The following is a 57,671-nucleotide window of genomic DNA, read 5'->3' on the forward strand; positions in this document are numbered from 1 at the left end:
GCAGCAGGCGGTAATGCCAGCCTGATGACCATCGGCTAACGACCTGACAAAACGCGGTAAAAAATGTGGGAGGGGGCGTGCTCCCGATTGCGGTGTATCAGTCGACTTATTTGTGGCTGACACACTGCTATCGGGGGCAAGCCCCCTCCCACATTTGCCTGGGCATCACTCAGATCAATCTTGCTATCCACCCTCCATTCGCGCACTTAGACTCGGACCTATTCCCACATAGGTGACCCGCCATGTCCGAGACGCTGCTCAGTTCCCGCAATCTGGCTTTCGAGCTGTACGAAGTTCTCGATGCCGAGGGCATGACTCAGCGTGAGCGGTTCAGCGAGCACAACCGCGAAACCTTCGATGCGGCCATCAGCACAGCGCGCAGCATTGCCGAGAAGTACTTCGCGCCACACAACCGTAAGAACGACGAGAACGAGCCACGCTTTGAGAACAGCAAGGCCATCCTGATTCCAGAAGTGAAGCCGGCCGTGGACGCGTTCCTCGAAGCTGGTTTCCTCAATGCCGCGCGCAGTTTCGAAGCGGGTGGCATGCAACTGCCGACCCTGCTGTCCCAAGCCTGCTTCGCGCACTTCCAGTCGGCCAACGCCGCATCCACCTCCTACCCGTTCCTGACCATGGGCGCCGCCAACCTGATTGAAAGCTTCGGCACCGAGGATCAGAAACAACGCTTCCTGCAACCGATGATCGACGGCCGCTTCTTCGGCACCATGGCCCTCACCGAACCCCACGCCGGCTCGTCGCTGTCGGATATTCGTACACGCGCAGAACCTGCGGCCGACGGCACCTTCCGACTCAAGGGCAACAAGATCTTCATCTCCGGTGGCGACCACCCGCTCTCGGAAAACATCGTGCACATGGTGCTGGCCAAACTGCCGGATGCGCCGCCTGGGGTGAAAGGCATTTCGCTGTTTATCGTGCCCAAGTTCCTGGTCAACGACGATGGCAGCCTGGGCGAGCGCAACGATGTGCTGCTGGCCGGGCTGTTTCACAAGATGGGCTGGCGTGGCACCACCTCCACTGCGCTGAACTTCGGCGATAACGGCAACTGTGTCGGCTACCTGGTGGGCAAGCCGCACCAGGGCCTGAGTTGCATGTTCCAGATGATGAATGAGGCACGCATCGGCGTGGGCATGGGCGCGGTGATGCTCGGGTATGCCGGCTATCTGTACTCGCTGGAGTACGCCCGCGAACGCCCGCAAGGTCGCTTGCCTGACAGCAAAGATCCCACAACCGCACCGGTGTCGATCATCCAGCACGCGGACATCAAGCGCATGCTGCTGACCCAAAAGTCCTACGTAGAAGGCGCTTTCGACCTCGGCCTATACGCCGCGCGGCTATTCGATGACACCACGACCCTCGCCACCGATACCGAACGCAAACAAGCCCACGAATTGCTGGACCTGCTCACGCCCATCGTCAAATCCTGGCCGTCGGAGTTCTGCCTCAAGGCCAACGAACTGGCGATCCAGATCCTCGGCGGCCACGGCTACACCCGTGAATACCCGGTGGAGCAGTACTACCGCGACAACCGCCTGAACCCGATCCATGAAGGCACCCATGGCATCCAGTCCCTGGATTTGCTGGGGCGCAAACTGGCGCAAAACGGTGGCGCGGGCTTGAAGCAGTTGATCCGGTTGATCGCCGAAACGGGCGCACGGGCACAGGAATACCCATCACTGACCGCATTGCGCGAACCACTGGAACAGTTGGTCAACCGCTTGCAAAGCGTGACCCTCGGCCTGCTGACGGATCTGGCCCAAGGCAAGGTCAACAGCAGCCTGGCGAACTCGGCGCTGTACTTGAAGGTATTCGGGCATACAGTGATTGGCTGGCGCTGGCTGGAACAGGCGATCCGCGCTGAAGAAGGGCTGGCCAAGGGGAATGCGGCCGATGTGGCCTTCTATAAAGGCAAGCTCCAGGCCGCCCGGTACTTCCTGACCTGGGAAGTGCCGGGCTGCCATCATGAACTGGCGATTCTGGAGGCACGCGATGATACGTGCCTGGCAATGCAGGACGAATGGTTCTAAGGCTGACCTATTACCTTGGAAATCACATCGACCGTGGCGCTGACTTGCTCTTGGTAACGGTCGAGTTCCTGCTGGTGACGCTGTTGCATTTCGATCTGCTCGGCGCACAGGTTCAGCGCGGCCAGTACCAATAATTTGTCACCGATCAGGGTCGGGTACTTTTTCTTGGTGGTGGCCAGGGAGGCCTTGAGCAGGGTCACGGCGTGCATCAGGGTTTGATCTTCCCCGGCCGGGGCCTTGATCGAGTAATCCTCTCCGAGAATCGAAACGACCTTTATCCCTTCATTCATGCGCCGACAGGACCTGCGCTCACACGCTCAACCAACGCCTGGATGCGAGCGGCGGTGGCGCCGTGCTTTTCTTCCTGTTCCATCAGGTTCAGTTGCAGGCTGTCGTTTTCGTCCTTGGCACGGGCCAGTTCCGCCTTGAGGGACTCGTTGCTGCCCAGCAGATCCTGGTTCTGCTGTACCAAGTCGCCGACCAGTTGTTCCAATTGACTGAGGGATGCTTCTAACATTTTGATTTCTCGGGCTTTTTAAAAGGGCGGTGACGATAAAGAAAATTCACCTCGGATGCCAGGGTTATCCCCGGCGCGCAGCCCGTTTTTTAAGGGCCGAGCCGCACTTTCGAGCCTTAGTGACTGCAATTCCCCCATCTGGTTCCTGAATCCGTTAAACCCCTCGTCCGATGCGACAAAAGCGCGCACCCCCTTAAGACTTTAGTCGCACGGCCGATACCTGATGCACACCTCGTCTCATGGCCGCATGGATCGCGCTTCTCCCCAGGACTCCCGCATGTCTCTTCGTAATATGAATATCGCTCCGAGGGCTTTCCTCGGCTTCGCGTTTATTGGTGCGCTGATGTTGCTTCTCGGTATTTTTGCCCTGAACCAGATGAGCAAAATCCGTGGTGCCGCCGAAGACATCACCCTGTCCAGCGTGCCGAGCATTCGCGCCCTCGACGAATTCACCCAACTGACCCTGCGCCTGCGAGTGCTGTCGTACCGCCTGCTGACCAACCGCGAGCCAGACGTGCAGCAAAAGACCCTGGATGCCTTCGAAGTGCGCAATCAGCAGATCCGCGCCGCCCAGGCCATCTACGAAAAACTGATCACCAGCCCTGAGGAACGCAACGCCTACGACGAGTACGTCCGCCTGTTGGGCCAGTACCACCAGATTGAAGCGCGCATGAAAAGCCTGTCTCGCGCCAATCAAATCGAAGAGCTGCGCAACCTGCTCAACACAGAGTTGCTGAACAACTCCGAGCAGGTCAACGCCGTATTGACCCGTTTGCTGGACATCAATAACGACGCCGCCAACACCACCAACCAGCAAGCCAAAGACCAATACGACATGGCCTTTGATCTGGTGGTGGGCTTGCTGATCATTGCCACGGCGCTGACCCTGCTGTTCGCCTGGCTGCTGACCCGCAGCATCACCGTGCCGATTTCCCAGGCGCTGGAAGCAGCCGAAGAAGTGGCCGAAGGCAACCTGACACGCCCGATCAAGGTCGACGGCAACGACGAAGCGGGCCGCCTGCTGGCTGCCATGGCCAAGATGCAGGACAAACTGCGTGACACCTTGCAACGCATCGCCGGCTCAGCCACCCAACTGGCGTCCGCCGCCGAAGAACTGAACGCCGTCACCGACGAAAGCGCTCGTGGCCTGACTCAGCAAAACAACGAAATAGAACAAGCCGCCACTGCCGTCAACGAGATGACCAGCGCCGTCGAAGAAGTCGCACGCAACGCGGTAAGTACTTCCGAAGCCTCGCGCAACGCCACTCTGTCAGCCGGCGATGGCCGTGACTTGGTACAGGAAACCGTCAGTGCCATCGAACGCATGAGCGGCGACGTGCAAGCCACCGCCACACTGATTGGTGACCTGGCCAATGAGTCGCGGGACATCGGCAAGGTACTGGACGTGATTCGTGGCCTGGCCGACCAGACCAACCTGCTGGCCCTGAACGCAGCGATTGAAGCCGCACGTGCTGGTGAAGCCGGGCGTGGCTTTGCCGTGGTCGCCGACGAAGTACGAGCGCTGGCCCATCGCACCCAGCAATCGACCAGCGAGATCGAACGGATGATCGGCAGCATTCAGACCGGTACGGAACATGCGGTGGACTCGATGCGCAACAGCACTGAGCGTGCCGAATCCACGTTGAACATCGCCAAAGGCGCGGGGCTGTCCCTGGACACCATCAACACAGCGATTGTGGAAATCAACGAACGCAACCTGGTGATCGCCAGCGCGGCGGAAGAGCAGGCGCAGGTAGCACGGGAAGTGGACCGTAACCTGGTGAATATTCGTGATCTGTCAGTGCAGTCGGCCACGGGTGCCAGCCAGACTGTTGCAGCGAGCAATGAGCTGTCGCGCCTGGCGGTGGATTTGAATGGGATGGTAGGACGCTTCCGCCTCTAACAGACACCACTGGCTTGAAAATGTAGGAGGGGGCTTGCCCCCGATAGCGGTGGTTCAGCTACAGATAAGCTGGCTGACTAACCGCAATCGGGGGCAAGCCCCCTCCCACATTTAGTTCCAACGAGACTCAGAAAAAGCTTTTTGACAGCGCAGCAATTCAACAGGTTAGAATCGCTGGCACGCAGACTGCATGGTCAGTTTGCGCCCCGTCTTCCCCGCTCTGGAGTACTGCCTTTGAATGCAACGACCATCAACAGCCTGTTCTTGATCGGCGCGTTGCTGGTGGGTGCGAGCATTCTGGTGAGTTCCCTTTCGTCCCGCCTGGGTATCCCGATTCTGGTGATCATCCTGGCCGTAGGCATGGTCGCCGGCGTCGATGGCGGCGGCATCATTTTCGATAACTACCCAACCGCCTACCTGGTGGGCAACCTCGCCTTGGCCGTGATCCTGCTCGACGGCGGCTTGCGCACACGGGTAGCGAGTTTCCGCGTGGCACTCTGGCCGGCGTTGTCGCTGGCCACGGTGGGGGTGTTGATTACCACCGGCCTCACCGGCATGGTCGCCGCCTGGCTGTTCAACCTCAATATCATTCAAGGCCTGCTGATCGGCGCGATTGTCGGCTCCACGGACGCCGCCGCGGTGTTCTCGCTGCTGGGTGGCAAAGGCCTCAACGAACGGGTCACCGCCAGCCTGGAAATCGAGTCCGGCAGCAACGACCCAATGGCGGTGTTCCTCACCGTGACCCTGATCGACATGCTCGCCAGCGGCCAGACTGGCCTGCACTGGAGCCTGTTGGGCCACCTGATCCGCGAGTTCGGCATCGGTGGCATCATCGGCCTGGGCGGCGGCTGGTTGCTGCTGCAGATGGTCAACCGCATCAACCTGGCCAACGGCCTGTACCCGATCCTGGTGATCGCCGGCGGCCTCGTGGTCTTCGCCCTGACCAACGCCCTGCACGGCAGCGGTTTCCTCGCCGTGTACCTGTGCGGCCTGGTGATCGGCAACCGCCCGGTGCGCAGCCGTCATGGCATCTTGCATATGCTCGACGGTATGGCGTGGCTGTCGCAGATTGGCATGTTCCTGGTGCTGGGCCTGCTGGTCACTCCCCACGACTTGCTACCGATCGCCCTGCCGGCCCTGGGCCTGGCGCTGTGGATGATTCTGTTTGCGCGGCCGCTGTCGGTGGTCGTCGGGCTGCTGCCGTTCAAGGCGTACCATGGCCGCGAAAAAGCCTTTATCGCCTGGGTCGGCCTACGCGGCGCGGTGCCGATCATCCTCGCGGTGTTCCCGCTGATGGCCGGGTTGCCCCATGCGCAGCTGTACTTCAATCTGGCGTTCTTTATCGTACTGGTCTCACTGCTGGTACAAGGCACCAGCCTGCCGTGGGTGGCCAAGCTGCTCAAAGTGACCGTTCCACCGGACCCCGCCCCTATTTCCCGCGCAGCGCTGGAAGTCCACGTCACCAGCGAGTGGGAGCTGTTCGTCTACCGCCTGGGTGCAGAAAAATGGTGCATCGGCGCCGCGCTGCGCGAGCTGAAAATGCCCGAAGGCACGCGTATCGCCGCACTGTTCCGTGGCCAACAACTGCTCCATCCGTCGGGTAGTACGGTACTCGAAGTTGATGATTTGCTCTGCGTGATAGGCCACGAACACAACCTGCCAGCCTTGGGCAAACTGTTCAGCCAGGCACCACAACGCGGCCTCGACCTGCGCTTCTTCGGCGACTTCGTGCTGGAAGGCGACGCCCAGCTGGGCGCGGTCTCAGCCCTGTATGGCCTCAAGCTCGAAGGCATCGACCCGGACATGCCACTGAGCAGCTTCATCACCCAGAAAGTCGGCGGCGCACCTATCGTCGGCGACCAAGTGGAATGGAACAACACCATCTGGACCGTCGCAGTCATGGACGGGAACAAGATTGGCAAAGTCGGCGTCAGATTCCCCGAAGGAAGTCGCCCGGGCCCCGGACTCTTCCTCTAAACTGCGGGGCGACAACGTCCCGATTCTTCACCTTGCTCGATCGGTCTCTATGCCAACCTTGCGCACTTTCCTCACCACTGCCCTGCTGAGCCTGACCCTGTGTGTCGGTGTCGTCCGCGCCGCCGACCCGCCCAGCGCCGACGCCATCCAGCAAACCCTGGACAAGCTGCCCGACCGCAAGCTGCCCGACGCCGACATGAAGGCGTTGCAGACGATCCTGCAACAGACCCTGACCTACCTGGGCAACAAGCAGGATTACGAGCAGCGCCTCACCGACCTCAAGCGCCAGCTGGAAGACGCCCCGCGCCAGACCACCGACAACCAGCGCGAACTGGTGCGGCTCAAGGCCACCAAAGTCGTCCCCGTGGCCCAACGCTACGCCAGCCTGCCGGTACCGCAGCTTGAGCAACTGCTGGTGCAACGCACCACCCAGCAAGGTGACCTGCAAAAAGATCTGGCCGACGCCAACAGCCTGACCATCGCCGCCCAGACGCGCCCCGAGCGCGCCCAGACCGAAATCAGCAGTAGCCAGACGCGTATCCAGCAGATCAACACGACCCTCAAGCTCGGTAAAGACAATGGCAAGGCCCTCAGCGGCGACCAGCGCAACCAATTGAATGCCGAACTCGCCTCCCTGAACGCGCTGATCCCTCTGCGCCGCCAAGAGCTGGCCGGCAACAGCCAACTGCAAGACCTGGGCAACAGCCAGCATGATCTGGTACTCGAAAAGACCGCGCGCCTGGAGCAAGAGATCCAGGACCTGCAAACCCTGATCAACCAGAAACGCCTGGCCCAGTCCCAGCAAACGGTGACCCAACAGTCCATCGAGGCGCAAAAAGCCGGTGGCAGCAGCCTGCTGGCCACCGAAAGTGCGGCCAACCTCAAGCTCTCCGACTACCTGCTCAAAAGCACCGATCGCCTTAACGACCTGACCCAGAAAAACCTGCAGACCAAGCAGCAACTGGACACCGTGACCCAGAGCGACTCGGCCCTGGATGAGCAAATCAACGTGCTCAAGGGCAGCCTGTTGCTGTCCAAGATCCTCTATAAGCAGAAACAGGCACTGCCGCGCCTCACCGTCGACCGTAACCTGGCAGACGACATCGCCAACATTCGCCTGTACCAGTTCGAGGTCAACCAGCAACGGGAACTGATCAGCACCCCCAGCGCCTATGTGGATAACCTGCTGGCCAACCAGCCGCCGGATGAAGTCACCCCGCAATTGCGCCGCACCTTGCTGGAACTGGCGATCACCCGCAGCGACCTGCTGGAGCGATTGAGTCGTGAGCTGAGTGCGCTGCTTAACGAATCCATCACCCTGCAACTGAACCAGAAACAACTGCTCAGCACCGCCACCAACCTGCGCGCAACCCTCGACGAGCAGATGTTCTGGATTCCCAGCAACAAGCCGCTGGACACCGAGTGGCTGGAAACCATACCGGATCACCTGAGCAGACAAGTCGCCACCCTGCCCTGGGCCTCCAGCGTCAGCGAACTGTATGACGGCCTGACCCAGCGCCCGCTGCTGTTCCTGCCCTTGCTGCTGTTGATCGGTGCGCTGCTATGGCGACGCAAGGCCCTGTACCAGCGCCTCAGCAAGGTGCACCTGGACATCGGCCACTTCAAGCGCGACAGCCAGTGGCACACGCCGCAGGCGATCCTGATCAATATCCTGCTGGCGATGCCAGTGTCTCTGGGCCTGGCGTTATGCGGCTATGCGTTGCAGATCGACGCCCGTGGGCAAAACGCCAACCTGGGCGCGGCACTGCTGCTGATTGCCCAAGCGTGGCTGGTGTTCTACACCGCCTATCGGATTCTGGCGCCAGGTGGCGTGGCTGAACTGCACTTCCGTTGGGAACGGCCTCAAGTGGCCTTCCTTCAAGGTTGGATACGCAAACTCGGGCTGGTGGTGCTGGCCCTGGTGGCCGTGGTGGCCATCGCCGAACACCAACCGGCAGCGCTGGCCGATGACGTGCTGGGCATCGCCGTGGTGCTGACCTGCTACGCACTGATGGCCTGGCTGCTGGGTCGCCTGCTGCTGAACAGCCCGACCCACGAAAAAGCCTCGCTGTTCCGCAAGTTCGTCGGGCTGGTGTTTACCGCCCTGCCTATCGCACTGTTTATCGCCGTGTGCTTCGGCTACTACTACACCGCGCTCAAACTCAGCGACCGTTTGATCAACACCCTGTACCTGCTGATGTTCTGGCTGGTCATCGAAGCCACCTTCGTACGCGGCCTGGGCGTTGCCGCACGGCGCTTGGCCTACGCTCGCGCCCTGGCCAAGCGCCAGGCCGCCAAGGAGGCTGGTGACGGCGAAGCGGTAATCGAAGAGCCGACCCTGGACATCGAGCAGGTCAACGAACAGTCCATGCGCCTGATCCGCCTGGCCTTGCTCGGCGGCTTTATCGCGGCGTTGTACTGGGTGTGGAAAGACCTGATCACCGTGTTCTCCTACCTGGACAACGTCACCCTCTACGAATACACCAGCGGCACCGGCGCCAATATCAGCATGGTGCCAATCAGCATCGGCGACTTGCTCGGCGCCTCCATCATCGTCGGGATTACCTTTGCTCTGGCGCGCAACCTGCCGGGGTTGCTGGAAGTTTTGGTGTTGTCCAAGCTGGACCTGGCCCAAGGCAGTGCCTACGCGACCACAACGCTGCTGTCTTATGTGATTGCCGGCGTCGGCTTCGTCTCCACCCTGTCCACCCTCGGCGTGAGCTGGGACAAGTTGCAATGGCTGGTAGCGGCACTGTCGGTGGGATTGGGTTTCGGGATGCAGGAGATCTTCGCCAACTTCATCTCCGGCATCATGATCCTGTTCGAACGCCCGGTGCGCATCGGTGACACCATCACCATCGGCAACCTGTCGGGCACGGTGAGCAAGATCCGCATCCGCGCCACCACCATCACCGACTTCGACCGCAAGGACATCATTGTCCCGAACAAGACGTTCATTACCGGGCAACTGATCAACTGGTCGCTGACCGACACCATCACCCGCGTCACCCTGAAACTCGGCGTGGACTACGGTTCCGACCTGGACCGCGTGAAGGAACTGCTGCTCAAGGCCGCCCGCGACAACCCACGGGTGCTCAAGGAGCCGGAGCCCCACGTGTACTTCCTCAACTTCGGCGAAAGCACCCTCGACCACGAACTGCGCATGCACGTGCGCGACCTGGGCGACCGCAACCCGGTGATCGATGAAGTGAACCGTTTTATCAACCGTGAGTTCAAGAAAGAGCACATCAACATTTCGTTCCGCCAGATGGAGGTCTACCTGAAAAACCTTCACGGCCAGGAATACAAATTGGTGGAAGTCGAACCGGCGAACAAACCCGCCAACGACGGCGGCGTGCAAGAGCCGCCACCCAGCAAACTCGACTAACCGCGCTATCCCCAGCAGAATGCTCGGACATTCTGCTGGAGATGGCCGGTGAAAGCCCTCGACGAACTGACCTTCGACAACCGCTTCGCACGCCTGGGCGACGCGTTCTCAACCCACGTACTGCCTGAACCCCTTGACGAGCCGCGCCTTGTAGTGGCGAGCGATGCCGCCTTGGCCTTACTCGACCTCGACCCGGCCGTGGCCGAAACGCCGGTGTTCGCCGAACTGTTTGGCGGGCACAAGCTATGGGCGGAGGCGGAACCGCGGGCGATGGTCTATTCCGGGCATCAGTTCGGCGGCTACACCCCGCAACTGGGCGATGGACGCGGGCTGTTGCTGGGCGAGGTCTACAACGAAGCAGGCGAGCATTGGGACCTGCACCTCAAGGGTGCCGGGCAAACGCCTTACTCGCGCATGGGCGATGGGCGGGCGGTGCTGCGGTCTTCGATTCGCGAGTTCCTGGCCTCTGAAGCGCTGCATGCGCTGGGCATCCCCAGCAGCCGCGCGCTGTGCGTGATCGGCTCCAGCACGCCGGTATGGCGTGAAAAGCAGGAACGCGGGGCGATGGTATTGCGCCTGGCACCCAGCCATATCCGCTTCGGACATTTCGAATATTTCTACTACACCAAGAAGCCCGAGCAGCAGGCGCAGTTGGCCGAACACGTCCTCAACCTGCATTACCCCGAATGCCGTGAACAGCCCGAACCGTACCTGGCCATGTTCCGCGAAATCGTCGAACGCAACGCCGAGATGATCGCCAAATGGCAGACCTATGGTTTCTGCCATGGGGTGATGAACACCGACAACATGTCGATCCTGGGCATCACTTTCGATTTCGGGCCGTTTGCGTTTCTCGATGATTTCGACGCGCATTTCATCTGCAACCATTCCGATCATGAAGGGCGTTACTCCTTCAGCAACCAGGTGCCGATCGGGCAGTGGAACCTCAGCGCATTGGCCCAGGCGCTCACACCCTTTATCAGCGTCGACGCGCTGAAGGAAACGCTTGGCCTGTACCTGCCGCTGTATCAGGCGCATTACTTGGACTTGATGCGCCGCCGGTTGGGATTGACCACCGCCGAAGACGATGACCAGAAACTGGTGGAGCGCTTGCTGAAGCTGATGCAGAACAGTGGCGTGGATTACACGTTGTTCTTCCGGCGCTTGGGGGACGAGTCGGCGGCGTTGGCCGTAGCGAGGTTGCGCGATGATTTTGTCGACCTGGCCGGGTTTGATGCCTGGGCTGAGTTGTACAAAGCCCGGGTTGCCCGAGACGGGAATGACAGCCAAGAGCAGCGTCGGGAGCGAATGCATGCAGTGAACCCGCTGTACATCTTGCGCAACTACCTTGCGCAGAACGCCATCACTGCCGCCGAGTCCGGGGATTACAGCGAAGTGCGGCGGCTGCATGAGGTGCTTTCCAGACCGTTTGAGGAACAAGCGGAAATGGAGCAATACGCACAGCGTCCGCCGGATTGGGGGAAGCATTTGGAGATTAGTTGTTCGTCGTAAAACCTTCAGATGAAGGTTTCTACTGAAACACCGAATCGCTCGGCCAGCCAACGAATTTGACGTATGTTGAGCTGGCGCTTGCCGCTAAGGATTTCTGAAACCACCGACTGCGCTCCCACGCCCGGTAGATCACTTTGATTCAAACCGTGCTCGCGCATCATCGCGCGCAGCACATCAACACCGCTGGCAAGAGGCATCGGGCGATGCTCATGATCGTAGGCTTCGATCCAATCGCTGAGGATATCCACCAGGCTCATCAATGGATTTGATTCGTCCTCGCCGATCAGGTCCAGCAGTTCGTCGAGGGCTATAACCAGTGCGTCGTAATCCGCCTCATTTTTTGGCTTGCGCAGCAAGGGCGAAACAAACTGCCAGTGTTCAGCTGCGAGCCGAATAAGTGCGCTCATCTGAGTCTCTCCTTCCACTTGTCTTGTTCATATTCACGATGATCCAGCAGGTGCTTGATATAAATCCGTTGCGATTGGTAATGCACAAACGCAATCAGCCTCAGCTTGTTGCCTCCAATGTCGAACACATGGAGTTGTCCAACCTTATCCGTCGCGGGGAAAATGCCCTTCATTGACGCGAAGTCCTCCGGGCTGTTGCGCCTTATCCGGCGGTACCACTCATCTAGAGCACTTGCAGTGCGTGGCCATTTTTCCTTTGCTTCCCAAACCCGCTTCTCACTGATTACTCGCATGCAACGTCCTTATCGCATCTTGCTATGAAGGTTAAGCTCGACTCTCGAATATCGCAAATTGCTATATTCACAAACAGACCAGCGGTGCAAAACAGAACACGCTCCAACAGCCTAGATAGACAAGGTCAGATCAACACGGCGAAAATATGAACGAATGAGTCCCCCCTCTGCGGCTTGATAAAGCTGAGCGTCGGCTCCAAATAGAGTGCATTGGCCATTCCCTGGAGCCCCACCATGTCCGAACCTCTTGTCATCCCCTGCGCCCACTGCAACGGCCTCAACCGCATCCCCGGCGAACGCTTGGGTGATGCGCCCAAATGCGGGCGCTGCAAGCAGCCGGTCTTGTTAAACAAGCCGTTTGAGTTGAAACAGGGCGATTACGCCAGCCAGATCAAGGGCGATTTGCCGCTGCTGGTGGATGTGTGGGCCGATTGGTGCGGGCCGTGCAAGTCGTTTGCGCCGGTGTTTGAACAGGCGGCTGGGCAGTTGGAGGGCAAGTGCCGATTGGCCAAGCTCGACAGCGAGGCCAATCAGCAGTTGTCGGCGCAGCTGGGCATTCGCTCGATCCCCAGTTTGATTTTGTTCAAGAACGGCCGCGAAGTGGCGCGCCAGAGCGGGGCGTTTCCGTTGCCACAGTTGATGAGCTGGTTGCGCAGCCAGGGCGTTTAACGCGGTCAAATGTGGGAGCTGGCTTGCCTGCGATAGCTGTAGTGAATTCAACACTGCCATCGCAGGCAAGCCAGCTCCCACACTGGTCGCATTTCAAATTCTGGTCCGCGTTGCCTTTCAGATCACGCGTTTTCCAGCAGGTTATGCAACTCCACAAACTGCAACGTCAGCTTATGCCGTGGGTCCAGGTGGATCAGCGGCTTGCTCTCCTGGTGCGACTCGCGCATGCGCACGGAGCTGGCCAGGTACACCGGTAACACCGGCAAGCCTTCTGCAATCAACTCATCGAGCATCTGCTGGGGCAAACTCGCCCGGGCCTGAAACTGGTTGACCACTATGCCTTCCACTTCGAGGCCTTCGTTGTGGTCGTCCTTCAATTCTTCGATTTCACGCAGCAGGCCATACAGCGCCTGGCGCGAGAAGCTGTCGCAATCGAAAGGGATCAACACACGATCAGCGGCAATCAGCGCCGAAACCGCATAGAAATTCAAGGCAGGCGGCGTATCCAGGTAGATGCGGTCGTAATCTTCGCTCAGCTCATCCAACAGTTTTCGCAGCTTGTTGATCTTGTGCTTGGCCTCGAGCTTGGGCTGCAAGTCCGCCAATTCGGCGGTGGCGGTGATCACGTGGAGGTTGTCGAAGGGTGTTTCGTAGATATCCACCTGGTTCTTCTTGGAAAACGGCCCGGAAGACAGGGTCTGCTTGAAAAAATCCGCGATCCCCATGGGGATATCGTCGCCGGTCAGCCCAGTGAGGTACTGGGTTGAGTTGGCTTGTGCATCGAGGTCCACCAACAGGGTTCGATAGCCTTCGCTGGCGCTGACCGCCGCCAGGTTGCAGGCAATGCTGGACTTGCCGACACCGCCTTTCTGATTGAACACCACGCGCCGCATGGAAAAACCTCCGTGTATCAATGAATGTCCGAGTGTAGAGGGCAAAAGCGCCTGTTAGCTACCTCGTTCATCCATGCACCGCTGCATTACAGGTTAGCTGTAGCGCATCACGTACAAATGAAAGGGAAGCGTCCGACGATCCAACTCGCTCGCAGGTAAAGGACAATCTGTAAATCTTCCCGACTATTTTGTAATCGACCGTGCACAATTTTTTACCAAAGTTTGCTAGAACCCCACGTCACCGGGATAATGCGCGCCATTCGGCCATTGTTCCCTGCCCCGGTATTCGGGGCCAGCAGCCGCACATGGAAGCCCGCAGGGGCGGGATAACTTCTCAGTGATCAATTTCAACATCGCCCAATGGCGCGCCTGGGCTCCTGGCCTGGAGACTGCGGACGACTGGCGCGTATGGTGCCAGGACCCGGTGTTGCTGCCCGTCAGCGAAGCCTGCCCCGACGTGTCATTCCTCCCGGCCATGCAGCGCCGACGTCTGGGCCGCCTGGCGCGCATGGCGTTCAGCGTGGGCTGGCCGTTGGCCGAGGGCTTGCAGGACCTGCCACTGGTCTTTATCTCCCGCCACGGCGAAACCCCACGCACCCTCGACATCCTCAGCGACCTGGCCAATGACCAGCCGTTGTCGCCAACCCAGTTCAGCCTGTCGGTGCATAACGCGGTGATTGGCCTGTGGTCGATCCTGCGCAACGAGACCTGCGAAATGACCGCCCTCGCCGCCGCTGGCGATGGCCTGGAGCACGGTTTGCTGGAAGCCGCCGCGCTATTCAATGAAGGCGCACCGACCGTGCTGCTGGTGATCACCGAAGAACAGCCGCCGCAGGCTTATGCCGACTGGATCCACGACGTACCGTTCCCTTACGCCCTCGGCCTGCTGCTGACTCCGGGCGACGAGTGGCAGCTGGAACTCACCACCGCCACTGTCCAACCCAGTACGACCCAACCGTGGCCCCACGCCCTGAACCTGCTGCGCACCCTGCTCACCGAACAGGTCGCCTGCCAACATGCCTGGAAGAACCGTGTATGGAACTGGCAACGCAAGCCCTGACCCATAAACCACGGGACGCCTACTACTGGCGCCTGTTCGCCACCGCCGCCAGCTTCGCGCTGTTCGGTGTGGGCGGACTGTGCCTGCGATTGCTGGTATTTCCGTTGCTCGGCTGCCTGCCGGGCAGCGCCGAAACACATCAGCGCCGCGCACGCCACACCATCAGCAAGTTGTTCTGGTTCTTTATCCAGTTGATGCAAAAAGCCGGCGTGTTGACCTATAGCGTCGAGGGCGCCGACAAACTCGGTCGCCCAGGCCAGATGATCATCGCCAACCACCCGTCGCTGATCGACGTGGTGTTCTTGATCGGCCTGGTGCGCCAGGCCAACTGCGTGGTCAAGCAGAGCCTGTGGCAAAACCCCTTTACCCGTGGCCCGGTGCATGAGGCCGGCTATATCAGCAATGATGGCAGCGCCGAAATGCTTGATGCCGCAACCGATGCCCTGCGCGAAGGCCAGACCCTGATCATCTTTCCCGAAGGCACCCGCACCCCACCCGGCATAGCGCCCGCCTTTCATCGCGGCGGTGCTGCCATTGCGTTGCGCGGTGCGACAATCATCACCCCCGTGGTGATCAAGGTCAGCCCCACCACCCTGACCAAGGCCGAACCCTGGTATCGCATCCCCAAATGCCGCGTGCACTTCAGTTTGCGCGTGGGTGCCGATATAGAACCACAAGCGTTTGCAGCCCTTGGGCCCGCGCCCCAGGCTTCACGCAAGCTCAACGATCACCTGCACCACTATTTCATTAAGGAGCTCGCCGAAGATGAGCGACCAACAACGCCTTGAGCACGACATAAAAACGCTGATCATCGAGGCCCTGGGCCTGGAGGATATCAGCGTTGACGACATTGGCAGTGAACAGACCCTGTTCGGCGAAGGCCTGGGCCTGGACTCGGTCGATGCCCTTGAGTTGGGCCTTGCGATCCAGAAAAAGTACGGCATCAAGATCGATGCCGACGCCAAGGACACCCGTAATCACTTCACCAACGTGGCCAGCCTTGCGGCATTCGTCACGGCCAGACAGGCAGCTTGAGACCGGACCATGCAAACTCGTGACGATATTTTCAACACCCTGCGCGATGCCTTGGTGGAACTGTTTGAATTGCCTGCCGAACGCGTCACCCTCGACGCCAACCTGTACCAGGACCTGGAAATCGACAGCATCGATGCCGTGGACCTGATCGACCATATCAAGCGCCAGACCGGCAAGAAAATCGCCGCCGAAGAATTCAAGGCGGTGCGCACCGTGAACGACGTGGTTGAGGCGGTGTACCGTCTGGTCACACCTGCCGCATGAGCCGGCTGATTGGCCTTGGCCTGTTGCTGGTAGGGCTGCTGTACCCCTTCGCGGTGTATTACGGCACCGAGCACTTTGCGCCCTGGCAGTTCGGCCTGTTGCTGGGTGGCCTGTGGCTGTTGCGCGCACTCACTTCGGCACGGCGCCCCGGCAGCCGCTGGATGGCTGGGGCGGTGATTGTGTTTTGCCTGTTGCTGGCCTGGTTCGATAACCCGCAGTGGCTGCGCTGGTACCCGAGCCTGGTCAGCGTCTTCATGCTGACGCTGTTCGGCCTGAGCCTGAAATACGGCCCGCCGATGGTCGAACGCCTGGCGCGCATGACCGACCCCGAATTGCCGCCCAAAGCGGTGGTGTATACGCGCCAGGTCACCGTAGTGTGGAGTGTGTTTTTTCTGTGTAATGGCCTGCTGGCCGCCGCCCTCACGCTGTGGGCGCCGCTGAGCTGGTGGACGTTGTACAACGGTCTGATCGCCTACGGGTTGATGGGGCTGCTGTTTGCCGTGGAATGGCTGGTACGACAAAGGGTTCGAGGCCGCGTATGAAGGGTTTGAAACTTGAGCACTTGCTGCTTGAGCCGCTGGAACAGCGTTGGGTGACCACCGAGCCGCTGATGAGTCACGCCCAGCTCCAGGCACAAGCCCTGAGCCTGGCGGCGGGCCTGCAAGCGCGTGGCATCCAGCGCCTGGCCGTACACCTGGAAGATGCAGGCCAGTTGGCGATTGCCTTGTTGGGCGCCTGGCGTGCCGGGGTCAGCGTGCTGCTGCCTGCCGACCTGCAACCCCAGACCCGTCAACGTTGGGACGACTCGGTGGATGCCTGGCTGGTTGAGACAACTGATCTCGACGCGTTGTATCAAGCACCACTGAGCCCTGCCGCACTCGACCTGGACACCTGCCAACTGAGCCTGTGCACCTCCGGCTCCAGCGGCGAGCCCAAACGTATCGACAAAAGCCTGCGCCAGCTGGCCAACGAAGTTGAGGCCCTGGAAACCCTGTGGGGTGCGGACCTCAAAGACGCCTGCATCATTGGCAGCGTTGCCACCCAACATATCTACGGTTTGCTGTTTCGCGTGTTATGGCCGCTGTACGCCGGACGCCGCTTTGTGCGTCGGCAACTGGCCTTCCCCGAAGACTTGCAGCGCGCCAGCCGCGAGCACCCGCAATTTGCCTGGGTCGCCAGCCCGGCGCTGCTCAAGCGCATGGGCGACAACCTCGACTGGCCCGCTCTACGCCAGGTATCCCGGGTATTTTCGTCCGGCGGCGCCTTGCCCATCGAGGCCGCCGGTGAACTGTACGACCGCTTGCAGCAATGGCCTACGGAGATTCTCGGCAGCTCGGAAACCGGCGGCATCGCCTGGCGCCAAGGTGCACAGCCGTGGCAGCCATTCGCCGATGTGCAACTGAGCCAAGATACCGACGGCGCCCTGCGCATCGCTTCGCCCTATCTGCCAGCCGGGCATATCGAACAGACTGCCGACGCTGCGCGCATTCACGCCGATGGTCGCTTCGAGCTGCTCGGTCGCCTGGATCGCATCGTCAAGCTGGAAGAAAAACGCATCTCCCTGCCCATGCTGGAACAGGCGCTGATGACCCACCCGTGGCTCGCCGAAACCCGTCTGGGCGTCGTGCAGGAAAACCGTGCCTCCCTCGGCGCGCTGGTGGTGCTCAGTGCCGATGGCCTGCACGCCTTGCGCAATCAGGGCCGCCGCGTGGTGACGCAAACCCTGCGCGAACACTTGAGTGAACATTGCGAGGCGCTGGCTTTGCCCCGCCGCTGGCGGTTCCTGAGGCAGCTTCCCCTTAACAGCCAAGGCAAACTGCCTCAGGCGCATGTCGAGGCATTGCTGATGGCCCCTCGGCCGAAAGCGCCGGAAGTGCTGGAACAGGTCGAAGCCGAAGGCGAATGGACCCTGCAACTGAGCATCCCGCCGGACCTGGCCTATTTCAGCGGCCACTTCCCAGCCACACCGGTACTGCCGGGCGTGGTGCAGGTGGAATGGGCGTTCAACCTGGGCCAGCAACTTCTCGACCTGCCAGCGACCTTTGCCGGGATGGAAGTGCTCAAGTTCCAACAGTTGGTGCGGCCAGGCGACCAGATCGAACTGCACCTGCGCTTCGATCAGGAACGCAGCAAGTTGTATTTCGCCTACCGCAATGGCGTAGCCGCCTGTTCCAGCGGGCGAATTCAATTGGAGGCTGCGCGTGTATAGATCTGGTGAGCGCTTCGCGCTCAATCGCGGGCAAGCCCGCTCCCACACGGGTGAACACGCTCAAATGTGGGAGCTGGCTTGCCTGCGATGCAGACAGCTCGGTCTCTCAGGAGATCCCGCCCATGCATAAGCCCTGTGCCCTGATCCCGGTCTACAACCACGAAGCCGCCGTGCCGGCCGTGGTCCGCAGTCTGCTGGACAGCGGCTTGCCCTGCCTGTTGGTGGATGACGGCAGCAGCCCATCCTGTGCGGCAGTGTTGGCGCAGTTGGCAACGCTGGAGCAGGTCACCTTGCTGACCTTGCCGAGCAACCAGGGCAAAGGCGGCGCGGTCATGGCCGGTTTCCGCGAGGCCGCACGCCTGGGCTTCACTCACGCCCTGCAAGTGGACGCCGACGGCCAGCACGACCTGCGTGAAGTCGAAGCCTTTCTCGATGCCTCGCGCACCCATCCAACCGCCATCATCTGCGGCTATCCCGAATACGATGAGAGCGTGCCCAAGGGCCGCTTGTACGCACGCTACCTGACCCACGTGTGGGTGTGGATCAACACCCTGTCGCTGCAGATTCGCGACTCGATGTGCGGCTTTCGCGTGTACCCACTGGCGCCCACGCTGGCCTTGATGGACACGGCTTACATCGGTACACGCATGGATTTTGACTCGGACATCCTGGTACGCCTGGCCTGGCGCAACCAGCCGATGCGCTGGCTGCCGACGAAGGTGCATTACCCCACCGACGGCCTGTCGCACTTCCGCTTGTTCCGCGACAACGTGCGCATCTCGGCCATGCACACGCGATTGTTCTTCGGCATGTTGGTGCGCGCACCGATGATCCTGTGGCGACGGTGGCAAGCATGAGCGACAGCCACAAACATTGGGCCGACCGCGAAGAGCGCGGCAGCTTCTGGCTGATGAAACTCACCGCCCTCGCGGCCAAGGTACTTGGCCGCCGCCTGCTGAGCCCGCTGCTGTACGGCATCGTGTTGTACTTCTTCCTGTTCGGCCGCACGGCACGCCAGAGCGCCTGGGAATACCAACAGCGCCTGGCCGACTGGAGCAGTCGCGATGAATTGAGGCCCACCCATAAAAGCGTGTTCGGCCAGTTCATGGCCTTCGCCGACTCCTTGCTCGATAAGCTCGACGTGTGGAACGGCAAGCTGTGTATCGAGCAGATCGAAATCAACGACCCGGCGCAGTTGCGCGGGCAACTGCGCGGCGAACGTGGGCAGATGCTGGTGGGTGCGCACCTGGGCAATCTCGAAGTGTGCCGCGCATTGGCGGAGCTGGGTGAGCAAGTCACCATGAACGTGCTGGTGCACACCAAGCACGCCGAACAATTCAACCGCCTGTTGGGCGAAGCCGGGGCGACCCATCTGCGCTTGATCCAGGTCAGCGAACTGGACCCGGCCACCATGCTCCTGCTCAGCCAGCGCCTGGACGACGGCGAGTGGCTGGCGATTGCCGGCGACCGTGTGCCGTTGCACGGCGGGCGCAAGGTGCGGGTGGATTTTCTTGGGCATGATGCCGCCTTCCCCCAAGGCCCATGGCTGTTGGCCGGCCTGCTCAAATGTCCGGTCAACCTGCTGATGTGCCTAAAGCACAACGGTCGCTATCGCCTGACGATCGAGCCCTTCGCGCAATTGATTGAATGGAAGCGCAGCACCCGTGAACAGGTCATCGCCCTGTGGACCGCACGCTACGCCGCACGCCTGGGCCAGTTCTGCCTGGAAGCGCCCCAACAATGGTTCAACTTTTACCCTTTCTGGAAGACCGATGACGACGCATCTTGAGCCGGTAACCTTTGGCGAGCGCCCTTTGCGCATTGAAGACGTGCTGGCCCTGGCCAACCGTCAGGCGCCCACGCAATTGCAAAACGACATCGCGTACCGCCAGCGCATCGCCAAGGGCGCACAGTTCCTCGACTCGCTGCTGGACAAGGAAGGCGTGATCTACGGCGTGACCACCGGCTACGGCGACTCCTGCGTGGTGGCGGTGCCGTTGCAGCACGTCGAAGCGTTGCCGCGTCACCTGTACACCTTCCACGGTTGCGGGCTGGGCAAGCTGCTTGATGCACAAGCTACCCGTGCAGTGCTGGCGGCACGCTTGCAGTCGCTGTGCCACGGTGTGTCCGGCGTGCGTGTGGAGTTGCTGGAGCGGCTGCATGCGTTCCTTGAACACGATGTACTGCCGCTGATCCCGGAAGAGGGGTCGGTGGGCGCCAGCGGTGATCTGACACCGCTGTCCTATGTGGCCGCGACCCTGTCCGGCGAGCGCGAGGTGATGTTCCGTGGTGAACGCCGCCAGGCTGCCGACGTGCACCGCGAACTGGGTTGGGAGCCGCTGGTGTTGCGCCCCAAGGAAGCCTTGGCGCTGATGAACGGCACAGCCGTGATGACCGGCCTGGCCTGCCTGGCCTTCGCCCGCGCCGACTACCTGCTGCAATTGGCCACGCGCATCACCGCACTGAACGTGGTGGCGCTGCAAGGCAACCCGGAACACTTCGACGAGCGCCTGTTCGCCGCCAAGCCACACCCAGGGCAGATGCAAGTGGCCGCCTGGCTGCGCAAGGACCTGGCGATCGATGCGCCGACCGCGCCACTGCATCGCCTGCAGGACCGCTACTCGCTGCGCTGCGCGCCCCACGTGCTCGGCGTGCTGGCCGACAGCCTGAATTGGTTGCGCTCGTTCATCGAAACCGAACTGAACAGTGCCAACGACAACCCGATCATCGACGCTGAAGAAGAACGCGTGCTGCACGGCGGGCACTTTTACGGCGGGCATATCGCCTTTGCCATGGACAGCCTCAAGACCCTGGTGGCCAACGTCGCGGACCTGCTCGACCGCCAGCTCGCGCTGCTGGTGGACGTGCGTTACAACCATGGCCTGCCAAGCAACCTGTCCGGTGCGCCGGCGGACCGCGCCATGATCAACCACGGCTTCAAGGCGGTGCAGATCGGCACCAGTGCCTGGACCGCCGAAGCGTTGAAAAACACCATGCCGGCCAGCGTGTTCTCACGCTCCACCGAGTGCCACAACCAGGACAAGGTGAGCATGGGCACCATCGCCGCCCGCGATGCGATCCGCGTGCTGGAGCTGACCGAGCAGGTCGCCGCCGCCACCTTGCTCGCGGCCAACCAGGGCGTGTGGTTGCGTGCACAGGCCGAAGACGCTCGTCCATTACCACCCGCGTTGGCCGCCATGCACATCGAGTTGGCCAAGGACTTCCCGCCCGTCATCGAAGACCGCGCCCTGGAAAGCGAGCTGCGCCTGTGCCTCACACGCATCGCCGAGCAACACTGGAGGCTGCATGCGTAGCTCGGGCGTGTTGCACTGCGACACTGAAATCCTCGTGCCGTTTTTCGACATCGACACCATGAACGTCGTCTGGCACGGGCACTACGTGAAGTACCTGGAAGTGGCGCGCTGTGCGTTGCTGGACAAGATCGGCCACAACTACACGGCGATGCTTGAATCCGGCTACGCCTGGCCAGTGATCGACCTGCAATTGCGCTACGTGCGCGGCGCCGTGTTCGGCCAGACCATCAATGTGCGGGCCAGCCTGGTGGAGTGGGAGAACCGCTTGAAGGTCAACTACCTGATCACCGACCTTGCCAGCGGCGCACGCCTGACCCGCGCCAGCACTGTGCAAGTCGCCGTAGAAATCGCCAGCCGCGAGATGCAGTTGGTTTCCCCCAAAGTCTTCACAGACGCCGTAGAGGGTGCCCTGAAATGAGATCCCCTGTGGGAGCGGGCTTGCCCGCGATGAACGTTAACGATAACGCGGGGCGCCTGACACTGCGCGGCGCCCTCAGGATTATCGCGGGCAAGCCCGCTCCCACATTATTGATCGGGTTGCTGTTGAGTTTTAGCGCCCATGCTTTCGACTTGCAGCAACTGAGCGACCAGTTGGCCAAGCCCAGTGTGATCCACGGCAACTTCACCCAGGAAAAACACCTGCGCGCCCTGCCCCAGCCCTTGGTCAGCAAAGGCACCTTCGTGCTGGCCAAAAACCATGGCCTGTTGTGGTTGCTCAAAACCCCCTTGCAACAGGACTACCGCATCAGCGCCCAAGGCATTGCGCGGCGTGACGCCAGTGGCTGGCAACTGCTGCCAAACAAGAGTGCCGGGGCCGAGCAGAATCGCCTGTTCCTCGCCGTACTCCAGGGCGACAGCAGCGGCTTGCAGCGTGACTTCGAGCTGCAACTGCAAGGCGAAGCCAGGCAGTGGAAGCTGACGCTGACCCCACGCTCGCTGCTGTTAAAACAAGTCTTCACCCAGATCAATATCGACGGCGGCGAATTGGTGCAAACCATCGAGCTGCTGGAAACCCAGGGTGACAGCACCGTGCTGCGCATGCAGGACAGCCATGCCGACCGTCCACTGAGCGAATCGGAGCAGCACGACTTTGCCCAGTGAGCGCCTGCTGCCACGCCTGTTCCTGATCCTGCTGGTGGCCGTGCTGGCCCTGGCCGGCTGGCAATGGCGCCATGGCGCGCCGCTGTCGGCCAACCTGATGGAACTGGTGCCAGGCAACACGCCGGATGCCCTGGAGCTGCAAGCCGAGCAGCGCATGCAGGAACCCTTGAACCGCGAGATGCTGGTGCTGGTGGGGCATGCCGATCGCCAACAAGCGCTACAGGTGGCGCAGCAACTGGGCGAACGCTGGCAAGCCAGCGGCCTGTTTGAAAAGGTGCAGTGGAACCTGCAAGCCGATCTGCCCGCCCTGCGCGAGCAATTGTTGCGCGGGCGGCTGGCGATGCTGTCGGCCAAGGACCGCGAGCAACTGATCGAACAGCCCGACGCGTTCATTCAACAGCGCGTGCAGGCCCTGTTCGATCCCTTCACCGGCTTCAGCCTAGTACCGAGCCAAGACGACTGGCTGGGCCTGACCGGGCGCATCCAGAACAGCCAGCCGCAACACGGTTCGGTGCAGCTGGATATCGGCAGCGGCGCGCTGATCGCCGATGCCGACGGCAAGAGTTGGGTGCTGTTGCGTGCGCGCACCACCGGCAATGCCTTCGATATGAAACTGCCGCTGCAAGTGGCGGATCTGCTCCAAGCCAGCCGCACACAAGCCAGCGCACACGGCGCACAATTGCTCGCCGCCAGCGGTCTGCTTTACGCGGCCAACGGGCAGCAGCAAGCCTCGCGGGAAATCACCTGGGTCGGCGGCGGTGCCACCTTTGGCATCCTGTTATTGCTGCTGCTAGCCTTCCGTCGCTGGCGCGTGCTGCTGGCGTTCGTGCCAGTGCTGGTGGGCATGCTGTTCGGTGCAGTGGCCTGCGTGGCGCTGTTCGGCCATATGCATGTGATGACGTTGGTACTCGGCTCCAGCCTGATCGGCGTGGCGGTGGATTACCCGCTGCACTACCTGTCGAAAAGCTGGAGCATGAGCCCGTGGCGCAGTTGGCCGGCGTTACGCATTACCTTGCCCGGACTGAGCCTCAGCCTGGCCACCAGTTGCATCGGCTACCTGGCGCTGGCCTGGACGCCATTCCCAGCGTTGACCCAAATCGCGGTGTTCTCGGCCGCAGGTCTGGTGGGTGCGTATCTGTCGGCCGTATGCCTGTTGCCGGCGCTGCTCAAGGGCTTGGAACTGCGCCCGGCACAGTGGCCACTGCGTGTCGCCGAATGCCTTTGGCAGTTACGGACGGCGCTGCTCAAGCGCGTACCGAGCCCGGTGCTGCTGGCGCTGTTGCTGCTGTTTTGCGCCGGTGGCCTGTGGCACCTGAACAGCAAAAACGATATCCGTCAGTGGATCGGTGCACCGCCGCAACTGCTGCAGGAAGCCCAGGCCGTGGCGCGTATCACCGGGTTCCAGCCCACCAGCCAGTTCTTCCTGGTGCGAGCGGACAACCAGCAACAGTTGCTGGAACGTCAGGCCGCACTGGGCCGGCGCCTGGACCAGTTGGTGAACATGAACAAACTCCAGGGCTACCTGGCGCTCAACCAACTGGTCAGCCTGCCCGGCGAACAGCAACAACTACGTGAGGCGCTGAACAGCCTGGCGCAACACTGGCAGCCGCTGCTGGACCTCGGCATCCCGGCGAGTGCCCTGCAAGCCGAAGTCGCTCAGCTGCAAGCACTGCCGACCCAAGATATCGACGCCGCACTGCCCGGCCCGTTAGCCGAACCATGGCGCACACTATGGCTCGGCCCAGTGGACGGCGGCGTAGCGGCCATGGTCAGCCTGCAAGGCTTGAACAACCCGGCATTGCTGCGCGTGCAAGCGCAAGACCTGCCCGGCGTACAGTTGGTGGATCGTCTGGGCGACTTGAACCGCGTATTCGCCGATACACAGGTCAGCGCCGCGGAACTGAAGTTGATGTCCTGTGTGCTGATCGTCTTGCTGCTGATCCTGCCGTTCGGCTTCGGCGGTGCCTTGCGCATCGTCGCCCTGCCGTTGCTGGCGGCGTTGTGCAGCCTCGCTAGCCTCGGTTGGCTGGGCCAGCCGTTGACCTTGTTCAGCCTGTTCGGCCTGCTGCTGGTCACAGCCATCAGTGTCGACTACGCCATCCTGATGCGCGAGCAGATCGGCGGCGCGGCCGTGAGCCTTTTGGGGACATTGCTGGCGGCGCTGACGACATGGCTGTCGTTTGGCCTGTTGGCGGTGTCGAGCACCCCGGCAGTGAGTAATTTCGGCCTGTCGGTCAGCCTGGGCCTGGCGTTCAGCTTTATGCTGGCGCCTTGGGCCGGGCAGCGGAAACACGCCTTATGAATGTGATTATCGCCAAAGTGGCAAGGAGCCCTCGTGCCCACAGTTGAAATGGAACGTCGCCAGGTGGTGGTGATCGGTGCCGGGCCATCCGGTGCCATTGCCGCCGCGTTGTTAAAGCGCAACGGGCATGATGTCTTGATTATCGAGCGCCAGCATTTCCCGCGGTTCTCGATTGGCGAAAGCCTGCTGTCCCACTGCATCGACTTTATCGAAGAAGCCGGCATGCTCGACGCGGTCCAGGCAGCGGGCTTCCAGGTAAAAACCGGCGCCGCATTCGCCTGGGGCGAGCACTACAGCGCGTTTGATTTCGGTGACACGTTCAGCGAGGGCAAGCCCACCACCTTCCAGGTGCAGCGCGGCGAGTTCGACAAGTTGCTGGCCGACCAGGCTGCGCTGCAAGGGGTGGACATTCGCTACGGTGAGACCATCGTCGGTGTGGATTTCAACGGCGAGTGTCGCTACCTGCATGTACGTCGGGAAAACGGCAGCGAGTACCACCTGAAGGCCAAGTTCGTACTGGATGCCAGCGGCTACGGCCGCGTGCTGCCACGCTTGCTGGACCTGGACCTGCCGTCGGATTTCCCAGTGCGCCAGGCGGTGTTCACTCACATTGAAGACCGCATCGAGCACCCCGGTTTCGACCGCAGCAAAATTCTCGTGACCACCCACCCGACGCAGCGCGATATCTGGTTCTGGACCATCCCGTTCAGCAACGGACGTTGCTCGGTGGGTGTGGTCGCGGCCAAGGAACACTTCGCTGGTCGCGACAACGACCTGGACGCTTGCCTGCGCGGCTTCGTCGACGAAACCCCAAGCCTTCGGGGCGTGCTGCAAAACGCCGTGTGGGACACGCCGGCGCGCACCCTCGGTGGTTACGCCGCCAACGTCAAAACCCTGCACGGGCCGGGCTTTGCGCTGTTGGGCAACGCGGCGGAGTTCCTCGACCCGGTGTTCTCCTCCGGCGTGACTATCGCCATGCGTTCGGCGAGCATGGCGGCCGGCGTATTGCATCGCCAGTTGAAGGGCGAAACCGTGGACTGGCAAACCGAATTTGCCGAGCCGTTGAAGCGTGGTGTCGACACCTTCCGTTGCTACGTCGAAGGCTGGTACGCCGGAACCTTCCAGGACGTGATTTTCCATCCGGGGAGTTCACCGCAGATTCGCCGGATGATCAGTTCGATCCTCGCCGGTTACGCCTGGGATGAACGCAACCCGTTTGTCAGCGAACCCAAGCGGCGGTTGCGGATGTTGTCGGAAATTTGTGCGAGTGAAACAGTATGACCACCCAGTACCTGAGTAAGAACTACGTCGAAGAAACCAAGTTCGGCTTCTGGTTCCTGCGCAGCCACACTTGGCAGCACCACGTATTGCGCGTGGCAATCAATGACCTGCACAGCTTGTTCAGTGAGCCGCTGCCGATGGCGCCAGTGCTGCTCGACGCCGGTTGCGGCCAGGGCAAATCGTTCCGCTATTTGCAGCAGGTGTTTGCGCCTGGGCGCCTGATCGGGCTGGATGCCGACCCTCACAGCCTGGCGCTGAGCCAGGCCGAAGCCGCACGCCAGGGCCTGGCCGTGGAGCTGATCGGCAGCGACTGCGCCACCCTGCAGGTGCCAGACGAAAGCGTCGACATCCTATTCTGTCACCAGACCTTCCACCATCTGGTTGAACAGCATCGCGCCCTCAAAGAGTTCTACCGGGTACTCAAGCCCGGTGGCTATTTGCTGTTTGCCGAGTCCACTGAAGCCTATATCGATACCTGGGTGATCCGCTGGTTGTTCCGCCACCCCATGCACGTGCAAAAAAGCGCCGAAGAGTACCTGGAGATGCTTCGCGAGCAGGGCTTTGAATTTGGCCCACAGAACGTCTCGTACCCGTATTTGTGGTGGAGCCGCGCCAGTGATTTCGGCCTGCTGGAACGCTGGGGCCTGCGCAATCCGCCGCCGGTGGGCCAGCGTGAAGAAACCTTGGTCAACTGTGTGGCGCGCAAGCCTTTAGCGAGTGTCGCCCCATGATGCGCCTGCTGTTGATCGGTTGCCTGTTGCTGCTGAGCGCCTGCGCCAGCCAGCCGCCGTTGCCTGCAAAGAATCCGGCCCTGAACCTGCCTATGCAATTGCACGTGCAGCGCCGTGCGCAAGGACAGACCCAGGATTGGGTGCTGGTGATCCAGAATGAAGGCAATGCGATCCGCTGGTCGATGATGGACCCGCTGGGCATTCCCTTGGCCCGGCAAAAACTGATCGATGGCCAGTGGCAGGCCGATGGTTTGCTACCGCCCAATCCCCAGGCGCGGGAATTGTTCGCCGCGCTGCTGTTTGCCCTGAGTTCGGCCGATGACGTACGGGCGCTGTACCCGAGCGCCCAAGCAATGGACCTTACGCTCACACTGCCGGGACATTGGCAAATCGTGTATCAGTCTTCCGAGGTATTCACGGTGAACATGAACGGGCAACCATTGAGCTACCGCATCACGCCGCTTGGGATGGGCCAATGACCGCGTATCTGAATGCCCTCGGTGTGATCTGCGCCCTGGGGCGCGGCCAGGCCGACGTCAGCCGCAGTCTGTTTGCCGGCGACTGCTCCGGCATGCGCGCCGAAAGCGGCTGGGTGCCCGAGCGCGTGCTGCCGGTGGGTGGCGTGCGGAATGAATTGCCGCAGATTCCCGGGGAGCTGAGTGCGCAAAGCAGCCGCAACAACCAACTGTTGCTGGAAGCAGCGCTGCAAATTGAAGAAGAGATACGCCAGGCGATCCAGACCTATGGCGCGTCGCGGGTTGGCATTGTGTTGGGCACCAGCACGTCGGGTATCGATGAGGCCAGTCGCGGCATCGCCCATTACCTGCGCAACCAGCAGTTCCCCGGCGACTATGACTACCAGCAGCAGGAACTCAGCGCTCCAGCGAACTTCCTCGCCGACTGGCTGCACCTGAGCGGCCCGGCCTATGTGATTTCCACGGCCTGTACCTCCAGCGCCCGTGCGTTGGTAAGTGCCCAGCGGCTGCTGGACCTGGGCGTGTGCGATGCGGTGATCTGCGGCGGTGTGGATAGCTTGTGCAAGCTGACGCTTAACGGCTTCACCTCGCTGGAAGCGGTGTCGAGCGAGCGCTGCAATCCGTTTTCGGTGAACCGCAATGGCATCAATATCGGCGAGGCAGCCGTGCTGTTCCTGATGACTCGGGAACCAGCCCCCATCGCGTTGCTCGGCAGCGGCTCCAGCTGTGACGCCCACCATATTTCCGCGCCCGAACCCTCCGGCAAAGGGGCGTTGCAAGCCATGCGTAAAGCCTTGGCCAGTGCCAAACTCACACCCGAGCAGATCGGCTACCTGAACCTGCATGGCACCGCTACCCAGCACAATGACGCGATGGAGAGCCTGGCCGTGGCCAGCCTGTTCCCCCAAGGCGTGGCCTGTTCGTCGACCAAACCCATGAGCGGTCATACCCTCGGCGCGGCCGGTGCACTCGAGGCCGCGTTTTGCTGGCTGAGCCTGGCCCATGGGCGAGTACCACCGCATGTATGGGACGGCCAGGCCGACCCCGCGCTGCCTGCCTTACACTGGGCCAAAGCCGGCGACACATTGAAAAGACGCTGCCTGATGAGCAACTCGTTTGCCTTCGGTGGCAATAACATCAGCCTGATAATCGCAGAGGCCCCATGATCGATTGGCCACTCGCCGAACTGCTGCCCCATGCGGGCGACATGATCCTGATCGACCAAGTGCTGTCGTTCGATGAAGAGCAGATTCACACCCGCACCACCGTCAAGCCCGGCGGCTTGTTCAACCGCCCGGACGGTAGCCTGCCGGCCTGGGTCGGCATTGAGTTGATGGCCCAGAGTGTCGCCGCCTATGCCGGTTGCCGTGCGCGCCAGAAAGGCGAAGCGGTGGAACTGGGATTCCTGTTGGGCACACGTAAATTCGAGTGCAACGTGGAGCACTTTCCGGCTGGGGCCGAACTGCGCATCCACGGCCTGCGCTCCCTGGAAGACGACAACGGCATGGGGGTGTTCGAATGCCACCTGACAGGTGACGGTATCCAGGCCAGCGCCCGCTTGAATGTATTTCGACCGCCCCAGGCGGCCAATTATTTAGATGAATCGAAGGACGAAACGCCATGACTGAATCCGTACTGGTCACCGGCTCCAGCCGTGGCATCGGCCGCGCCATTGCACTGCGCCTGGCCCAGGCTGGGCACGACATCGTGCTGCATTGCCGCAGCGGCCGTGCCGAAGCCGAAGCGGTGCAGGTCGAAATCGAAGCGCTAGGCCGCAAGGCACGGGTGCTGCAATTTGATGTAGTGGACCGCGCCGCGTGCAAGCAAATCCTGGAAGCGGACGTGGAGCAGTATGGCGCCTATTACGGCGTGGTACTCAACGCTGGCCTCACTCGCGACGGCGCGTTTCCGGCCTTGTCCGAAGACGATTGGGACGTGGTGATGCGCACCAACCTCGACGGTTTCTACAACGTGCTGCACCCCGTGATGATGCCGATGATCCGGCGCCGCACCGCTGGGCGTATCGTGTGTATCACGTCGGTATCGGGGTTGATCGGCAACCGTGGCCAGGTCAACTACAGCGCCTCCAAAGCCGGCCTGATTGGCGCGGCCAAAGCGCTGGCCATCGAGCTGGGCAAGCGCAAGATCACCGTCAACTGTGTGGCCCCCGGTTTGATCGACACCGCGATGCTCGATGAAAACGTGCCGGTGGAAGAATTGATGAAGATGATCCCGGCACAACGCATGGGCACGCCAGAAGAGGTGGCTGGTGCGGTGAACTTCCTGATGTCCGCCGAAGCCGGCTACATCACGCGCCAAGTGTTGGCGGTGAATGGAGGCTTGTGCTGATGAAACGCGTCGTAGTGACCGGCATGGCCGGCATGACCTCCCTGGGCAGCGACTGGGACACCATCTCGGCCAACTTCCGCGCCAACCGCAGCGGTATCCGGCGCATGGACGAGTGGGACCGCTTCACCGAACTGAACACGCGCCTGGCCGGGCCGATTGACGATTTTGTGGTACCGGCCCACTGGACGCGCAAGCAACTGCGCAGCATGGGCCGTGTCTCGCGCCTGGCGGTGTGGGCAGCGGAGCAGGCGTTGCAGGATGCGGGCTTGCTCGGTGACGAGTCGATCAAGGATGGGCGCATGGGCGTGGCCTGCGGCTCGTCCACCGGCAGCACCGACGAGATCAAGGCGTTCGGCAACATGCTGCTCAACTCGGTGGCCGAAGGGCTGAATGCCAACTCCTATGTGCGCATGATGCCCCACACCACCGCGGCGAATATCAGCATTTTCTTTGGCCTGACCGGGCGCTTGATCCCCACGTCCAGCGCCTGCACCAGCGGCAGCCAGGGCATCGGCTACGCCTATGAAGCGATCAAGTTCGGCCGCCTGCCACTGATGCTCGCTGGCGGCGCCGAAGAGCTGTGCCCCACCGAAGCCATGGTGTTCGACGCGCTCTACGCCACCAGCCTGAAGAACGATGCGCCACAGACCAGCCCACGCCCTTACGACAGTGGCCGTGATGGCCTGGTGATTGGCGAAGGCGGCGGCATGCTGGTGCTGGAAGAACTGGAACACGCCCTGGCCCGGGGCGCGCACATCCACGCCGAACTCGTCGGCTTCGGTAGCAATGCCGACGGCCAGCACACCACCCGCCCAGAGCAGAAAACCATGCGCCGCGCCATGGAGCTGGCTCTGGAAGATGCCGGGCTTGAGCCTTCTGCGATCGGCTATGTGAATGGACACGGCACCGCCACCGACCAGGGTGATATCGCCGAGACGCTAGCCACCAGCAGCCTGTTCGGCAGCCGCATGCCCATCAGTTCGCAGAAAAGCTTTCTTGGCCACACCTTGGGCGCCTGCGGTGCGCTGGAGTCCTGGTTCAGCATCGAAATGATGAACCGCGACCAGTACGTACACACCTTCAACCTGGACGCCGTCGACCCGCAATGCGGCGAACTGGATTACCTACAAGGTGGCTTCCGCGAAATGCACCACGACTACGTGATGAACAACAACTTTGCCTTCGGCGGAGTCAACACATCGTTGATCTTTCGCCGCTGGTCCTGACTTTTTAATCGATTGGAGAAAATGGAATGTCTTCCCTGCTACGCGCTGCCTTGATCACCCTGGCCCTGCTGACCACGGCGGGCTGCACCAGCAAGCCGGTGCTCAACACCCAGCACGATCTGTCGACGAACACCCAGGTCAGCGAAGAACAAGTCAAACAGGTGATCGTCAGCGCCCTGCAAAAGCGCGAATGGACGGTGCAGCGCCTGAGCCCACAACTCGTGCAGGCCGAGATCACCGTGCGCAACCAGTTCCATGCTGAAATCGACATCCGCTACACCCGCAACAGCTACGCGATCACCTACCGCGACAGTCGCGACCTGGGCTACAAGGACGGCAAGATCCATCGCAACTACAACCGTTGGGTGAGCATGCTCGATCGCGACATCATGGCGGGGTTGCGTGCGGCAGGGCTGTAACCATCCCGGAAACGACAACTGCTGGAATATGCCAAAGATCAAATGTGGGAGCTGTCGAGCTTTAGCGAGACTGCGATGCAGGCGTCGCGGTCTTGCAGGTACAGCGCGGTGATCCCTTCGCAGCCTCGCTAAAGCTCGACAGCTCCCACACCGATCTGCGTCGTTTTAAAGTCCGCGTTTCTTACTGAGCGGATTGACGCGTCAACAACTCCACAAACGCCTCTGCCATCGGCGTCTGCGCGCCTTTGCGCTGCACCAGCCACACCGCCGTCACCGCCTCTTGATCGAGCAAGGTGCGATACACCACGCCATCAATGCGGATGCGCTGGTAAGACGCCGGCAGCACCGACACGCCCAAACCCGCCGCCACCAGGCCGATAATGGTCATCGCCTCCCCGGCCTCCTGGGCAAAATGCGGGCTGAAGCCGGCATCGCGGGCCAGGTTGAGCAATTGTGCATACAGGCCACTGCCATAAGTGCGCGGGAAAAACACAAAGGGTTCTTGCGCCAACTGCGCCAGGTGCAAGCCGCGCTCACTGCCCTCCACCAGCGGATGCCCGGCATTCAGCACGGCGACCAGCGGTTCGCGCATCAACTCGACGACGCTCAGAGAATCCGGCAACGGCAGCGGACGCATCAGTCCCACTTGGATCGATTCATCCACCAGCGATTCCGCCACTTCGGTACTGCTCATTTCCTGCAGGTTCAGGTGCACCGCCGGGAACGCCTGGCGAAACGCAAAGATCGCCTGGGGAATGCTGGAGTTGAAGGGAGCCGACGAGGTAAAGCCGATCTTCAATTCCCCCAACTCACCCAACTGCGCACGCCGTGCCACATCCGCCGCCTTGTCGACCTGAGCCAGCACCAGCTGCGCCTCGTGCAGGAACAAGCGCCCGGCCTCGCTCAGCTCGACCCGACGATTGGTACGCTCAAACAAACGTGCCCCCACCTCCTGTTCCAGCGCCTGGATCTGCTGACTCAGCGGCGGCTGCGAGATGCCCAGCACCTGCGCGGCGCGGCCAAAATGCAGTTCTTCGGCGACGGCAATGAAGTACCGCAGATGACGCAATTCCATGCAAACCTCATTAGGTCGTAAAAGCTATCAAACAGGTCGAACAATATATTGGAAAGAATCATTAGGCAGCTATATTCTTTTTTGTATTGCCAGTCCTGGCAGGCTTTCCCTCCCCGAGGTCCCCGTGAAATCTGCTGTCGCGCCATTCGCTCAAGAAGTCCCGCCCAACGCCCTGGATGAGGTGGTCGCCCAGCTCAACGACGAGTACATCGAAAAAGGCACGCCGATGTTCATGCGCACGGTGCTGGCGCTGTTCTCCGGTGGTTTCGCCACCTTTGCCCTGTTGTATTGCGTGCAGCCGATGATGCCCGCGCTGTCCCATGAGTTTTCCATCAACGCGGCGCAAAGCAGCCTGATTCTCTCCGTATCCACAGCGATGCTTGCCTTGGGCCTACTGGTCACCGGCCCAATTTCCGACCGTTTGGGACGCAAACCGGTGATGGTCTGCGCGCTGTTCTGCGCCGCACTGGCAACCATCGCCAGCGGCTTGATGCCGACGTGGGAAGGTATCCTCTTGATGCGAGCACTGGTGGGCTTGTCCTTGAGCGGCCTGGCGGCGGTGGCGATGACCTACCTGAGCGAAGAGATCCACCCACAGCACATCGGCCTGGCCATGGGGTTGTACATCGGTGGCAACGCGATTGGCGGCATGAGCGGGCGCCTGATCATCGGCGTGCTGATCGACTTCGTCAGTTGGCACACCGCAATGCTGATCATCGGCGCCCTGGCCCTGATAGCGGCCACGCTGTTCTGGAAAATCCTCCCCGAATCGCGCAACTTCCGCGCCACCAGCCTCAAGCCACGCAGCCTGTTGGATGGCTTTGTCATGCACTTCAAGGACGCGGGCCTGCCGTGGTTGTTCCTCGAGGCCTTCCTGCTGATGGGCGCATTCGTGACGATGTTCAACTACATCGGCTACCGCCTGCTGGCCGATCCGTATGACCTGAGCCAAGCGGTGGTCGGCCTGCTGTCGCTGGTGTACCTGTCGGGCATCTACAGCTCGGCAAAAATCGGCTCCCTGGCCGACCGCCTCGGCCGCCGACGCGTGCTGTGGGGCACCATCGTATTGATGCTCGCCGGCATGGCCCTGACGCTGCTCACGCCATTGTGGCTGGTGGTGCCGGGCATGCTGATCTTCACCTTCGGCTTCTTCGGTGCCCATTCGGTGGCCAGCAGCTGGATCGGCCGCCGCGCGGTGAAAGCCAAGGGGCAGGCGTCTTCGCTGTACTTGTTCTGCTACTACGTGGGATCGAGTGTTGCGGGAACGGCGGGTGGGTTCTTCTGGCACTTTGCCGGCTGGAATGGGATTGGTGGGTTCATCATTGCGCTATTGGTTGGCGCGTTGCTGGTGGCGTTGAAGTTGGCGAAGTTGCCGCCGTTGGGGAATGTGACTGCCTGAGGACTTTTGGCTTTTAATGTGGGAGGGGGCTTGCCCCCTCCCATATTTGTTTTGTGTGTTACTCGTGGTATTGCGCGGACAGTTCGTGCACCGCACGCAGAAACGCGCCGGCATGTTCCGGGTTCACTTCCGGGGTGATGCCATGGCCGAGGTTGAACACGTGGCCGGTGCCCTTGCCGTAGCTGGCGAGGATGCGGCCGACTTCAGTGCGGATCGCTTCCGGCTTGGCGTACAGCACGGTCGGGTCCATGTTGCCTTGCAGCGCAACGCGGTTACCCACGCGCTGGCGGGCTTCGCCCAGGTCGCAGGTCCAGTCCAGGCCCAGTGCATCGGCACCGGCATCGGCGATGCTCTCCAGCCATAGGCCACCGTTCTTGGTGAACAGGATGACCGGCACTTTACGGCCTTCATGCTCGCGGATCAGGCCGCTGACGATCTTGCGCATGTAGGCTAGGGAGAACTCCTGGTACGCCGCCGCCGACAGGTTGCCGCCCCAAGTGTCGAAGATCTGCACCGCTTGCGCACCGGCCATGATCTGGCCGTTGAGATAGGAGATGACCGACTGCGCCAGCTTGTCCAGCAACAGGTGCATGGCTTGTGGGTTGTCGTAGAGCATGGCCTTGGTCTTGCGGAAGTCTTTCGACGAGCCGCCTTCAACCATGTAGGTGGCCAGGGTCCATGGGCTGCCGGAGAAGCCGATCAACGGCACGCGACCGTTAAGCTCGCGGCGGATGGTGCTGACAGCGTCCATCACGTAGCTGAGGTCTTTATGCGGATCAGGAATCGGCAGGGCCTCGATATCAGCCAGGGTGCTGACGACTTTCTTGAAACGCGGGCCTTCGCCGGTTTCGAAGTACAGGCCTTGGCCCATGGCGTCAGGGATGGTGAGGATGTCGGAAAAAAGGATGGCCGCGTCCAGTTGTGGGTAGCGATCCAGCGGCTGCATCGTGACTTCGCAGGCGAACTCCGGGTTCATGCACAGGCTCATGAAGTCGCCGGCGTTGGCGCGACTGGCGCGGTATTCCGGCAGGTAGCGACCGGCTTGGCGCATCATCCACACGGGGGTGACGTCCACGGGTTGCTTGAGCAGGGCACGAAGGAAACGGTCGTTCTTGAGGGCAGTCATGTCGGCATCCGCAAAAAAAGTGCGGGCATTTTCTCAGAGCCGGACGCAAAAGGCACGGAGTGAGCCGTGCCTTTTGTCTATCGGGTCAATTTGTCGCGGTGTCTTGCAGTATGACCAACACCACCAAACCCAATGTGGAATGGGGTTTGTGTGGGAGCTGGCTTGCCTGCGATAGCGATGTCGAATTCACCACCGTCATCGCAGGCAAGCCAGCTCCCACATTTGACCGTGTTTCAGATCAAACCTGCAGGTAGTCCAGGATCCCTTCGGCGGCATTGCGCCCTTCGAAGATCGCCGTCACCACCAGGTCAGACCCCCGTACCATGTCACCACCGGCGAAGATCTTCGGGTTGCTGGTCTGGTGCTTGTACTGGCCTTGTTCCGGGGCTACAACACGGCCCTGGCTGTCGGTCTGGATCTGGAACTGCTCGAACCACGGCGCCGGGCTTGGGCGGAAGCCGAAGGCGATGACCACGGCGTCAGCCGGGATGATCTCTTCGGAACCCGGGATCGGCTCGGGGCTGCGACGGCCACGGGCGTCCGGTTCGCCGAGACGGGTCTCGACCACCTTCACGCCTTCGACGCGGTCTTCACCGACGATAGCGATCGGCTGGCGGTTGTAGAGGAACTTCACGCCCTCTTCCTTGGCGTTCTTCACCTCTTTGCGCGAACCCGGCATGTTGGCTTCGTCACGACGATAGGCACAGGTCACCGACTTGGCGCCCTGGCGGATCGAGGTGCGGTTGCAGTCCATCGCGGTGTCACCACCGCCGAGCACCACGACCTTCTTGCCTTTCATGTCGACGAAATCTTCCGGCGACTTTTCGAAACCCAGGTTGCGGTTGACGTTGGCGATCAGGAAGTCCAACGCGTCATACACGCCCGGCAGGTCCTCACCGGCAAAGCCGCCTTTCATGTAGGTGTAGGTGCCCATGCCCATGAACACGGCATCGTATTCTTCGAGCAGTTGCTCCATGGCCACGTCTTTACCGATCTCGGTGTTCAGGCGGAACTCGATGCCCATGCCGGTGAACACTTCACGACGGTTGCTCAGGACGGTTTTTTCCAGCTTGAACTCGGGGATGCCGAAGGTCAGCAGGCCACCGATTTCCGGGTTCTTGTCGAACACCACCGGGGTCACGCCGCCACGCACCAATACGTCGGCACAACCCAGGCCGGCAGGGCCGGCGCCGATGATGGCGACGCGCTTGCCGGTTGGCTTGACCTTGGACATGTCCGGGCGCCAGCCCATGGCGAACGCGGTGTCGGTGATGTACTTCTCCACCGAGCCGATGGTCACCGCGCCGAAGCCGTCGTTGAGGGTGCACGCACCCTCACACAGACGGTCCTGCGGGCACACCCGGCCGCACACTTCCGGCAGGGTGTTGGTCTGGTGCGACAGCTCGGCGGCGGCGAGGATGTTGCCCTCGGCCACCAATTTGAGCCAGTTGGGAATGAAGTTGTGCACCGGGCACTTCCATTCGCAATACGGGTTACCGCAACCCAGACAGCGGTGGGCCTGGTCGGCCGAGTGCTGGGGTTTGAACGGTTCGTAGATTTCCACGAACTCTTTCTTGCGTTGACGCAACAGTTTCTTCTTCGGATCTTTGCGCCCGACATCGATGAACTGGAAGTCGTTATTCAGACGTTCAGCCATGTTAAAACCTCATCAAACTCTTCAGGCGCATATCACTGCGGGTTGGCACGGATGCTGGAAAGCAACGATTTCAGGTTGGCAGCCTTGGGCTTGACCAGCCAGAAACGACGCAGGTAATCATCGAGGTTCTCGGCGAGGTTACGACCCCATTCGCTGCCGGTCTCCTCGACGTACTCGTCCAGCACGTGCTGCAAGTGGTTCCGGTAGGACTCCATGGCTTCGCCGCTGATCCGCTGGATCTCGACCAACTCGTGGTTGACCTTGTCGACGAAGGTGTTGTCCTGGTCGAGCACATAGGCGAAACCGCCGGTCATGCCCGAACCGAAGTTGTAACCGGTCTTGCCCAGTACCGCGACAAAGCCACCGGTCATGTACTCGCAGCAGTGATCGCCTGTGCCTTCCACCACAGTGTGGGCACCGGAGTTACGCACGGCGAAACGCTCACCGGCCGTACCGGCGGCGAACAGCTTGCCACCGGTGGCGCCGTACAAGCAGGTGTTGCCGATGATGGCACTGTCCTGGGTCTTGTAGACGCTGCCTTTAGGCGGAACGATCACCAGCTTGCCGCCGGTCATGCCCTTGCCCACGTAGTCGTTGGCGTCGCCTTCCAGGTACATGTGCAGGCCACCGGCGTTCCATACGCCGAAGCTCTGGCCCGCAGTGCCCTTGAAGCGGAAAGTGATCGGCGCCTTGGCCATGCCCTGGTTGCCGTGCTTGCGCGCGATTTCGCCGGAGATGCGGGCGCCGATGGAGCGGTCGCAGTTGCAGATGTCCAAAGCGAATTCGCCACCGCTGGCGTCATTGATCGACGAGGCGGCCATCTCGACCATCTTCTCGGCCAGCAGGCCTTTGTCGAACGGTGGGTTACGGTCGACACCACAGAACTGCGGTTTGTCAGCCGGGATATGATCACTCCCGAGCAACGGCGTCAGGTCCAGATGGTGTTGCTTGGCGGTCTGGCCTTCGAGGATTTCCAGCAGGTCGGTACGACCGATCAGCTCCTCCAGCGAACGCACGCCCAGCTTGGCCAGCCACTCACGGGTCTCTTCGGCGACGTAGGTGAAGAAGTTCACCACCATGTCGACAGTGCCGATGTAGTGATCCTTGCGCAGCTTCTCGTTCTGAGTCGCGACGCCGGTAGCGCAGTTGTTCAGGTGGCAGATGCGCAGGTATTTGCAGCCCAGGGCGATCATTGGTGCAGTACCGAAGCCGAAGCTCTCGGCGCCAAGAATCGCGGCCTTGATCACGTCGAGGCCGGTTTTCAGGCCGCCGTCGGTTTGCACACGGACCTTGCCGCGCAGGTCGTTGCCGCGCAGGGTCTGGTGGGTTTCAGCCAGGCCGAGTTCCCACGGTGCGCCGGCGTACTTGATCGAAGTCAGCGGCGAAGCGCCAGTGCCGCCGTCGTAGCCGGAGATGGTGATCAGGTCGGCATAGGCCTTGGCCACGCCGGCGGCAATGGTGCCCACGCCAGCTTCTGCTACCAGTTTCACCGAGACCAGGGCCTGCGGGTTGACTTGTTTCAGGTCGAAAATCAGCTGCGACAAATCTTCAATCGAGTAGATGTCGTGGTGCGGTGGTGGCGAGATCAGAGTCACGCCTGGCACTGCATAACGCAGCTTGGCGATCAAACCGTTGACCTTACCGCCAGGCAGCTGGCCGCCTTCACCGGGCTTGGCACCCTGGGCGACCTTGATCTGCAGCACTTCGGCGTTGACCAGGTATTCCGGGGTCACACCGAAACGGCCGGTAGCAACCTGCTTGATTTTCGAACTCTTGATGGTGCCGTAGCGCGCCGGGTCTTCGCCGCCTTCGCCGGAGTTGGAACGCGCACCCAGGCGGTTCATGGCTTCGGCCAGGGCTTCGTGGGCTTCAGGCGACAAGGCGCCCAGGGAAATACCGGCAGAATCGAAGCGCTTGAGGATCGACTCCAGCGGCTCGACTTCGCTGATGTCCATCGCCGTGTCCAGGGTCTTCACCTTGAACAGGTCGCGGATCATCGACACCGGGCGGTTATCCACCAGGCTCGTGTATTCCTTGAACTTGGCGTAGTCGCCCTGCTGCACGGCGGCTTGCAGGGTGTTGACCACGTCCGGGTTGTAGGCGTGGTATTCGCCACCGTGTACGAACTTGAGGAGGCCGCCTTGCTGGATCGGCTTGCGCGCGCTCCAGGCTTCAGCGGCCAGGGCTTTCTGCTCGGCTTCGATGTCGACGAAACGCGCGCCCTTGATGCGGCTTGGCACGCCACGGAAGCTCAGTTCGCAAACCTCTTCGGACAGGCCGATGGCTTCGAACAGTTGCGCACCACGGTACGACGTGACGGTGGAGATGCCCATCTTCGACAGGATCTTCAGCAGCCCCTTGGTGATGCCCTTACGGTAGTTCTTGAACACCTCATAGAGGTCGCCCAGCACTTCACCGGTACGGATCAGGTCGCCCAGCACTTCGTAGGCCAGGAACGGATACACCGCCGAGGCGCCGAAACCGATCAGCACCGCGAAGTGGTGCGGGTCACGGGCGGTGGCGGTTTCCACGAGGATGTTGGAGTCGCAGCGCAGGCCCTTTTCGGTCAACCGGTGATGCACCGCGCCAGTCGCCAGCGAGGCATGGATCGGCAGCTTGCCTGGGGCAATGTGGCGGTCGGTCAACACGATCTGGGTACGACCGGCGCGCACGGCTTCTTCGGCCTGGTCGGCGACGTTGCGTACCGCGGCTTCAAGGCCGAGGCTCTCATCGTAGTTCAGGTCGATGATCTGGCGGTCGAATCCTGGGCGGTCCAGGGTCATCAGCGAGCGCCACTTGGCCGGGGACACTACCGGCGAGCTGAGGATTACGCGGGAGGCGTGCTCCGGCGATTCCTGGAAGATGTTGCGCTCGGCACCGAGGCACACTTCCAACGACATCACGATGGCTTCGCGCAGCGGGTCGATCGGTGGGTTGGTCACCTGGGCGAACTGCTGGCGGAAGTAGTCGTACGGCGTGCGCACGCGCTGGGACAGCACGGCCATCGGCGTGTCGTCGCCCATGGAGCCGACGGCCTCGTAGCCTTGCTCGCCGAGCGGACGCAGTACCTGGTCGCGCTCTTCGAACGTGACCTGGTACATCTTCATGTATTGCTTGAGCTGGTCCACGTCATAGAAAGCCGAACCGTGGTCGTTGTCTTCCATGGTCGCCTGGATGCGCAGGGCATTCTTGCGCAGCCATTGCTTGTACGGGTGACGAGACTTCAAGCGGTTGTCAATGGCGTCGGTGTCGAGGATCTGCCCGGTTTCGGTGTCTACGGCCAGGATCTGCCCAGGGCCTACACGGCCTTTGGCGATGACGTCTTCGGGCTTGTAGTCCCACACGCCGATTTCCGACGCCAGGGTGATGAAACCATTGGTGGTGGTAACCCAACGCGCCGGGCGCAGGCCGTTACGGTCGAGCAGGCACACCGCATAGCGGCCGTCGGTCATGACCACGCCGGCCGGACCGTCCCACGGCTCCATGTGCATCGAGTTGTACTCGTAGAACGCACGCAGGTCCGGGTCCATGGTTTCGACGTTCTGCCACGCAGGCGGAATGATCATGCGCACGCCACGGAACAGGTCGATGCCGCCGGTGACCATCAGCTCGAGCATGTTGTCCATGCTGGAGGAGTCGGAACCTACACGGTTAACCAGTGGGCCGAGTTCTTCCAGGTCCATCAGGTCGTTGGCGAACTTGGTGCGACGGGCCACAGCCCAGTTGCGGTTGCCGGTAATGGTGTTGATCTCGCCGTTGTGGGCGAGAAAGCGGAATGGCTGGGCCAACGGCCATTTCGGCAGGGTGTTGGTGGAGAAGCGCTGGTGGAACACGCAGATTGCGGTTTGCAGACGCTCATCGCTCAGGTCTGGATAAAAGGCGGTGAGGTCCGCCGGCATCATCAGGCCTTTATAAATGATGGTCTTGTGAGAAAAGCTACAGATGTAGTGGTCGGTGTCGGCGGCGTTGGATACCGACGAGCGACGACGGGAGGTGAACAGCTTGATCGCCATGTCCTGGTCGCTCAGGCCGTCGCCTGCGATAAACACTTGTTCGATCTGCGGCAGGCGCTCCAAGGCCAGGCGGCCGAGCACGCTGGTGTCGATTGGCACTTTGCGCCAGCCAACGAGTTGCAGGCCGGCAGCCAGGATCTCGCGGTTCATGTTCTCGCGAGCGGCTTCGGCTTTGACCGGGTCCTGGTTGAAGAACACCATGCCCACGGCATATTGCTTGGGCAGGTCGACTGCAAATTGCTCTTTTGCGACAGCGCGCAGGAACTGGTCGGGCTTTTGAATCAGCAAGCCACAACCGTCACCGGTCTTGCCGTCGGCGTTGATCCCACCGCGGTGGGTCATGCAGGTCAGGGCCTCGATGGCCGTTTGCAAAAGGGTATGACTGGGCTGGCCCTGCATGTGGGCTATCAGGCCGAAACCGCAGTTATCCTTGAATTCATCGGGTTGGTACAGACCTGCTTTCATAGACACTTTCTCACCAGGCTGCCTCTTATATCGAGGCAAATTTCTTTTCAATTCAACCGGTTACCTTCCACGCCGAACGTACGCCGGCTTAGCGGGGGCAAAAGGGAGGTCATTGTACACACCGACACGAACGCTCACAAATTTAGCGACGAAATGTCGCAAATCTATGTCGCATTTATGAAAGGTTTAAAGCGATATGCTGTGCTAGTCAAAACTTTTTTAATTCTGACCGCATCGACTCAAAAGCTACTGTGACGCAGACACCACAAAGCGCGCGGTCCTTGGGGGACTGCACGCACTTGCGGTTATTTTTTGAGGTGCCGGGAGGGCGGCCTGGGTAAGGCCGCCGGATCTTCAGCGAGTTGCTGCCAGTTCTTGTTGAACGCTGGCAACAGTGCGAGGCCAAGGTTTACCAGCCTGAACCTTCGCTGGCAAGGCTTTGATCGCGGAATCAGCTGCAGCGCGGCTTGGGAAGCTGCCGTAGGTGATCACGTAGAGAGGCTTGCCGTTGAGCACTTTCTTGAAATAACGGTACTCGCCGCCCTGCTCTTTCACGAACGCCTGGGCGTTGGCTTCGGAGCTGGTACCCAGGATCTGCACGACGAAATGACCAGCTGGCTGGCTGGTGTACCAGCTGCTGCCAGCGGCGGCTGGAGCGGCCTTGGCAACGGTGGCAGCTGGCTTTTCAACCGGCTTGGCGACAGGTGCAGGCTTGGCGACTGGAGCCGGTGCCACAGGCTTGGCCACAGGGGCTGGCTTGGCGGTGGCAACGGTCGGTGCCGGGGTCGGCTTGGCAACCGCAGCCGGCTGACCCGCTGGTACGCCCGCAGGCGGCGCAGTGGTGGTCACGGTCGGTGGTGTGGCGCTGGAGCCTTCCACCGGCACGCCGTCGTCGCCTTCGGCGATGCCACCGGCTTCTTCGGCGAGCGGGCCGCGCATGACAGGCTGGCCGACCATCGGCAGGTTGGTCGGTTGGCCGGAGTTGGCAAATTCGACGTTCGGCGTGGGTTTGCCCAGTGGCAACTGCGCCTGTTCGGTTGGCGCGCCGGCAGTGGTAGGCGCTTTGCTGCGACCTGGGATCAACCAGGCAGCGGCTACAGCAACCACGACAACCGCGGAAATAGCCAATACGTGCTTCTTAGGCATAGTGAACCCCATCTTTGGACGCTTCACCGCAGAGCGGCTGGCAATCATGGCTTCGATCATGGCATCTCGGGCAACCTGGTTGATGGTGCCAGGCCAGCCGTCGGAGCTTTCGTGAATATCAGAGATCTGCTGGGCGGAGAAAAGTTCGATACCCGCCCCTGCGCCTTCCAGGCGCTGAGCCAGATATTCGCGGGTTTCTTCTTCTTCGTACGGCTGCAATTCGATGACGTGGAACAGTTCCTGGTCGCCACTGATCTGCTCCAGATCGGCGATCATCGACGACTCACCGAACAGGAATACGTGCGGGCGACCTTCCGGCGTGCCCGCCGCCAGCGCCAGCAACGCTTCCAGGGCAGATTCGTCGAGCTGCTCGGCGTCATCCACCAGCAGGTAGACTTCCTGGCCCGTCAGCCCCAACTGCACCACTTGCTTGAGAATCGCGTTCGGCTCGGCGGTGGAGACATCCAGCGCCTGGGCCACTTGGCGCAGCACGCCCGCCGCATCACCGGCACCACGGGCCGACACCACCACGCTCTGCACCGATTGCTTGTTGGTGCTGGCCACCAGTGCCTGGCGCAGCAAGGTCTTGCCGCTGCCCAGCGGGCCGGTCACCACCAGCAGCAGCTGGCTGTACCGCGCCAGGTGATGCAGTTGGCCGAGTACCGGCTTGCGCTGCGCCGGGAAGAATTTGAAGCCAGGCACCCGCGGAGCAAATGGGTCGTGGCTGAGCTGGAAATGGCCGAGGAACGCCTCGTCGGCATGCAAACTAGTCATCGGGATCTTATTAACCTTTAAGCTGGGCCAGGGCGCGGTAATCCGCTCCCAGCGTGGCCTGTAAAATCTCTTTCGGATAATCGTCGGTCACTACCGCTTCGCCCATGTGGCGCAGCAGTACCAGTCGCAGTCGACCGTCGATCACTTTCTTGTCTATTGCCATATGTTCGAGGAAATCCGCCTCGGTCATCTCCTCAGGCGGAATGACCGGCAAACCCGCACGCTGGAACAGGCGAATGCCACGATCACGCTCCTGGGCAGTGATCCAGCCCAAGCGTTGTGACATCTCCAACGCCATCACCGTGCCAGCAGCTACGGCTTCCCCATGCAACCACACACCATAGCCCATGTGCGTTTCGATCGCATGGCCGAAGGTGTGACCCAGGTTCAAGGTGGCCCGCACGCCGGACTCCCGTTCGTCGGCATTCACCACCAACGCCTTGGCGGCGCAGGAGCGGGATATCGCTTCGGTCAATGCCACCTGATCAAGGTTACGCAGCGCATCGACGTGCTCTTCCAGCCAGGTCAGGAATGGCTCGTCGCAGATCAGCCCGTACTTGATGACTTCCGCCAGACCGGCAGACAGTTCACGCGGCGGCAGGGTATTCAGCGTGGCAGTGTCGATCAGCACGGCATTCGGCTGATAGAACGCACCGACCATGTTCTTGCCCAGCGGATGGTTGATTCCGGTCTTGCCACCCACCGACGAGTCGACCTGGGACAGCAAGGTAGTCGGTACCTGGATAAAGTCCACGCCGCGCTGGTAGCAAGCGGCTGCAAAGCCGGCCATGTCCCCGATGACACCGCCGCCCAGGGCGATAACGGTGGTGCGGCGGTCATGCCGCGCAGTGAGCAGGCCATCAAAGATCAGTTGCAGGGTTTCCCAGTTCTTGTGGGCTTCGCCGTCAGGCAAGATCACAGAGATCACCGAGTAAGCCGCCAGGCTGCGGCTCAGACGCTCAAGATACAGCGGCGCGACCGTTTCATTGGAGATGATCGCCACTTGCCGCCCGGCAATATGCGGTGCGAGCAATTCGGGCTGGTCCAACAAACCTTCGCCGATGTGGATCGGGTAGCTGCGCTCGCCTAGATCGACCTTAAGTGTCTGCATGTGTCCCCGCGTTGAGATGTATTGACGACCGGTAACGTCGAGATCTGACGTCGCCTGATGGCTCTACGCCACACTCCGTAGGAGAATGGCGCGCCGCCGAGAATAGCGCATTTCGGGCCTGGCTTTAACGGGGTGGCAGCTGTTGCAGGCGCTCAAGAATGTCGAGAACCACCATCCGAGGTGGCCGTTCATCGGTTTCCACCACCAGATCAGCGATTTCCCGGTACAGCGGATCGCGCAGCGCCAACAGATCCCGCAGGGTCTTTGCCGGGTCGGCGGTGCGCAGTAATGGGCGATTCCGGTCACGGGCAGTGCGGCCAACCTGCTGCTCCACTGAAGCATGCAGATAGACCACCCGACCACCGGCATGCAGCGCCCGACGGTTCTCATCGCGCATCACTGCGCCACCGCCGGTGGCCAATACCACGCCGTCGCAGCCGCACAGCTCGGCAATCATCGCCTGCTCGCGGTCGCGAAAGCCCAGTTCGCCTTCCTTATCGAAGATCCATGGGATATTGGCGCCCGTGCGCAATTCAATTTCCTTGTCGGAATCTTTGAACGGCAGGCGCAGCTCTTTGGCCAGCAAACGGCCGATGGTGCTTTTTCCAGCGCCCATCGGTCCTACAAGAATCAAATTTCGCACAGAATCAACGACTCACAGCAATCGCCTGGTTATTCATAATACGCGGAGTCAGGAATACCAGCAGCTCGGATTTTTTCTCCGCCAGCACATCGCGCCGGAAAAGTCGGCCAAGATACGGCACATCGCCCAAAAATGGCACTTTATCTACCACTTTGCTTTGGGTATTGGAGAAAACTCCACCAATAACAATGGTCTCGCCATCCTTGACCAACACCTTCGCATTCACCTCGTTTTTCTTGATCGGTGGCACGTCGTTGAGCTTGTTCAGGTAGTCAGGCTCATCCTTGGTGACTTTGACCTCCATGATGACCCGGTCGTCGGGAGTGATTTGCGGGGTCACTTCCAGGGATAACGAAGCCTCTTTGAACGACACCGATGTAGCGCCACTGGAACTGGATTCCTGATAGGGGATCTCGGTGCCTTTGAGGATGCGCGCGGTTTCTTTGTCGGCGGTGACCACTTTGGGTTGCGAGACGATTTCACCGTTGCCGGTTTTTTCCATGGCAGTCAGTTCAAGATCCAGCAACAGATTGTCGCTGATATAGGCGATGCCCAGGCCTGACGTGCCCGTCAGTGAACCCAAGTCGACAAAGGGTGAGCTGGGCGGGTTTTCCGGTAGCTCCGCGCCTTCAGGCAGCGGTTTGCGAATACCGCCAGCGCCCCAATTACCCCGGCTCAGCCCACCACCCCAACGCACGCCCAGGCTTTTGTCGTAATCGACATTGGCCTCGACGATACGCGCCTCGATCATCACCTGCCGCACAGGAATGTCCAGTTGCGCCACGATTCGCCGCAGCTCCTCCAGCCGCTCCCCAGTCTGATAGGCGATGATGTTGTTGGTGCGGTCGTCCACCGCTACCGAACCGCGCTCATCGGTGGTGCCTTCAAGTCCGCTGACGGATTGGAACAACTTGGCCAAGTCCGCCGCCTTGGCGTAGTTGACCTGTAACAACTCCCGACGCAAGGGCGCCAGCTCGGCCATCTGCTTGCGTGACTCCAACGTCAGCAACTCGCGAGCAGCCAATTCGTCGGCTGGGGCGACCAGCAACACACCGGCTTTGAGCCGCTTATCCAAGCCTTTGGTGTGCAGCACCAAGTCCAGCGCCTGGTCCCAGGGTACGTCCTTGAGCCGCAAGGTAATCGAACCCTGCACCTCATCGCTGGCGACTAGGTTGAGGCCCGCGATATCAGCGATTTGCTGCAACACCGCGCGCAGCTCGATGTTCTGGAAATTCAGGTTCAGCTTTTCGCCGGAGTACGTCCCCGGCACCACGCCGTCAGGAGGCGGCAGTTGGATCAAGTCCAGGCGATTGGGTACAGCAGCAGCCATCGGTGCCGTGAACGCTATCCATAGCGCCACACCGAAGGACGAGAAAGTCCTTTTCATTGATTGATTCCGTTATGAGTTGACGTTCAGCTTCAGGGTTCGCGGGCGCTCCAGCCATGTGCCCTGTTCATCGGGGAACAGCTCGACCAGTTCGATGTGGCCGTCATGAATAGCGTTGACCCGGCCATGATTCGGCCCCAGGTAGTCGCCTACCGCCAGCCGATAGACCTCTGATGCCGCACGCAGCAAGGCAAAAACCTGCCCACCGCGAGACAATGTGCCGACCATTTCAAACTGATCGGTAGCCAGACCTTCCAGCTTCCCCCGGATACGGGTGGGATCAGGCGCAAGCGCCGGCCTGCCAAGCACCCGTTCAACCTGCAAAGCGAATGGCTGGAACGGATCACGCAGGGATGATGAGTCGTCGGCAAAGCGCGCCCCAGGGTCGATTGCCTGCCCGCGAGGCGAGTCGCGGCGATAGGTTTTAGCCAACAGATTGAGATGCAGCAAGGCGCCATCCGGTCGAAGCGCAACATCATGCACAGTCACGATCCTCGACAGCCCGCCCAAGGCCGCCACAAACATCGCAAGGTCGTGGTAAACCCCACTAGTCCCTATCTGCACGGGTTGTTCAACGAGAAACGACCACGGCTGTTCATCCAAAACCGTGATGCCCTCCACCACCAGCCCATTGGCCGCCGCCAGACGAGTAATATCCTCAAGAAACGCAGGCACCTCGGACTGGCCGGAAATACGCCCTAACAGACCCGCAGCTTGCTGCTCCATCACCTCGAACTGGCGGGTGCGCTCTTCAAGGCTGGCAGCCACATCAGCTCTTTGCGCAAGCTGCTGTTGCAGTGCCACTTCCCGAGCTTCAACTACGTGCAATCGCTCCCGCGACGGGCTCAGGTACCAGGCTTCTCCCACCACCATCAGCAGGCAGGCCAACGCGCAGGCGAGCAGAGCCTTACCAGGCCAGGGCCATGCTGCAGCGTTGTAGGTGAGTGCGGAAAAGTCGAGCCTGGGCAGGCTCATGGTTGCGCCTCGGTGGATTCCCCCTGACGTACCATCAACTGGAACTCATTGTCGCCGCTCCCAGCGTCCGTACGCACACGCTGGAGCCGCGTTGCGTGGGTGCCCTGCGAGGCTTCAAGGCGGCGCATCAACTGGGCGATGTCCTCGCTGGTTTCAGCACTGCCGCTGACGCTGACGGTATCGCCATCTGCCAGCACCTCGTGCAGCCGGACGCCATCAGGCACTGCGCGCGCCAACTGATCAAACAACTGGGCACTGGTAGAACGGGTGTCATGCAGGTCCTGCACAACCTTCATGCGCTCTGCCAGCTGCTGGCTTCGCTCCTGCAGGTCGTCGATGGTCTTGATGCGCGAATCCTGGACGGCGACTTCCTTGCCCAAGTGATGATTGCGCGCCACCTGCCGGTCTATCGCCCGATCAATCACCTGATCAGCCAGCCACACCGCAGCGAGTGCCACACCGGCGAACGCCAGGAGCAGCATCAGGAAATATTTGCGCCGCCGTTGCACCAGCGCCTCGCGCCAAGGCAAAAGATTGATTCGTGTCATCCAGCGAAACTCCTCAGGGCCAACCCGCAAGCCACTCCCATTTCCTGGGCATCCACCGCCCATTGTGCGCCATCGACTCGATGACCCGGCGTGAAGCTGGCAAAATCCTGACGGCTCGCGCGCTCCAATGCAAACCCCTCGATGTCCACCACCTGCGGGACAAGCCCGGCAAGGGCCAAAACCGCAGCGCGGGCCTCGACCTGTTCCTTGAGGCAGGCGGCCAATAATACTTCGACCCTGCGCGGGTCCTGAATCGAAGGGCCGCGGACTTGAAAGTCGATGGCCACATCATCCAATGGATAAGGAATGTACTGGTCGGCCTCCATCTGAATCATCCAGACCATCTCCTCATCACTGAGCCCCGCATCCATTTCGATCACCCGCGTGATGACCGAGGGCCCAACCACGGCCACCGCTGCCTGGCGAACCGATGTACGCAACCGTGCGAGCGCTTGACGCAGCGCCTGCCCTATCCCCTCAAGATCCAGCAATGTGCCATCGACCACGGCATGGGCTGACAGCCCCTGCGTGGCATAACCCTCGATGGTATACCCAGTGGCCGAACGGCCCAGTTCGATCAGCTTGATACCGGCCTCATGAATATCGACACCCAGAACGCTGTCGGTTTTTCGCCTGAAAAATCCTTTTCTCATAAAACTCCCTAAAACTTTACCTGTCATACCGCCTGATTGCCGCCGGCCGTCGTGCATTCGGTCGACTTGTTTGAGTGGCGCGAATGACGCCCCAAGCCGAAAATGCTTTAATGCCCAGCGTTTTTTCCCGCTTTTTATCTGCAGCTCGGGTCGATCCATCGTTTGCCATGCATGCCCCGACGCGTAACCCATTCTTTTCTCTGGAAATCCAAAAGCCTTGATTCGTCTGCTGAAGTTTTTCGGGTACTCCATTGTCGCGATTGTCTGCGGGCTGCTGCTCGTACTCAGCGGTGCCTACCTCTACCTTAGTCCGGGTTTGCCCTCCGTAGAGGCGCTCAGAAGTATCCAGTTGCAGATTCCTTTGCGGGTCTACAGCAGCGATGAAAAACTGATCGCGGAGTTCGGCGAAATGCGCCGCACACCGATCCGTTTCGCCGACATTCCACCCAATTTCATCAGTGCACTGTTGTCCGCCGAGGACGATAATTTCGCCAACCACTACGGCGTCGACCCCAGCAGCCTGGTGCGTGCAGCCACACAATTGGTAAAAAGCGGACACATCCAGTCAGGCGGCAGCACCATCACCATGCAGGTGGCGAAGAACTTCTTCCTCACCAGCGAACGCAGCTTTTCGCGCAAGGCCACCGAGATCCTCCTGGCCCTGCAAATCGAGCGTCAGCTGACCAAGGACGAGATCCTTGAGCTGTACGTGAACAAGATCTACCTGGGCAACCGCGCCTACGGGATCGAGGCGGCGTCCCAGGTCTACTACGGCAAGTCGATTCGTGATGCCAGCCTCGCGCAGATGGCCATGATTGCCGGCCTACCGAAGGCCCCGTCGCGCTTCAACCCGCTGGCCAACCCGGCGCGCAGCAAAGAGCGCCGCGACTGGATCCTGGGCCGCATGTACAAGCTGGGCAAGATCGACCAGGCCGCTTACGAAAGTGCCGTGGCCGAGCCGCTGAACGCCAGCTATCACGTGCCGACGCCAGAAGTGAATGCTCCATACATCGCCGAAATGGCCCGCGCCGAGATGGTCGGTCGCTATGGCAGCGACGCCTATACCGAAGGTTTCCGTGTCACCACGACGGTTCCGAGCAACTTGCAGGAAATCGCCAACCACTCGGTGCACGAGGGCCTGATCACTTATGACCAGCGTCACGGCTACCGTGGCCCCGAGTCGCGCCTGCCCGGCAAGACCTTGAGCGCCTGGACTGCAGAACTGGGCAAGCAGCGCTCGATCAGCGGCCTGGAACCGGCCATCGTCACCCAAGTGAAGAAAGATGGCGTGCAAGTGCTGACTCGCACCGGCGAAGCGCACGTGGCGTGGGACAGCATGAAATGGGCACGCCCGTTCCTGAACACCAACAGCATGGGCCCGATGCCCAAGCAGCCGTCGGACGTGGCGCAGGTGGGTGACTTGATCCGCGTGCAGCGCCAGAAGGACGACACTCTCAAATTCAGCCAAGTGCCGGTGGCACAGGGCGCCCTGGTCTCCCTCGACCCGCAGAACGGTGCGATCCGTGCCCTGGTCGGCGGCTTTGCCTTCGAGCAGAGCAACTACAACCGCGCCATCCAGGCCAAGCGCCAGCCGGGCTCGAGCTTCAAGCCATTCATCTACAGCGCCGCGCTGGACAACGGCTACACCGCCGCAAGCCTGGTCAACGACGCACCGATCGTGTTCGTCGATGAGTACCTGGACAAGGTCTGGCGCCCGAAGAACGACACCAATACGTTCCTCGGCCCGATCCGCGTGCGTGAAGCGCTGTACAAGTCGCGCAACCTCGTATCGATTCGCCTGCTGCAAGCGATGGGCGTGGGCAAGACCATCGACTACATCACGCGCTTTGGCTTCAACAAGTCGGACCTGCCGCCAAACCTGTCCCTGGCCCTGGGCACCGCCACCCTCACGCCAATGGAGATCGCCACTGGCTGGAGTACCTTTGCCAACGGCGGCTACAAGATCACACCGTACCTGATCGACAAGGTCGAAAGCCGCAATGGCGAAACCCTGTTCACCGCCAACCCACCACGGGTGCCGGGCGATGTGGTCAACGGCGTCGCCGCCCCTGACGGCATCGCTGCACCGGGCAATGGTGGCATCACTGTCGAGCCAACCCCAGGCACAGCGCCCGTCGCCAGTACCACCGCGCCGACCGAACCTCAAGCGCCCGCCGTTGCACCGCGCGTAGTTGATGGCCGCACCACTTACATCCTCAACAGCATCCTTGAGGACGTGATCAAGAAGGGCACCGGCCGCCGCGCATTGGCCCTGGGCCGTGCGGATATCGCGGGCAAGACCGGTACCACCAACGAGTCCAAGGACGCCTGGTTCTCCGGCTATAACGCCGACTACGTGACCACCGTATGGACCGGCTATGACCAGCCGGAAAGCCTGGGCCGCCGCGAATTCGGCGGCACCGTCGCGCTGCCGATCTGGATGAGCTACATGGGCGCAGCCTTGAAAGACAAGCCACTGCACACCCAGCCGGAACCGGAAGGCATCCTCAGCCTGCGGATCGACCCGGTCAGTGGCCGCGCAGCCTCGCCTAGCACGCCGAATGCTTACTTCGAACTGTTCAAGAGCGAAGACACGCCACCGTCGGTCAACGAGCTGGGCAATGGCGTTGCACCGGGCAGCCCGCTGCCTGCGGACGAAGGGGCGCCGATCGATCTCTTCTGATCGGTGAGATCCAGTGTGGGAGCTGGCTTGCCTGCGATGCAGGCACCTCGGTGTATCAGTCAAACTGCGGTGATGCTATCGCAGGCAAGCCAGCTCCCACATTTGGACCTGTGTAAGGCTCAAGTAAATCGCTACACAACAAAAAAGCCCCGACTCGCGAGAGCCGGGGCTTTTTGTTGGTGCGCTACAACGGCTTAGCCGTTGAACACATCATCCACGCTTTTCAGCGGGTAGTGCTTCGGATACGGCAGGGTAGCCACGCCAGTCTCGATGGCGGCCTTGGCCACGGCATCGGAGATCAGGGTGATCAGGCGCTTGTCCATTGGTTTCGGAATGATGTACTCACGACCGAATTCCAACTTGGCACCGCCGTAGGCGTCGCATACGTCCTGTGGTACTGGCAGTTTGGCCAGTTCACGCAGGGCGTTGGCAGCAGCCACTTTCATCTCTTCGTTGATGCGCTTGGCGCGAACGTCCAGGGCGCCACGGAAGATGAACGGGAAGCCCAGCACGTTGTTGACCTGGTTCGGGTAGTCCGAACGACCGGTGGCCATGATCACGTCGCTGCGAGTGGCGTGAGCCAGCTCTGGCGAGATTTCTGGGTCCGGGTTGGAGCACGCGAACACGATCGGGTTGGCCGCCATGGATTTGAGGCCTTCAGCGCTCAGCAGGTTCGGGCCGGACAGGCCGACGAACACGTCTGCACCGTCAAGGGCGTCAGCCAGGGTGCGCTTGGAGGACGGGTGCGCAAACATCGCCTTGTACTGGTTCAGGTCGGTACGCTCGGACTGGATCACGCCCTTGCTGTCGACCATGTAGATGTTTTCCAGCTTGGCGCCCATGCTCACGATCAGCTTCATGCAGGAGATGGCCGCAGCACCGGCGCCCAGGCAGACGATCTTGGCGTCAGCCAGGGTTTTGCCGGCGATTTCCAGGGCGTTGATCATGCCGGCCGCGGTAACGATCGCGGTGCCGTGCTGGTCATCGTGGAATACCGGGATGTCGCACTGTTCGATCAGGGCCTTTTCGATCTCGAAGCACTCAGGTGCCTTGATGTCTTCCAGGTTGATGCCACCGAAAGTGATGGAAATGCGCTTTACGGTGTCGATGAAAGCCTGTGGGCTTTCGGAATCGACTTCGATGTCGAAAACGTCGATGCCGGCAAAGCGCTTGAACAGCACGCCTTTACCTTCCATGACTGGCTTGGACGCCAATGGGCCGAGGTTACCCAGGCCAAGAATCGCGGTGCCATCGGAAATCACTGCAACCAGGTTGCCTTTGCCGGTGTACTTGTACGCCAGTTCAGGGTCGCGGGCGATTTCACGTACGGGCTCGGCAACACCAGGGCTGTAGGCCAGCGACAGGTCGCGAGCGGTGGCAGTGGCTTTGGTGAGCTCTACACTCAGCTTTCCTGGACGAGGATGGGCATGATATTCGAGAGCGGCAGTTTTCAAATCAGACATATCGGCATTCCGCTTTTACTGTTGGTCGACGGACCGCCGAGGATACTCGTGTCGTAAAGCCCCTACAAGACTGGGCAGTCACAGGTGTCAAGGGCCCTGCGCTACGACTTTCGGCCAAGAGCCACGGGATACAAGGGCTCAACTGTTCACAATCGACTCTAAAAATGTCTACAATTTTTTCTTAAAGTGCCGATTTGAGCATGCTGGGGTCGCTCAATGTCAGAAGCCAGCGCGCCTGGCCGTTTTTCAGGCCGCCACGCCGAGAGCGATCCTGCACCCAACCTCGCGCCTCGATAACCTGGCCTTGCAGGCCATTGAGCCGGGCGCTGTCGAATTTATTGATCTGGTCAGGCGCAATACGTAATACCAGCGCGCCCTGCAGCCCAATCCAAATTCCACCTCGATTGCGCTCAATCTTGCTTACCCGGCCGCTGACCAAGGCAAAGCCGGACTGTTTGAGTTGCGCCACGGATTGCACAGGCGATTGCCGCCAAAGCCCCAGCTGTGCTCGGCGAGCTGCGTCTTCGGCCACTTGCTGGCAGGCGGCCAAGTCGATATTCGGTGCCACTGCAACCTGAAAGCCGAAACCCTCGGCCAACAATTGCGCCTCCAGGTTCTCGCCATCGGCACCATAGAGGTGGGCCAGGGTCCGTCCGTAGCGGTCTTTGCTCTCGCGCCCCGTCACCATGCCGAGCCGGCCGCCGCTGGCCGTCACCAATGCCTGCAAGCGCTGACGCGCGGCGACGGCAAAAGGTTCGTCTGTACGCCCCTTTTTACCGGTCTCCGGCGTATTGAGCCCGATCATGCGCACGCTGCGACCATCCTTGAGACGTACCGTGTCGCCATCCACCACGCGCTGCACTTCGACCTGCACCACGGACGCCGGCGCCGGGCAGTACGCTTCGGCCTGAGCGGCGGCCAGCCAAATCGCAGGCACAAAAAAGGCGCCCACAAGGGACGCCTTTTTCATCAGCATGGAAAAACCTGAACGGCTTCCCAAGTTGATCGGCCTTAGGCCTTTTTGGCACCGAAAGCACCAAAGCGATCTGCGAAGCGCTGTACACGGCCGCCGGTGTCCAGAGTCTTCTGCTTACCGGTGTAGAACGGGTGGCACTCGTTGCATACGTCAGTACCCAGTGGCTTGCACAGGTTCGAACGGGTTTCGAACTTGTTGCCGCAGCTGCAGGTGACTTCGATGGTTTCGTACGCTGGATGGATATCGGCTTTCATGGCACTTCCTCGGGCTAGCGTGCCGCCACTCGACACTATTGTCGAATACCGCACGTAATTAGGCCGCGGATTCTACCAGACCTTTTTAATCGCGCAAGCGGCGCTTTCCGTGGTTTATCCACATAAAAGCCCCTTTCATCCGAAAAACTGCCGACTCATCATGATCAATGTGGGAGCCGGGCTTGCCCGCGATGGCGGTGTGTCAAACACCCAATCCGGCGACTGATACGCCGCCATCGCGGGCAAGCCCGGCTCCCACAGAAGTACAGCCTCCTGCACCACAGACAGGACACCCCCACCGCAGGTCTGCTAGGCTCCCGCCCCTGCGCCACCGCCTGCCTTTATATGAGACTCCCCGCGTGCCCGACGCCATTTTGCGCCTAGCCCTGCCCTCGCCCCTGCGCCGCCTGTTCGACTATCGCGCTCCGGCCGGCGTGCCCCGCGCGCAGTTGCAACCGGGCATGCGCGTGCGTGTGCCGTTTGGGCGGCGGGAGATGATCGGCATCCTGGTGGAAGTCGCCGATCACAGCGAAGTCCCCGCCGAAAAGCTCAAGCCTGCCCTGGCAATCCTTGACGCCACCCCGCCGCTGCCACCCGCACTGTTCAAACTGTGCCTGTGGACCGCCCAGTACTACCAGCACAGCCTCGGCGATACCTTGAGCTGGGCGCTGCCGGTGCTGCTACGCCAGGGCGAACTGGCGGAAGCGCGCCAGGAACGCTTCTGGTCAGTGGCCCCCGGAGCCAGCCTCGACGACCCACGCATCGCCCGTGCCCCACGCCAGCGCGAAGCCTTGGCTACGCTGGCCCAGCACCCGCACGGCGTGGCCCATCAGCTATTAAGCAAGCTGATGTTGAGCAAGGACAGCCTCGACCTGCTGCTGGCCAAGGGGCTGGTGCAGGTGGAAATCCGCAAGCACGCGCCGGACCCACGCCATGAACACTGGCTGGCCCAGCCCGAACTGCCGCTGAACACTGAGCAACGTGCGGCTTATGAAGCTATCCGTGCCGGCTTCGATAGTTTTCATGCCTTCCTGCTGGCCGGCGTGACCGGCAGCGGCAAGACCGAAGTCTATTTGCAGTTGATCCGTGAAACCCTGCAAGCCGGCAAGCAAGCATTGGTGTTGATCCCCGAGATCAACCTCGGCCCGCAAACCCTGGCGCGGTTCGAACAACGCTTCAACGCACGCATCGCATTGGTGCACTCAGCGGTCAACGATCGTGAACGCTTGGAGTCTTGGCTGGCGGCGCGTGACGGCGAGGCCGACATCATTATCGGCACCCGCTCGGCACTGTTCACCCCGATGAAAAATCCCGGGCTGATCATCATCGACGAGGAGCACGACGGCTCCTATAAACAGCAGGAAGGTTTGCGCTACCACGCCCGCGACCTGGCGCTGGTGCGGGCACGCCAGGAGGACATCCCGATCGTGCTGGGCTCAGCCACGCCATCCCTGGAGAGCCTGCACAACGCCTACACCGGCCGTTATGGCCTGCTACGCCTCAACGAGCGTGCCGGTGGCGCCAAGCAACCGCGCTTCCTGCGCCTGGACGTCAAAAGCCGTCCACTGGACAGCGGTATTTCCGGGCCGATGCAACAAGCCATAGGCCAGACCCTCGCCGCCGGCCAGCAAGTGTTGGTGTTTCTCAACCGTCGCGGTTTCGCCCCAACCCTGCTGTGCCATGACTGCGGATGGATGTCTGAGTGCGAGCGCTGCGATGCGCGCATGACCGTGCACCAGCGCTACGGCGAGCTGCGCTGCCACCACTGTGGCCATGTGGAGCGCGTGCCGCGCCACTGTCCGCAGTGTGGCAAAGTCGACCTGCGCCCGGTGGGCGCAGGCACCGAGCGCGCCGAAGAACGCCTGGGCATTCTGTTCCCGGATTACCCGGTGCTGCGGGTCGACCGCGACAGCACCTCGCGCAAAGATGCGATGAACCAGCTGTTCGCTACCATCCAGAAAGGCCAGCCGTGCATCCTGATTGGCACCCAGATGCTCGCCAAGGGGCACCACTTCCCACGCGTGACACTGGTGTCGATCCTGGATGCCGATGGCGGGTTGTTCTCCGGCGACTTCCGCGCCAGCGAGCGCATGGCGCAACTGATCGTACAAGTCGCAGGCCGGGCCGGGCGGGCCGAAGAGCCGGGCAGGGTGATTATCCAGACCCACTTGGCCGACCATCCGCTGCTGATCCAACTGACAGAAGAAGGCTACTTTGCCTTCGCCGAACAAGCCTTGAGCGAACGCCGCGCCGCAGGTCTGCCGCCTTTTGCGCACCTGGCTTTGCTACGGGCGGAAGCCCACAAGCCGGGGCAGGCAGAAAGTTTTCTCGATGAAGCCTGTAGCGCTGCCGAACGTTTACTGGCCGAACTGGGTCTGACCGGCATCGAACTGCTCGGCCCGGTGCCTGCGCCTATGGAGCGCCGCGCCGGGCGCTATCGCGCTCAGCTACTCTTGCAGGCAACGTCTCGGGCACCATTGCACCGGTTGTTAAGTAGCTGGTTGCTTGCCCTGGAGCAAATGCCCAGTGGCCGGCAGGTGCGATGGTCGCTGGATGTAGACCCGGTAGATTTGTATTGATAGATAGATCGCTATCGCGGGCAAGCCCGCTCCCACAGTTTGAATTGTGAATACCATTAAATGTGGGAGCGGGCTTGCCCGCGATGAGGCCCGCAGGTCTGCCATCTGGTCTGAACGGTTGGCAAGCCCGCCCTCGCCACGGATAATGCCCAGTTTTTCCACCTGCGCTTCGCGCACCGCCGCTTGCGGTCGAAAGAGAACACCATGAAAGACACCATTCGCCAGCTGATCCAACAAGCCCTCACCCAACTCGTCAACGAAGGTGTGTTGCCTGAAGGCCTGACGCCGGCGATCCAGGTGGAGAACACCCGCGACAAGACCCACGGTGACTTCGCCAGCAACATCGCGATGATGTTGGCCAAGCCTGCGGGCATGAAGCCGCGTGACCTGGCGGAGAAAATCATCGCCGCCCTGCCTGCCGACGAAAGCGTCACCAAGGCCGATATCGCCGGCCCTGGCTTCATCAATTTCTTCCAGAACACCCAGGCCCTGGCTTCGCGCCTGGATGAGGCCCTGGCCGACGCCAGGATCGGCGTACGCAAGGCCGGCCCGCTGCAGCGCGTGGCGATTGACCTGTCGGCCCCCAACCTGGCCAAAGAGATGCACGTGGGCCACCTGCGCTCTACCATCATCGGCGACGGCGTGGCTCGCGTGCTGGAATTCCTCGGCGACACCGTGATCCGCCAGAACCACGTGGGCGACTGGGGCACCCAGTTCGGCATGTTGATGGCCTACCTGCAAGAAAACCCGATCACCAGCAACGAGCTGTCGGACCTGGAAAACTTCTACCGCGCCGCCAAGAAGCGCTTCGACGAGTCCGAAGAGTTCGCCGACCGCGCCCGTGGCCTGGTGGTCAAGCTGCAGGCCGGCGACAAGGAATGCCTGGAGTTGTGGGGCCGTTTCCGTGACATCTCCTTGTCTCACTGCCAGGAAATCTACGAGCTGCTCAACGTCAAGTTGACCATGGCCGACGTGATGGGCGAAAGCGCCTACAACGACGACCTGATCAATGTGGTCAACGACCTCAAGGCCAAGGGTTTGTTGGTTGAAAGCAACGGCGCGCAGTGCGTGTTCCTCGAAGAATTCAAGACCGCCGACGGCGAACCGCTGCCGGTGATCATCGTCAAGGCCGATGGCGGCTACCTCTACGCCACCACAGACCTGGCGGCCGTGCGTTACCGCAGCGGCGTGCTGAAAGCCGACCGCGCCCTGTATTTCGTCGACCAACGCCAGGCCCTGCACTTCCAGCAGGTGTTCGAAGTGGCCCGCCGCGCGGGTTTCATCACCCACCCGATGCACATGGAACACATGGGCTTCGGTACCATGAACGGCGCCGACGGCCGCCCGTTCAAGACCCGCGACGGCGGCACCGT

At 61.2% G+C, this 57,671-nt stretch carries 49 protein-coding genes and 2 pseudogenes (2 of these 51 only partly in view); 32 read left to right on the forward strand and 19 right to left on the reverse strand.

Translation table 11 applies throughout. The features are described from left to right. A protein-coding gene (gene putA, locus AC07V4_RS03920) for a trifunctional transcriptional regulator/proline dehydrogenase/L-glutamate gamma-semialdehyde dehydrogenase (protein ID WP_492637339.1) crosses the window boundary here: on the forward strand, window positions 1–39 show its 3' end. The gene continues 3,915 nt to the left of window position 1, outside the view; 39 of the gene's 3,954 nt are visible here — the last part of the coding sequence; its start codon lies off the left edge, out of view; its stop codon occupies window positions 37–39. A gap of 203 nt (window positions 40–242) precedes the next feature. Then, window positions 243–2,045 (forward strand): acyl-CoA dehydrogenase, encoded by a 1,803-nt coding sequence (locus AC07V4_RS03925; protein ID WP_492637340.1) that lies wholly within the window; start codon window positions 243–245, stop codon window positions 2,043–2,045. On the opposite strand, the gene AC07V4_RS03930 is transcribed toward AC07V4_RS03925, so the two are convergent. Both AC07V4_RS03930 and AC07V4_RS03935 read right to left on the reverse strand, forming a co-directional pair. Beyond that, the gene (locus AC07V4_RS03930) at window positions 2,042–2,335 is read right to left on the reverse strand and encodes a cell division protein ZapA (protein WP_492637341.1); all 294 of its coding nucleotides are present in this window, start codon (window positions 2,333–2,335) and stop codon (window positions 2,042–2,044) included. The two genes, AC07V4_RS03925 and AC07V4_RS03930, sit on opposite strands and share 4 nt — an antisense overlap. Next, window positions 2,332–2,562: a hypothetical protein gene (locus AC07V4_RS03935; protein WP_431749303.1), complete on the reverse strand. Its 231-nt coding sequence runs from the start codon at window positions 2,560–2,562 to the stop codon at window positions 2,332–2,334. The genes AC07V4_RS03930 and AC07V4_RS03935 overlap by 4 nt, the downstream gene beginning before the upstream one ends. A gap of 292 nt (window positions 2,563–2,854) precedes the next feature. Between AC07V4_RS03935 and AC07V4_RS03940 the strand changes: the two are divergent. The 5 genes and pseudogenes from AC07V4_RS03940 to selO form a co-directional block, all read left to right on the forward strand. Then, window positions 2,855–3,610: pseudogene (locus tag AC07V4_RS03940) on the forward strand (MCP four helix bundle domain-containing protein); the annotation flags it as partial. Then, entirely contained in the window at window positions 3,602–4,465 is an 864-nt protein-coding gene (locus AC07V4_RS03945; RefSeq protein WP_492637378.1) for a methyl-accepting chemotaxis protein, read from the forward strand. The pseudogene AC07V4_RS03940 and the gene AC07V4_RS03945, both read left to right, overlap by 9 nt. Window positions 4,466–4,699: 234 nt before the next feature. Continuing rightward, window positions 4,700–6,442, forward strand: coding sequence for a potassium/proton antiporter (locus AC07V4_RS03950; RefSeq protein ID WP_492637342.1), 1,743 nt, complete (start codon window positions 4,700–4,702; stop codon window positions 6,440–6,442). 49 nt (window positions 6,443–6,491) lie between these two features. Then, the gene (mscK, locus tag AC07V4_RS03955) at window positions 6,492–9,830 is read left to right on the forward strand and encodes a mechanosensitive channel MscK (RefSeq protein WP_492637343.1); all 3,339 of its coding nucleotides are present in this window, start codon (window positions 6,492–6,494) and stop codon (window positions 9,828–9,830) included. Between the two features lie 48 nt (window positions 9,831–9,878). After that, entirely contained in the window at window positions 9,879–11,342 is a 1,464-nt protein-coding gene (gene selO, locus AC07V4_RS03960; RefSeq protein WP_492637344.1) for a protein adenylyltransferase SelO, read from the forward strand. A 5-nt stretch (window positions 11,343–11,347) separates the two neighbouring features. Here selO and AC07V4_RS03965 read toward each other — a convergent pair whose 3' ends face one another. Continuing rightward, window positions 11,348–11,749, reverse strand: coding sequence for a helix-turn-helix domain-containing protein (locus tag AC07V4_RS03965; RefSeq protein WP_492637345.1), 402 nt, complete (start codon window positions 11,747–11,749; stop codon window positions 11,348–11,350). Continuing rightward, window positions 11,746–12,042, reverse strand: coding sequence for a type II toxin-antitoxin system HigB family toxin (locus tag AC07V4_RS03970; protein ID WP_492637346.1), 297 nt, complete (start codon window positions 12,040–12,042; stop codon window positions 11,746–11,748). Before AC07V4_RS03970 ends, AC07V4_RS03965 begins: the two co-directional genes overlap by 4 nt. A gap of 234 nt (window positions 12,043–12,276) precedes the next feature. Between AC07V4_RS03970 and trxC the strand changes: the two genes are divergently transcribed. Next, a complete protein-coding gene (trxC, locus tag AC07V4_RS03975) occupies window positions 12,277–12,711 on the forward strand; it encodes a thioredoxin TrxC (RefSeq protein WP_492637347.1) in 435 nt (144 codons plus the stop codon). Window positions 12,712–12,833: 122 nt separating this feature from the next. Here the strand turns inward: trxC and AC07V4_RS03980 are convergent, their stop codons facing one another. After that, window positions 12,834–13,604, reverse strand: a complete 771-nt coding sequence (locus AC07V4_RS03980) for a ParA family protein (RefSeq protein WP_101265758.1) — start codon at window positions 13,602–13,604, stop codon at window positions 12,834–12,836. A 337-nt stretch (window positions 13,605–13,941) separates the two neighbouring features. Here AC07V4_RS03980 and AC07V4_RS03985 point away from each other — a divergent pair, with 337 nt between their 5' ends. The 20 genes from AC07V4_RS03985 to AC07V4_RS04080 all read left to right on the forward strand — a co-directional run bounded on the left by AC07V4_RS03985 (window position 13,942) and on the right by AC07V4_RS04080 (window position 31,371). Further along, on the forward strand, window positions 13,942–14,664 hold the full coding sequence (locus AC07V4_RS03985; protein ID WP_492637348.1) for a beta-ketoacyl synthase chain length factor: 723 nt from the start codon (window positions 13,942–13,944) through the stop codon (window positions 14,662–14,664). Beyond that, the gene (locus AC07V4_RS03990; RefSeq protein WP_492637349.1) at window positions 14,640–15,452 is read left to right on the forward strand and encodes a lysophospholipid acyltransferase family protein; all 813 of its coding nucleotides are present in this window, start codon (window positions 14,640–14,642) and stop codon (window positions 15,450–15,452) included. Before AC07V4_RS03985 ends, AC07V4_RS03990 begins: the two co-directional genes overlap by 25 nt. Continuing rightward, window positions 15,430–15,699 (forward strand): phosphopantetheine-binding protein, encoded by a 270-nt coding sequence (locus AC07V4_RS03995; protein WP_431752310.1) that lies wholly within the window; start codon window positions 15,430–15,432, stop codon window positions 15,697–15,699. The genes AC07V4_RS03990 and AC07V4_RS03995 overlap by 23 nt, the downstream gene beginning before the upstream one ends. A gap of 9 nt (window positions 15,700–15,708) precedes the next feature. Beyond that, window positions 15,709–15,963 carry an acyl carrier protein gene (locus AC07V4_RS04000; RefSeq protein ID WP_431752309.1) on the forward strand — a complete coding sequence of 85 codons (255 nt, stop codon included), beginning with the start codon at window positions 15,709–15,711 and terminating at the stop codon, window positions 15,961–15,963. Beyond that, window positions 15,960–16,505: a COG4648 family protein gene (locus tag AC07V4_RS04005; protein WP_492637350.1), complete on the forward strand. Its 546-nt coding sequence runs from the start codon at window positions 15,960–15,962 to the stop codon at window positions 16,503–16,505. Before AC07V4_RS04000 ends, AC07V4_RS04005 begins: the two co-directional genes overlap by 4 nt. Further along, window positions 16,502–18,172, forward strand: a complete 1,671-nt coding sequence (locus AC07V4_RS04010) for an ApeI family dehydratase (RefSeq protein WP_492637351.1) — start codon at window positions 16,502–16,504, stop codon at window positions 18,170–18,172. The genes AC07V4_RS04005 and AC07V4_RS04010 overlap by 4 nt, the downstream gene beginning before the upstream one ends. 122 nt (window positions 18,173–18,294) lie before the next feature. After that, window positions 18,295–19,029, forward strand: coding sequence for a glycosyltransferase family 2 protein (locus tag AC07V4_RS04015; protein ID WP_492637352.1), 735 nt, complete (start codon window positions 18,295–18,297; stop codon window positions 19,027–19,029). Beyond that, complete coding sequence (locus tag AC07V4_RS04020) at window positions 19,026–19,961, forward strand: lysophospholipid acyltransferase family protein (protein WP_492637353.1); 936 nt, start codon at window positions 19,026–19,028, stop codon at window positions 19,959–19,961. Before AC07V4_RS04015 ends, AC07V4_RS04020 begins: the two co-directional genes overlap by 4 nt. Beyond that, on the forward strand, window positions 19,945–21,486 hold the full coding sequence (locus tag AC07V4_RS04025) for an HAL/PAL/TAL family ammonia-lyase (protein ID WP_492637354.1): 1,542 nt from the start codon (window positions 19,945–19,947) through the stop codon (window positions 21,484–21,486). The genes AC07V4_RS04020 and AC07V4_RS04025 overlap by 17 nt, the downstream gene beginning before the upstream one ends. After that, entirely contained in the window at window positions 21,479–21,904 is a 426-nt protein-coding gene (locus AC07V4_RS04030) for an acyl-CoA thioesterase (protein WP_492637355.1), read from the forward strand. Before AC07V4_RS04025 ends, AC07V4_RS04030 begins: the two co-directional genes overlap by 8 nt. A 29-nt stretch (window positions 21,905–21,933) precedes the next feature. Further along, entirely contained in the window at window positions 21,934–22,587 is a 654-nt protein-coding gene (locus AC07V4_RS04035; RefSeq protein WP_492637356.1) for an outer membrane lipoprotein carrier protein LolA, read from the forward strand. Beyond that, complete coding sequence (locus AC07V4_RS04040) at window positions 22,577–24,889, forward strand: MMPL family transporter (protein ID WP_492637357.1); 2,313 nt, start codon at window positions 22,577–22,579, stop codon at window positions 24,887–24,889. The genes AC07V4_RS04035 and AC07V4_RS04040 overlap by 11 nt, the downstream gene beginning before the upstream one ends. Window positions 24,890–24,922: 33 nt before the next feature. Further along, window positions 24,923–26,170, forward strand: coding sequence for an NAD(P)/FAD-dependent oxidoreductase (locus AC07V4_RS04045; protein ID WP_492637358.1), 1,248 nt, complete (start codon window positions 24,923–24,925; stop codon window positions 26,168–26,170). Then, on the forward strand, window positions 26,167–26,901 hold the full coding sequence (locus AC07V4_RS04050; RefSeq protein ID WP_492637359.1) for a class I SAM-dependent methyltransferase: 735 nt from the start codon (window positions 26,167–26,169) through the stop codon (window positions 26,899–26,901). The genes AC07V4_RS04045 and AC07V4_RS04050 overlap by 4 nt, the downstream gene beginning before the upstream one ends. Next, a complete protein-coding gene (locus AC07V4_RS04055) occupies window positions 26,898–27,380 on the forward strand; it encodes a hypothetical protein (RefSeq protein ID WP_492637360.1) in 483 nt (160 codons plus the stop codon). Before AC07V4_RS04050 ends, AC07V4_RS04055 begins: the two co-directional genes overlap by 4 nt. Next, on the forward strand, window positions 27,377–28,543 hold the full coding sequence (locus AC07V4_RS04060) for a beta-ketoacyl-[acyl-carrier-protein] synthase family protein (RefSeq protein WP_492637361.1): 1,167 nt from the start codon (window positions 27,377–27,379) through the stop codon (window positions 28,541–28,543). Before AC07V4_RS04055 ends, AC07V4_RS04060 begins: the two co-directional genes overlap by 4 nt. Next, entirely contained in the window at window positions 28,540–29,001 is a 462-nt protein-coding gene (locus AC07V4_RS04065; protein ID WP_431750347.1) for a hotdog family protein, read from the forward strand. The genes AC07V4_RS04060 and AC07V4_RS04065 overlap by 4 nt, the downstream gene beginning before the upstream one ends. Beyond that, window positions 28,998–29,726: a 3-oxoacyl-ACP reductase FabG gene (gene fabG / locus AC07V4_RS04070; protein ID WP_492637362.1), complete on the forward strand. Its 729-nt coding sequence runs from the start codon at window positions 28,998–29,000 to the stop codon at window positions 29,724–29,726. The genes AC07V4_RS04065 and fabG overlap by 4 nt, the downstream gene beginning before the upstream one ends. Continuing rightward, window positions 29,726–30,952 carry a beta-ketoacyl-ACP synthase gene (locus AC07V4_RS04075; protein WP_492637363.1) on the forward strand — a complete coding sequence of 409 codons (1,227 nt, stop codon included), beginning with the start codon at window positions 29,726–29,728 and terminating at the stop codon, window positions 30,950–30,952. The genes fabG and AC07V4_RS04075 overlap by 1 nt, the downstream gene beginning before the upstream one ends. Before the next feature lie 26 nt (window positions 30,953–30,978). Continuing rightward, the gene (locus AC07V4_RS04080) at window positions 30,979–31,371 is read left to right on the forward strand and encodes a hypothetical protein (RefSeq protein WP_492637364.1); all 393 of its coding nucleotides are present in this window, start codon (window positions 30,979–30,981) and stop codon (window positions 31,369–31,371) included. A gap of 181 nt (window positions 31,372–31,552) precedes the next feature. On the opposite strand, the gene AC07V4_RS04085 is transcribed toward AC07V4_RS04080, so the two are convergent. After that, window positions 31,553–32,446, reverse strand: coding sequence for a LysR family transcriptional regulator (locus tag AC07V4_RS04085; protein ID WP_492637365.1), 894 nt, complete (start codon window positions 32,444–32,446; stop codon window positions 31,553–31,555). A 172-nt stretch (window positions 32,447–32,618) separates the two neighbouring features. On the opposite strand from AC07V4_RS04085, the gene AC07V4_RS04090 reads away from it, so the two are divergent. Beyond that, on the forward strand, window positions 32,619–33,845 hold the full coding sequence (locus AC07V4_RS04090; protein ID WP_492637379.1) for an MFS transporter: 1,227 nt from the start codon (window positions 32,619–32,621) through the stop codon (window positions 33,843–33,845). Between the two features lie 58 nt (window positions 33,846–33,903). On the opposite strand, the gene hemE is transcribed toward AC07V4_RS04090, so the two are convergent. The 10 genes and pseudogenes from hemE to pilM all read right to left on the reverse strand — a co-directional run bounded on the left by hemE (window position 33,904) and on the right by pilM (window position 48,343). After that, window positions 33,904–34,971, reverse strand: coding sequence for a uroporphyrinogen decarboxylase (gene hemE, locus AC07V4_RS04095; protein WP_492637366.1), 1,068 nt, complete (start codon window positions 34,969–34,971; stop codon window positions 33,904–33,906). 238 nt (window positions 34,972–35,209) lie between these two features. Beyond that, a complete protein-coding gene (locus tag AC07V4_RS04100; RefSeq protein ID WP_492637367.1) occupies window positions 35,210–36,628 on the reverse strand; it encodes an FAD-dependent oxidoreductase in 1,419 nt (472 codons plus the stop codon). Between the two features lie 32 nt (window positions 36,629–36,660). Beyond that, entirely contained in the window at window positions 36,661–41,106 is a 4,446-nt protein-coding gene (gene gltB, locus AC07V4_RS04105; protein WP_492637368.1) for a glutamate synthase large subunit, read from the reverse strand. 354 nt (window positions 41,107–41,460) lie between these two features. After that, a complete protein-coding gene (locus tag AC07V4_RS04110) occupies window positions 41,461–43,026 on the reverse strand; it encodes an SPOR domain-containing protein (RefSeq protein WP_492637369.1) in 1,566 nt (521 codons plus the stop codon). 10 nt (window positions 43,027–43,036) lie between these two features. Beyond that, complete coding sequence (aroB, locus tag AC07V4_RS04115) at window positions 43,037–44,137, reverse strand: 3-dehydroquinate synthase (protein ID WP_492637370.1); 1,101 nt, start codon at window positions 44,135–44,137, stop codon at window positions 43,037–43,039. Window positions 44,138–44,261: 124 nt separating this feature from the next. Beyond that, entirely contained in the window at window positions 44,262–44,780 is a 519-nt protein-coding gene (gene aroK, locus AC07V4_RS04120) for a shikimate kinase AroK (protein ID WP_071482666.1), read from the reverse strand. A 4-nt stretch (window positions 44,781–44,784) separates the two neighbouring features. Then, window positions 44,785–46,038, reverse strand: a pseudogene (locus AC07V4_RS04125) (type IV pilus secretin PilQ); the annotation flags it as partial. Between the two features lie 141 nt (window positions 46,039–46,179). Beyond that, window positions 46,180–47,142, reverse strand: a complete 963-nt coding sequence (locus tag AC07V4_RS04130; RefSeq protein ID WP_492637371.1) for a pilus assembly protein PilP — start codon at window positions 47,140–47,142, stop codon at window positions 46,180–46,182. Beyond that, on the reverse strand, window positions 47,139–47,690 hold the full coding sequence (locus tag AC07V4_RS04135) for a PilN domain-containing protein (protein ID WP_492637372.1): 552 nt from the start codon (window positions 47,688–47,690) through the stop codon (window positions 47,139–47,141). Before AC07V4_RS04135 ends, AC07V4_RS04130 begins: the two co-directional genes overlap by 4 nt. Further along, entirely contained in the window at window positions 47,687–48,343 is a 657-nt protein-coding gene (gene pilM / locus AC07V4_RS04140; RefSeq protein ID WP_492637380.1) for a type IV pilus assembly protein PilM, read from the reverse strand. Before pilM ends, AC07V4_RS04135 begins: the two co-directional genes overlap by 4 nt. Window positions 48,344–48,563: 220 nt before the next feature. On the opposite strand from pilM, the gene AC07V4_RS04145 reads away from it, so the two are divergent. Next, window positions 48,564–51,026 carry a penicillin-binding protein 1A gene (locus tag AC07V4_RS04145; RefSeq protein WP_492637381.1) on the forward strand — a complete coding sequence of 821 codons (2,463 nt, stop codon included), beginning with the start codon at window positions 48,564–48,566 and terminating at the stop codon, window positions 51,024–51,026. Between the two features lie 194 nt (window positions 51,027–51,220). On the opposite strand, the gene AC07V4_RS04150 is transcribed toward AC07V4_RS04145, so the two are convergent. The 3 genes from AC07V4_RS04150 to rpmE all read right to left on the reverse strand — a co-directional run bounded on the left by AC07V4_RS04150 (window position 51,221) and on the right by rpmE (window position 53,719). Further along, window positions 51,221–52,489, reverse strand: coding sequence for a malic enzyme-like NAD(P)-binding protein (locus AC07V4_RS04150; RefSeq protein ID WP_431752519.1), 1,269 nt, complete (start codon window positions 52,487–52,489; stop codon window positions 51,221–51,223). 181 nt (window positions 52,490–52,670) lie between these two features. After that, window positions 52,671–53,465, reverse strand: coding sequence for a thermonuclease family protein (locus AC07V4_RS04155; protein WP_492637373.1), 795 nt, complete (start codon window positions 53,463–53,465; stop codon window positions 52,671–52,673). 35 nt (window positions 53,466–53,500) lie between these two features. Then, a complete protein-coding gene (gene rpmE / locus AC07V4_RS04160; RefSeq protein WP_010213765.1) occupies window positions 53,501–53,719 on the reverse strand; it encodes a 50S ribosomal protein L31 in 219 nt (72 codons plus the stop codon). 359 nt (window positions 53,720–54,078) lie between these two features. Between rpmE and AC07V4_RS04165 the strand changes: the two genes are divergently transcribed. Beyond that, window positions 54,079–56,298 carry a primosomal protein N' gene (locus AC07V4_RS04165; protein WP_492637374.1) on the forward strand — a complete coding sequence of 740 codons (2,220 nt, stop codon included), beginning with the start codon at window positions 54,079–54,081 and terminating at the stop codon, window positions 56,296–56,298. A 204-nt stretch (window positions 56,299–56,502) separates the two neighbouring features. Further along, window positions 56,503–57,671, forward strand: the 5' portion of a protein-coding gene (argS, locus tag AC07V4_RS04170; RefSeq protein WP_492637375.1) for an arginine--tRNA ligase. The gene runs 568 nt beyond the window's last position; only the first 1,169 of its 1,737 coding nucleotides appear in the window; its start codon is at window positions 56,503–56,505; its stop codon lies beyond the right edge, outside the window.

The sequence above is a fragment of the Pseudomonas sp. GW821-FHT03A09 genome (assembly GCF_059421065.1).

Bases quoted from the DNA above. Each gene is read 5' to 3' on its own strand.
- AC07V4_RS04020 (WP_492637353.1), top strand. From the start codon at position 19,026: ATGAGCGACAGCCACAAACATTGGGCCGACCGCGAAGAGCGCGGCAGC.
- AC07V4_RS03995 (WP_431752310.1), top strand. From the start codon at position 15,430: ATGAGCGACCAACAACGCCTTGAGCACGACATAAAAACGCTGATCATC.
- trxC (WP_492637347.1), top strand. From the start codon at position 12,277: ATGTCCGAACCTCTTGTCATCCCCTGCGCCCACTGCAACGGCCTCAAC.
- AC07V4_RS04050 (WP_492637359.1), top strand. From the start codon at position 26,167: ATGACCACCCAGTACCTGAGTAAGAACTACGTCGAAGAAACCAAGTTC.
- AC07V4_RS04130 (WP_492637371.1), bottom strand. From the start codon at position 47,142: ATGAGCCTGCCCAGGCTCGACTTTTCCGCACTCACCTACAACGCTGCA.
- fabG (WP_492637362.1), top strand. From the start codon at position 28,998: ATGACTGAATCCGTACTGGTCACCGGCTCCAGCCGTGGCATCGGCCGC.
- hemE (WP_492637366.1), bottom strand. From the start codon at position 34,971: ATGACTGCCCTCAAGAACGACCGTTTCCTTCGTGCCCTGCTCAAGCAA.
- AC07V4_RS03980 (WP_101265758.1), bottom strand. From the start codon at position 13,604: ATGCGGCGCGTGGTGTTCAATCAGAAAGGCGGTGTCGGCAAGTCCAGC.
- AC07V4_RS03965 (WP_492637345.1), bottom strand. From the start codon at position 11,749: ATGAGCGCACTTATTCGGCTCGCAGCTGAACACTGGCAGTTTGTTTCG.
- AC07V4_RS04135 (WP_492637372.1), bottom strand. From the start codon at position 47,690: ATGACACGAATCAATCTTTTGCCTTGGCGCGAGGCGCTGGTGCAACGG.
- AC07V4_RS03970 (WP_492637346.1), bottom strand. From the start codon at position 12,042: ATGCGAGTAATCAGTGAGAAGCGGGTTTGGGAAGCAAAGGAAAAATGG.
- AC07V4_RS04150 (WP_431752519.1), bottom strand. From the start codon at position 52,489: ATGTCTGATTTGAAAACTGCCGCTCTCGAATATCATGCCCATCCTCGT.
- AC07V4_RS04055 (WP_492637360.1), top strand. From the start codon at position 26,898: ATGATGCGCCTGCTGTTGATCGGTTGCCTGTTGCTGCTGAGCGCCTGC.
- AC07V4_RS03945 (WP_492637378.1), top strand. From the start codon at position 3,602: ATGCAGGACAAACTGCGTGACACCTTGCAACGCATCGCCGGCTCAGCC.
- AC07V4_RS04110 (WP_492637369.1), bottom strand. From the start codon at position 43,026: ATGACTAGTTTGCATGCCGACGAGGCGTTCCTCGGCCATTTCCAGCTC.
- AC07V4_RS03930 (WP_492637341.1), bottom strand. From the start codon at position 2,335: ATGAATGAAGGGATAAAGGTCGTTTCGATTCTCGGAGAGGATTACTCG.
- AC07V4_RS04075 (WP_492637363.1), top strand. From the start codon at position 29,726: ATGAAACGCGTCGTAGTGACCGGCATGGCCGGCATGACCTCCCTGGGC.
- AC07V4_RS04005 (WP_492637350.1), top strand. From the start codon at position 15,960: ATGAGCCGGCTGATTGGCCTTGGCCTGTTGCTGGTAGGGCTGCTGTAC.
- mscK (WP_492637343.1), top strand. From the start codon at position 6,492: ATGCCAACCTTGCGCACTTTCCTCACCACTGCCCTGCTGAGCCTGACC.
- AC07V4_RS04000 (WP_431752309.1), top strand. From the start codon at position 15,709: ATGCAAACTCGTGACGATATTTTCAACACCCTGCGCGATGCCTTGGTG.
- pilM (WP_492637380.1), bottom strand. From the start codon at position 48,343: ATGAGAAAAGGATTTTTCAGGCGAAAAACCGACAGCGTTCTGGGTGTC.
- AC07V4_RS03990 (WP_492637349.1), top strand. From the start codon at position 14,640: ATGGAACTGGCAACGCAAGCCCTGACCCATAAACCACGGGACGCCTAC.
- AC07V4_RS03935 (WP_431749303.1), bottom strand. From the start codon at position 2,562: ATGTTAGAAGCATCCCTCAGTCAATTGGAACAACTGGTCGGCGACTTG.
- AC07V4_RS04080 (WP_492637364.1), top strand. From the start codon at position 30,979: ATGTCTTCCCTGCTACGCGCTGCCTTGATCACCCTGGCCCTGCTGACC.
- AC07V4_RS04065 (WP_431750347.1), top strand. From the start codon at position 28,540: ATGATCGATTGGCCACTCGCCGAACTGCTGCCCCATGCGGGCGACATG.
- AC07V4_RS04060 (WP_492637361.1), top strand. From the start codon at position 27,377: ATGACCGCGTATCTGAATGCCCTCGGTGTGATCTGCGCCCTGGGGCGC.
- rpmE (WP_010213765.1), bottom strand. From the start codon at position 53,719: ATGAAAGCCGATATCCATCCAGCGTACGAAACCATCGAAGTCACCTGC.
- AC07V4_RS04085 (WP_492637365.1), bottom strand. From the start codon at position 32,446: ATGGAATTGCGTCATCTGCGGTACTTCATTGCCGTCGCCGAAGAACTG.
- AC07V4_RS04155 (WP_492637373.1), bottom strand. From the start codon at position 53,465: ATGCTGATGAAAAAGGCGTCCCTTGTGGGCGCCTTTTTTGTGCCTGCG.
- AC07V4_RS04030 (WP_492637355.1), top strand. From the start codon at position 21,479: ATGCGTAGCTCGGGCGTGTTGCACTGCGACACTGAAATCCTCGTGCCG.
- AC07V4_RS04010 (WP_492637351.1), top strand. From the start codon at position 16,502: ATGAAGGGTTTGAAACTTGAGCACTTGCTGCTTGAGCCGCTGGAACAG.
- AC07V4_RS04100 (WP_492637367.1), bottom strand. From the start codon at position 36,628: ATGGCTGAACGTCTGAATAACGACTTCCAGTTCATCGATGTCGGGCGC.
- aroB (WP_492637370.1), bottom strand. From the start codon at position 44,137: ATGCAGACACTTAAGGTCGATCTAGGCGAGCGCAGCTACCCGATCCAC.
- AC07V4_RS03925 (WP_492637340.1), top strand. From the start codon at position 243: ATGTCCGAGACGCTGCTCAGTTCCCGCAATCTGGCTTTCGAGCTGTAC.
- AC07V4_RS04015 (WP_492637352.1), top strand. From the start codon at position 18,295: ATGCATAAGCCCTGTGCCCTGATCCCGGTCTACAACCACGAAGCCGCC.
- gltB (WP_492637368.1), bottom strand. From the start codon at position 41,106: ATGAAAGCAGGTCTGTACCAACCCGATGAATTCAAGGATAACTGCGGT.
- AC07V4_RS04035 (WP_492637356.1), top strand. From the start codon at position 21,934: ATGAACGTTAACGATAACGCGGGGCGCCTGACACTGCGCGGCGCCCTC.
- AC07V4_RS04025 (WP_492637354.1), top strand. From the start codon at position 19,945: ATGACGACGCATCTTGAGCCGGTAACCTTTGGCGAGCGCCCTTTGCGC.